This window comes from Streptomyces sp. NEAU-W12 (assembly GCF_026242095.1).
Lineage (GTDB): Bacteria > Actinomycetota > Actinomycetes > Streptomycetales > Streptomycetaceae > Streptomyces.
In genome coordinates this window covers 57,672-114,861 of record NZ_JAPJDM010000024.1, presented here as the reverse complement: position 1 = coordinate 114,861, position 57,190 = coordinate 57,672, and the positions used below count along the sequence as shown (strand labels likewise).

Sequence of the window (57,190 nt, the reverse complement as noted above, 5' to 3'; positions counted from 1 at the left end):
AGGACGCGGCCGGCACGCTGCCGTCCCCGGTGACCGAGGACGGCAGCGGGGACGGCCGCGTATGGGTGGAGGTGCGGTGGACGGCCCCCGACGGCACCAGCCGCACGGGCCGCGCCGAGGCCGAACCCGGGGACAGTGCGGGCAGCGTGGTCACCGTGTGGACGAACGACGCGGGGCGCCTCGTCTCCGAGCCGCCCGGCGGAGCGGACGCGCGGTTCCAGACTGTCGTGGCCGGCCTCACGGTCGCCGCGGTCACCGGGGGAACGGTCGTGCTCGGCGGATGGTTCGTCCGGTCCCGGACACAGCAGCGGCGCGCGCAGGAGTGGGAGGCCGAGTGGCGGCTGGTCGAGCCGACGTGGCGCAAGCGGATGACGGGGTGACGGCCGGCGGACGAGGTGCGCCGCCGTGGGCCGGCGGAGGGCGGGCGCCTGCTCGCCGGGGCCGTGCCTCACGGGGCCCCGGGGTCCCCGACGTCCTCGCGCCTGCAGTGCAGGAAGAGGTGGGGTTCCGGCGCGGCGTCGGGGTGGGCCGGGGTGAACATCACGCTCCTCTCGGACAGCACCGTCAGCCCCGCATCGCGCACCAGGCCGATCACGTCCTGGGCGGCGAAGCTGGTGACCCGCACGTTCTGCCCCATGAAGACACCGTCGAAGTCCTCCACATCCAGGGGCACGGTCGCCAGCGCGAACAGGCCTTTGGGCCGCAGCAGCCGGGGCAGCCGCCGCAGCAGGTCGGACTGCTCGGCACGCGACATCTGGAGCAGGGCGAAGTACAGACATACGGCGTCGAACGAGCCCTCTTCGAGAGGCAGTTCGCGGATGTCGCCGCAGCGGAACTCGGCGTCGGGCACCTGCCGGGCCGCGATCTCCACCATCACCGGTGACACGTCGACCCCCAGCACCCGGTGACCGGCCGCGGCGAGCGTCGAGGCCGTGGGCCGGCCCGTCCCGCTGCCGACGTCCAGTACCCGGCCGGCGGGCGGGAGCCGTTCCAGCAGCCACTCCAGGGAGGCCCCGTGCGTCTCGGAGGCGGCGAACGCCTTCTCGTACTCGCTGCCCAGCGCGTCGAACACCACCGCCGCCGGTGACCTGCGATTCTCGTCGACCAAGAGGCACCCCCGTCTCTGTGTACCGATGCCGCGCATCGTGCCATTCCCGACGGGCTCCCACAACCGTTCGCCGTTCCCCCTCCCGGTGCGTGGGACCGGCTTGCGGGGGTGCGGGCCGGCGCGGCAGGGGCGGGGTGTGCCGACTCCGCCGATCATCCATCACACCCCCTCTCCGCACTGCCAGGCGATGTTCGAAGCGGTGCTCTCCGGTGCCACGGCCCCGGAGATCGATCATGGTGAAGGCCGACAAGCCCGCCAGGGCGTTCTGCGACCGGATGGGATTCCATGAGATCGAGGCACGCGTCGACGACTCCGTCACCTGCCCCGGGCGCTCCACCCGGGACCTCGGCCGGCTGTGACGGACGGGTCGCGGCCGGCTTCGGGCGGCCGTGACCCGCCCCGTGCGTCGAATGGTGTCGAACACGCCATGGCCGCTGCGGAAGTGGCGCAAACGGGTGTTGCCGCTCCGTTTCATGAGGCGCAACCTGTGGTCCTGGGAGCGCTCCCACAGGTGTTCCCGTATGTGCTCCGGCGTGTGCGCCCCCATGTGTCGGTACCTTCGCACTCCGCACACGGCGCTCCGACGTCCCTGCATCCCCCCACCCGGAAGAAGGAGATCATGAATTGGCATGGTCATGACCTATGTGTACGCGTCGCATCGCGTCCCTCGCTCGTTCTGAGCGTCCTCGTCGCCACGCTGCTGTGCCTGGTCCCCTGGAGCGGTACCGCGGCCGCGCACGGCTCGGTCGTCGACCCGGCGTCCCGCAACTACGGCTGCTGGCTGCGCTGGGGAAGCGACTTCCAGAACCCGGCCATGGCGGACGAGGACCCCATGTGCTGGCAGGCGTGGCAGGACAACCCCAACGCCATGTGGAACTGGAACGGCCTCTACCGGAACGGTTCCGCCGGTGACTTCGAAGCCGTGGTCCCGGACGGGCAGCTGTGCAGCGGCGGACGCGCCGAGGGCGGTCGCTACAACTCCATGGACACGGTGGGCGACTGGCAGGCCGCGGACGTGGACAGCGACTTCACCGTCCAGTTGTACGACCAGGCGAGCCACGGTGCGGACTACTTCCTCGTCTATGTCACCCGGCAGGGCTTCGACCCCACCACCCAGCCGCTGACCTGGGACGACCTCGAACTGGTGGCCTCCACCGGCTCGTACGGACCGAGTCAGAACTACTCGATCCCGGTGAGCACTTCCGGCTACAGCGGCCGCCACGTCGTCTACACGATCTGGCAAGCCTCGCACATGGACCAGACGTACTTCCTCTGCAGTGACGTGAACTTCGGCTGACCAGCCGTTCCCCGAGCTGCCCGGCCCCCGGAGTCCCCGCCGCACACGCCGAGTCGGGCGGGCCCCGGGGGCTCGGGTGTGCCTGAGGGTTCCTGAGATTTCTCGAAGAAACCGTGAGGCACCTGAACACGCCGCGAAGCACCTACGTATGAGGCGTGGGAATTTCATGCCCCCGCGACTGAAGCGTAGGAGTACTGCCTTGGCACGCAACACACGCAGACGCCCCCGAGGACCACAGCGCGCGACCTTCGCGGCGGTCGCGCTGATCCTGGGCGGAGGGGGGTTGATGGCGGCCAACGTCTACGCTTCCGCGACGGAGGACGACACCGACGGAGCCGGTCGGGCGCGGGTTCTCGGTGGCGCCACCATCGACTGCCCCGACGTGGGGACCAACCTGACCACGGTCCCCGAGCAGGCGCGGCCGGCCGTCGACAAGGAACTCGCGGCACTGGACGAGCAGATCGCCCAGGCCTACCAGCGCCTGGCGGAGTCCGCCACGGACATTCAGCAGGACCCCGGTGTCGCCGACGAGAAGGTGGTGGGCCCGCTCGAGGAGGAGCGCGCCGTGACCCTCGACCGCATCTCGGGTGCCATGGAGCAGGAGGGCGACCGCCCCGAGGGCCTCGGTGAACTGGCCGACTGCTCCGTGGTCGACTCCGGCAACGCGTCCGCCCAGCCCGGTGAGGGCCAGGACGGGGACGGACAGGGAGAAGGGGGCGCGGAGGGCGAACAGGGAGGCGACGAGGGCGCCGGCCAGGAGCAGGACGGCGGAAACGGCGGACAGGCGGGCAACGGGCCCGTCGCCGCGGACTTCGTGGACATCCAGAGCATCCAGCCCAACGTGGCCGAGCCCGCCGACTCGGCCGATGCCTCGAAGGGCAGCTTCGTCAGCAGCTGCGGTGTCAACGAGAACGGCCTGTTCAACTCGGACAACGTGATCGCCGCCCCCGGTGTCACCAACGGCGCGCACCACTTCCACGACTACATCGGCAACCAGGCCACCAACGCCTTCTCCAGCGACGAGGAACTGGCTGCAGCCGACACCACCTGTGAGGACCGGGGCGACAAGTCGTCGTACTACTGGCCCGTGCTGCGGCTGCAGAACGGCACCGAGGAGCAGGACGCCGATTCCCCCGGCGGCGGCATCGAGGGCAACGTCGGTGAGATCGTGACACCCAAGGAGGTCACGCTGACCTTCGTGGGCAACCCGCAGGGCGAGGTCACGGCGATGCCGAGGCTGCTGCGCATCATCACCGGTGACGCCAAGTCCTTCGTCAACGGCCCCGCCAACGCCAACGCGTCCTGGAGCTGTACCGGTTTCGAGGACCGGCAGCTGGCGGACAAGTACCCGCTGTGCCCGCAGGGCAGTGACGTGGTCCGCACCTTCGACTTCCAGAGCTGCTGGGACGGCCGCAACATCGACAGCGCCAACCACCGTACGCACATGGCGTTCGTCGACGCCCAGGGCAACTGCCCGTCCGGCTTCACGCCCGTGCCGCAGCTGGTTCAGCGCATTGTCTACGACGTCGACGCACCCAGCCTGGACGACGGCGGTGCGACCACCCCGCTGTTCGCGGTGGACTCCTTCCCGGAGCAGCTGCACAAGCCGGGCACCGACCACGGCGACTTCATCAACGTCTTCGAAGAGGACCTGATGCAGGAGATGGTCGACTGCATCAACAGTGGTCGCACCTGCGGCGCCGGCGTCGGCGAAGGTGAGCAGCCGGGTGGGAACCCGGAGGAGGAGCCCACCGAGGCGCCCGAGGCCCCCGACAGCGGCGGCAACGACAACGGCGGCAACGACGGTGCCGAGCAGCCGGGTGACAACGACGGCAACGGCGACGGAGGCAACGGCAACGGCGACGACCAGCAGGAGGACCCCTCCGAGCCCTCGGCCGGCCCCCCGGCCACCGAGGAGTCCGCGGACGACGCCGCCACCTCACCGTCCGGCGACGGGCAGCCCGAGGTCCGGGCCTCGGCCAACGGCGACGACGTGGCAGACGCCGGTCGCGACGACGACGGAGCCGGCCGGGCGACGCCGGGCGTCGGCACGGCGACCGGCGACGGCGGACAGCAGGCCGCTGCCGCGGACTCCACCGAGCCACAGGCGGTGAACGGCGGTCTGGCCGACACCGGAGCCCAGCTCTGGCCGGCGGCGGTGGGTGCGGTCCTGCTCGTCGCGGGCGTCATGCTCCTGCGTCGCGTGCGACGCACCTGATCACCCGCACCGCGGCTCGGCCGGTCCGGCACGGCTGAACCCGGACGCCCCGCGGGGTGAGCCGCGGGTGCGGTACGACGGTGGCAGGTCCCCAGGGGCCTGCCACCGTCGCATGCCCGACCCGCCACCCGGGCGTCCGGGACGGCGTCGGCGGGTCCTCGCGCTCCGTGTCGATGTGCGGCAGGACCCGCTCCAGCCACCGGGGTGTCCGCCAGGCGTGGTTCCCGAGCAGCGTCATGACGGCCGGGCCCAGCAGCAGGCCCTCGACGACGATCACGAAGCGCCGGGCGCACCACTCGCCCGGCCGGCGCGGTACCCCTGCCCTCCGCCCGCTCTCGCACCCTCCCCCTGCCCCCACCGCGCTTCGAAGGCATGGCGGTGATCTCCTCCACCCCGGTCGTCCACCGGGGCCGAGCCGTTCCCGGCCCGGCCTCCCCTCCGCCCGGGGTGGACCGCCCCGGGCCTTTCGGAACCGGGAGTGGTCTCCCGCGCGACGGACCAGGACCCGGAGAGCTCCCCGACGGAGAGGACGCGAACAGCCGGAACTCCGGCGCAGGGGAGGTCAGGCCCTCGCCGCCCTGCGGTATGCCGTGAGCAGCAGTGCCACGTCGTCCGGCCGGTCATCGGCCCTGCGGGCCGTCCTGACCAACTGGTCGGCGAGTTCCTCCACCGAGTCCGTAGCGCTGTGCGCGAGCGTGCGGCGAACCGCCTCGATGCCGGTCCCGATGTCGCTGCCGGGCTGCTCGACCAGCCCGTCGGTGTACAGCGCGAGGACACTGCCGGGCACCAGGGTGAGTGCCGTGACCGGGTAGAAGGCGCTCGCCTCGACGCCCAGCATCACGCCGCCGGCGAGATCCAGGGTCTCGGTGCGGCCGTCGGGATGGCGCAGCAGCGGCGGCGGATGGCCGGCCCGGACCGCGAAGGCACGGCCGGTGTCCGGCTCGAGTTCGACATAGCAGCAGGTGGCGAAGGCGTCCGCCTCCAGCTCGGCCAGCAGCCGGTTGGTGTGCGTGATGACCTCCTGCGGCGGGTGCCCACTGGCCGCGAAGGCGTGCACGGCACTGCGCAGCTGCCCCATGACGGCCGCGGCCTGGACGCTGTGCCCCTCCACGTCACCGATCACCAGCGCCACCCCGCGCTCGGTCCTGATCACGTCGTACCAGTCGCCGCCGATGGCCATGCCCTGGGTTCCCGGCAGATAGCGGCCGGTACTGACCAGCCCTTCGATCGCGGGCAGCCGGTGCGGCAGCAGCCCCTCCTGCAGGCCGCGCGCGACGGCGGACTCGGCGTCGTACAGCCGGGCCCGCTCCAGCGCCTGGGCGGCCAGTCCGCTCAGCGCGATCAGCGCGGAACGCTCGTCGGGAGTGAACCGGCGGAGGGCCTCCCAGCCGAGGATGCAGGAGCCGACCGGACGGCCCGACGCGATCAGCGGCAGGAACGCCCAGGCTCGCATCCGGTCCAGGGTGATCCCCGGATACGCGCTGGTCAGTTCCTTCGGCGACTCGTAGAACAGCGGGAGCCGCGTGGTCAACGCGTGCACGCCGGGCAGCTCCGAGTCCAGAGGGGTGCCCTCGAACGGGGCGAGGAAGCCCTCCGGGTAGCCGGACTCCCACAGCAGGTGCATCCGCTCGTCGCGGACCGCGTACAGGGCCAGCTCGCGGGCCCCGAACGCGGGCAGCAACTGTTCGGACACCGCCCGGCACACGTCCATGACGGTGGCGGCCTCGGTGAGCGCACTGGCCATCTGCACGACGTGGTACAGCGCCCCCGCGCGGGGTGCGGCGACCTCCGCCGGCGGAGGCGCGGCGAAATCCGTGCCACGCGGGGCTGTCCCGGGCGCCGCTCCGGCTTCGGACACCGGTCCGGCCACGGCTCCGGCGGGCGGGCCGGTGCGGAAGACACGGCCGGTCAGACCGTGCACACCGGGATAGAGCACGAAGCCCAGCCAGGCGCCGTCCGGGTCCCGTACCGGATAGGACACCGGCTCCTGCGACAGCATCGCCGCACGGTAGCGGTCCTCGTAGTCCGGATCGTGCAGCCAGGTGATCACCTGCCAGGGATAGTGGCCGAGCAATTCGTCCCGCCCGCAGCCCAGCAGCTCCACACAGCGCTGGTTGGCATAGGTGACCCGGCCGTCCTGGTCGAGCGAGAACAGCCCGTCGGGCAGCCGCTCGGCGGCCTCCGACGCGGTGACCCCGCCCGCCGCGTCGACGAGCGCTCCCACCAGGAGCCTGCCCGCCGACCCCGCCCGTACGACATGCCCCCACAGCTCCACCGGCCGGTAGCGGGGCCGGCCGTCCTCCGCGCTCTCGTCCACCACCCGGAAGTGCCGGGACCCGATCCGCAGACCCGCCCTCGCGTCGCTCCGGCACGTCCTCAGTTCGTGCATGTCGTCCGGGGACACCTGGGCCTCGATGTCCGCCATGGTGCCGCCGAAGTCCTTCCGGGGCAGCCCGAGCAGCGCCAGCGCCTCGTCGTCCGCCCACCACCGGTCACTGTCCAGATCCCACTCGACCATGCCGAGCCGCAGGGTGTGGGTCGGCTGGGTGGGCAGCCGCACGCTGACCGGCTGGTCGTCGTACTCGGTCTGGTACGCCACGGCTTCCGTGAGCGCCGACGTGCCGGTGTCCGTGTCCGTCGGGGCGGGAGAGGCGGCGGGAACGGGGGCACGCCGGACGAACTCGGTCAGGCGCTCCTCCACGCTCCGTCCCGCGTCGTGCAGCACGCGCGCCACCGTCGCCGCGCCCATCGGTTCCCGGGTCGCCGACCGCAGCACGGCCAGGACGCCGACGGTCTCCCCGCCCACCGTCACCGGCTGGTAGGCGGAGGCGAACGAATAGGGCAGCGCGGCGGTGAACTGCGGGAAGCGCAGCATCGTCGCCCGCTCGTCCGGCAGCCACAACCGCCCGCCCGAGCGGTACGCCTCGGCCATCGGCAGCGCCCCACCCACCGGAACCCGCCACCACGGCTTCAGCAGAGACCGGGGCACCCCGGCCACCACGCACAGCACCAGCGAACGCCGGTCGCGTGACCGCAGGTACACCAGGCCCCCGTACCCGCTGAGAGCCTCGACCGCCGTCACCACGGGCCGCGCGAGCACGTCCTCGATCCGCTCCGCGTCGCCGGCCCCGCCCGGTGCCGGACCGGTGCCGGGCCGGTCTCCCGGCCGCTCTCCGGCCGGTACGGCGGCTGCCTCTTCCATCTCGCGTCCTCCCGGTGCGGACGCACAGGACATCATTCGCTCCCCACCAGGATGTGCCATGCCCGGTGCTCCGGCGCGGCGGGAACGGCCCCGGGCCCGCCGCCAGGATGCCCGGCAGCAACCGGACACGCTGTGGACGCGCTCCGGGCGTGAACGGGATCTGCCCACCAGAGCGCAACCTTTGGGTGAACCAGGCCGTCTCACCCGATATCAGCAGGATGCAAACCCTGGGGGCATAAAACCATGCAGAACAGAACCATCTACGTGACCCTGGCGCTCGTGGGTGCCGCGCTGAGTACGGCGGTGGTCCCCGCCGTCGCCGCCACGGCCGCAGCTCGGACGGCGACAGTCCCGTCCGCGGCGTGTCCCACCGGCTGGGGCAGCCAGGCCAAGAGCGACACGGCCGGCACCGCCACGACCACACCGGTGCGCGATGTCAGGACCGGCCGCCACGACTGCTACGACCGGATGGTCGTCGACCTGCCGGGCGCGGGCGGCAGTGGCAGCGCCGGCGCCGTCGGGTACACGGTCCGGTACGTGGACCGGCTGCACCAGGACGGCTCCGGCGCCCACCTCCCGGTCGCCGGCGGCGCCATCCTCGAAGTGCGGGTCGCCGCCCCGTCCTACGACCCCGCGACCGGCGCGCCCACCTATCCGGCACGCGCGGGACAGCCGCTGCCGGGCGTGGACCCGGCCGGGTACCGCACCTTCAGGGACACCCGGTTCGCCGCCAGCTTCGAGGGCGACACCCAGATGGGGCTCGGCGTGCGCGCCCGGCTGCCGTTCCGGGTGCTGCAGCTCCAGGACCGTCTCGTCATCGACGTCGCCCACAGCTGGACGGGTGCCCGCTGAGTCACCGCACCGCACCGCACGGCCGGAGCGGACGCGCGGCAGGCTCGCAAGCCGTGCCTCCGCTCCGGTGCGGTCGGCGATTGTCAGTGGCCGATGCCACCCTGCCGGTATGGACGAGCTGGAGTTCATGCGCGGCCGGGTCTACGGGGCGGACCACGACGATCCGGGACCGCGCGACGGGCGGTTGTACGTGGAACTGGCCGGTGGGCCGCTGGACGGTCTGCTGCTGGACATCACCGACCGTTCCGAGGCGGAACTGTGCGGCGGTGTCGGGCTGCCCACCGAGATAGGCCGCTACGGCGCGGGCGGCCGTGCCCTGTACGTGCCCCGCGTCGGGCGCGGAAGTGTGTTCGATTGGAGGGGGGACGTTCCGTGAGGTGCGAGGTGCGAGGTGCGAGGTGCGAGGTGCGGAGGGAAAGCATGAGGCGTGTGCCGTAACTTCCTGGCTCGCGGGTACTGGACGGGGAGCGGGGCAGGTGTAAGGCAGGCGACGTCGTGGAGCACCGTCCGTTCGTGCGCCGGCCGGCGGTCGCGGGCGCAAGGAGGCGGTACGAGCCATGGGACTCCTCTCGGACAACGGCCACGTGCTGCGCGACCGGATCGGCGATGAGATCTTCTCCCGGGTGGCGGGACCGGACGGGCCCGCCACCCGGGCCCGCATCCACGACACGCCCGGCCCGCGCTGGTTCGGTCCCGAGCGCCCGGTCCGGCAGGTGCACGGGGACGCCTCGATGTTCACCGGCGGGCTGTCGGCGCTGCTGCTCCAGTCGCTCCACCCCCTGGCCATGGCCGCCGTCGCGGGGCACTCGGGGTTCCGCGGCGACCCCTGGGGGCGCCTCCAGCGGACCAGCACCTTCCTCGCCACGACCACCTACGGTCCGGCCGACAGCGCCCAGCGGGCCGTCGACCGGGTACGTGCCGTGCACGAGACCGTGCACGGCACCACTCCCGACGGTCAGGAGTACCGCGCTGCCGACCCCCATCTGCTGTGCTGGGTGCACATCGCGGAGGTCGACTCCTTTCTCCGTGCCCACCAGCGCTTCGGCGCCCGGCCGCTGGACGCCGCCGGCTGCGACGCGTACGTCGAGGACATGGCGCGCATCGCCACCGCCCTCGGCGTGCCCGACCCACCGGTGAACCGTGCCGAGCTCACCGATCGGCTGGCCGCCTACCGGAGCGAACTGCGCGCGACCCCCGAGGCACGCAGCACGGCGCGCTTCCTGCTGCTCAACCCGCCCGTGCCCGTCCTCGCGCGACTGCCCTACGGCGCCCTCGCTGCGGGCGCGGTGTCCCTGCTGCCGGTCTGGGCCTCGCGCGCCCTGTGGCTGCCCCGGGTGCCGCCCGCCGAGGACGTGCTCGTCCGCCCGCTCGGCACCGCCGTCACCGCTGTCATCCGCTGGGCCCTGGCGCCCGGCGAGCGCGCACGGCGCGGGCAGGAGGACCGACTGCCGGGACCGGGGCAGGGCCCTGCCGGTTGACACGCCCGACCGTGGGCACTCAGTGCTGGCCGACGTGAGGCGGGCTCACACGTCCGGCGCACTCGTGCGGCTGTTGGACCCGGGAGGTCGTCGTGGCGGTTCGTCATCGTCTGATCAAAACGCCTGCGCGGACCGTCTGGGAGGTCCTCGCGGACGGCAGTCGTCACGCGGACTGGGTGGTGGGGGCCCCGTCGTCCGAGCCCGTGCGGGGGCAGTGGCCACGGCTCGGGTCCGCGATCCACTACGAGTCCCGGATCGGGCCCCTCCGCCTGGCCGGTGAGACGGTCGTCCGTCGCTGCGAGCGTGGCGAGGCCCTGGAATTCGAAGCACGGGAGGGTCCGTTCGGCACGGCGCGGATCGCCGTCCGGCTGCGGCCCTGGGGGAACGAGTGCCTGGTGACCGTCGACGAGCATCCCCTGCGGGGCGCCGACGGCCGGCTGCGCCGTGCGGCCGCGAAGGCGTTGACCCGGATCCGCCACGGCGCCATGCTCGCCAGGCTGGCGAAGGTCTGCGAGGCCGACGCCGCCGAGTGGGAACGCCGCCGCCCGCTCGGCCAGGTGGTCGCGTCCGAGCCCGGCCGCGACGGCACCCGCGCCTGAGCCCGGGGCGCCCCTGGCGTCCGGACGCTCCGGTGCTTCGGCCGGCCGGGCCGGAGAGCGGGGCCCGGCCCCCGGGCTGACGGGCCGCCACCGCTCAGAGCGACGGCGGGGGTGATGACGGCGACGGTGTCGCGTCGTGCACAGCGCGGTGGGCAGCGCGTGCCAGCCGTGCGCCCCACGGGGGACGGGGCCCGGCGAAGGCGTGCGGCGTCTCACCGGGAGAGGGGGCGCGGACGGCGACGCACACCGCGTCGGTGGGAGTGCCCGAACAGTCGTGGCCGGCCTCCAGCAGGGCCTGCACCTTTGCCTCCGTCGAGGTGGCCACCGCGTTGACCGGGGCGGCGTCGGTGAGGGGCACCGGCAGGGCCACGGCGATGTTGATCGTGCCCGGCGCGTGTGCGCAGTCCGTGCCGCCCTCCCCGGCAGCCTTCGCGGCCTCGGGGGCCGCAGCCCAGCCCCGTACGTCGACGCCCGACGTGACGATCGCCTCCGCGCCCCCGTCGTGCGCGTGGGCGTACGACGCGACGTCGGCGGCCGTCGTCAGATCGACCCCGGGACCGAGCGCGCCCGCACCGGTGGCGAGGCCGGCGAGGTGCCGGCCGGGGTCGGTGCGGCGGTACCCGTGGGAGACCTGCGCGTTGGACCCAGGACCGCTCGCCGATGCCGCCGCCCAGGACCGCACTGCTGATCATCCGCATACCCGGCCCGGGGGCCCACAACAGGGCGTGCAGCGGTAAGCCGTCCTCGACACGGGTCAGGCGGCGCGGGCACAGCAGTCCGACGGAGGTGCGGGGCGGCGGGAGGACGGCGGTCACCGGGCGGAACTCCTCGAGCGGATCGGGGTCGGCCGATCGTATGCCTGGGGGCGACCGCCCCGCCCCCAGGAGGCCCGGTCAGCGCTCCGATTCCGTCCCCGGCGCCTCCGCCGGCCGTGGCCCCCGGAAGCAGGCGGTGACGGACTTGCCGTGCGGGCAGGGACGGGTCTCCCACTCGTCGGCCAGGGCGTCGACGAGAAGCATGCCGCGTCCGCCGGTGCCCTCCGTTCCCGGGCTGCGACGGGCCGGCAGCTCTGCCGAGGTGTCGTGGACGGAGATGTGCAGACAACGGTCGTCGCGGGACAGGGTCAACTGGGCGTTGCTGTGGGCATGCCGGTGTGCGTTGGTGACCAGTTCCGACACGGTCAGCAGCACGGCGTCCGCCGTCTCGGGCGCCGTGGTGGTCCAGCCCAGGGCATCGAGGTAGTCGCGGGCCCAGTCGCGCGCCGCCTTCACCTCCCCGCCCATCGGCAGGGTACGCGCCCAGCCCACCGCGCGCACCGACGATCCGTCCATGAGGGTCCTTCCTGATCACACCGGCGCGGCCCGGACCTTCCCGGACACCGGACCGCGCCGAAGGGCGGTGGAGCCGGTCAGCGGCGACCGCCGCGGAACTTGCCCAGCAGCCGCTGGGCCTGCGCCCGGCGCCGGGGATCGGCCGCGGCACGCCGCGCCTGCTCGCTCGCGCGCCGCCCCTGAGGGCTCTGGGCGAACCGCTTGATGCGCTCCACGATGCCGGCCATGAGAACTCCTTCCACGGGACCGCGCTCCGGGGGCCCGGTCGGCCGCCCGGAGATCACTCGTCGGTCTCCTGCTCGTCTTCGTCCTTGTCGGTCCTTCCTTCATCTACCCCCTGGAGACGGAGTCAGCCCTGCGGACGGCGGCAGAGACCTCACGTCTGCTTCAGCGGCTGGTACACCTCGGGCGCGATCCCGAACGTCCACGCCACCCCCTCCCGCGCGGTGCGCGTCGTCGGCGGCACCCGGAGCCAGTAGGTACGGTGGGTGCCGTCGGGCTCCGGGGTGGAGTTGACGACCTCCACCATCACGACCGCCTCGTCGCCGTCGAGTTCGACCCGCCAGAGGGCGCCCGTCTCGTCCCGGTGGACGGGCTGCGCCCCGGAATCGGCCAGGTAGCGGTCGTAGCCGTAGTACTCGAGCATCACCCGGCGCAGCTCGGCGTTCTCCTCGGCCCGGATCCGCTCCGGCGTGAGGGTGCGCAGTTCCTCCAGGAAGGCACGCTCCACCGGCATGCCGCGCCAGGCGCACAGGGCGAACCCGTCGGGGAACTCCAGTGCCGGGCCGTCCCCGTGGTCCAGTCGGCCCGCCTCGTCACGGTGCAGGGCGACCGGCCGCTCGCACACCACCACCACCTTCTCGAACGGCCACCACCAGCCGGCGCTGCGGCACACCTGGGCCGGACCGTCGAGCGGGGACGGGCCGTCGGCGTCCAGAGCGGCCAGCCACGGCGCGTCGTGCTGCCCGAGCAGCGCGTCCAGCAGGACCAGCCGTATCTCCGTACGGGCGCCCGCGTCGTCGGCCGCGAGATCGTCGAGCACCCCGGTGCGGATCCGGTCCACCAGAGCCTGCGTGGAGCCCCAGAGGGCACCACCGGTCGCCGACCAGTGGCGTGCCCAGCCCGTCGCGCCCAACCGGGCGTGCAGGCGCGCGCGTTCGGCGGCCCAGGGCGCGGTGCGCACCGCCTCGCGCACGCTCGCCCCGAAGTCCGTGCCCTGCCGCACCAGCGTCACGCCCTCGCGCGGCGAGCCGGCCCAGACCACCCGCTCCGGCTGCGGCAGCCCGGCCCGCCGGTAGGCCAGCCGGATGCCCTCCTCGGCGGCGGCCCGGTCGGCGCGCACCGCACTCGCGGCCCACGCCCGCCAGCGCCCCGGACCGCTCTCCGCGCGGTCCCCGCCCGACGCCGGTGCGGGGCCGCCGGCCACGGCCGCCACCCCGTTCGTCTGCTCCGTCGTCGTCATTCCCAACATCCCCTGTCCGCGCCGCTCGTCCGGTCCGTGCTTCCTGGCAGTGCCTGTCGTCCGTGCCGCTCAGTCGGCGACGATCCGTACCGAACCGGGGATGTACTCGCGCTGCCGGATCACGCGGTACCACCCCTTCGGCAGCTGGATCGTCGCGTGCTCCTCGTGCACCACCCGGCCGCCCTCGGGCAGATGCAGCAACAGCGGTCCGAAGGGGCCCGGCTCGCTCACCAGTTCTCCCTTGCCGACGACCGCGTGCGCATGCCCGGTGACCTCTCCCAGGGCCAGCACGAGCCGGCCCCGGACATCACGCGGCTCCTTGGGCGCGTCCGGGACGTGCGCGGGCACCGCCTCGTCGACGACGGGCACGATCAGCACGTCTCCCTGCCGGTACATGGATCTCCCCTCCACTCCGGCGCACGGTGCTCCGGAGTCCGTGCGAGGACCGTACGAGCCACCACTGACAGCCATAGTGACATCTGGGTCCCCGGTGGTCGTGACCCGATCACTGACTGACGTCCTGCTGGACTGTCTTCCGGTTGTTCTGTCCAACACGGCTTCGCGAGGCCCGCCGCCGGACGTTGTCAGTCGCTGTTGGTAGAACTGCTGCACGCACCGTCGAAGGGCCGCTCCCGGCCCGGGTTCTGTGACGGCGCCGGACCTCGTCCCCCCACTTGCCCCTCACCCGCGTCACACGTCAGGAGCGGCCCGCATGATCATCGGTGGCACTCTCGAGAAGCTGTACGGACTGCCCGTCTTCTCCTTCCCCGGACCGTCGGGGACGACGGCGGAGCTGCCCGACCCCGACGCCGTGGCCTGGCGGATCGCCACCAGCTCGTACGACGCCGAGGAGGCGTGGGAGGCGGTCTTCGCCCGGTTCTGCGCCCAGGTCGACACGACCAGGGTGAGGGCGCTGATCGTCGGCGCCTGGGAGGACGCGTACGACTCGGCCCCGTCCGAGGCCATCCAGGCGCTGCTGGCCGCGCGTGACCGCCTGCCCGCCCTGCGGTCGGTCTTCCTGGGGGACATCACCTCCGAGGAGTGCGAGATCTCCTGGATCAACCAGACCGACGTCACCCCCCTGCTGGCCGGCTTCCCCGCCCTGGAGGAGTTCGGGGTGCGGGGAGGCCAGGGCCTGGAGTTCCCCGCGCTGCGTCACGAGGCGCTGCGCTCGCTGACCATGGAGACCGGCGGTCTCCCGGTGGAGGTCGTCCGGGGCGTCGGGGCCAGTGAACTGCCCGCGCTGGAGCACCTCGACCTGTGGCTCGGCACCTCGTGGTACGGCGCGGACAGTGAGGCCGCCGACCTGGAGCCGATCCTGTCCGGAGACCGCTTCCCGCGCCTGCGCCACCTCGCTCTGCGCAACAGCGAGATCCAGGACGAGGTCGCCGCCGCCGTGGCGTCCGCCCCGGTGGTCGCCCGCCTCGACGTGCTCGACCTGTCCATGGGCACCCTCGGCGACGACGGCGCCGTGGCTCTCCTCGGCGGTCAGCCGCTGACACATCTGAAGAAGCTCGACCTGCACCACAACTACCTCAGCGAGCCTCTCCGGCAGCGCCTGAGCGAGACCTTCGCCGCCGCGGGCGTCGAGATCGACCTCGACCCGGACGACGCCGAGGCGGACGAGGACGAGGACGGCACCGCCCTCCGCTACGTGTCCGTCGGGGAGTGACGACCGCGTGATGCAGGCCCAGCCGTCCGCCCCGCCCGTGCGCTTCGCCGTCGTGGGCAACCCGGAGAACCGCAGGATCGCCCTCTTCGCCGAGGGCGTACGCGCGGCCGGCCTGCCCGCACCGCGCCTCGTGCCCTGGGCCGACGTCCTGCGTGCCGGCGGGGCGGACTTCGCGGCCGACGAGATCGTCCGGCTCGACTCGCCCGGCGAGAACCCGGAGGTCGACCGGCTGCTGCGGGACATCCAGGACCCCACGAGGGTCGAGGGCTCGGCACTCTGGTACGCGCGGTTCACCCGCGCGACGCGGGGGCTGCGGGGCGGCATCCGTCTCGACGACACCGACGACCTGGCCGTCCTGTTCGACAAGCGGCGCTGCCACGCGACCCTCGAGGCGGCGGGCGTCCCCGTACCCCGGTCGCCCACCTCCGGAGGGGACGCGGCACCTGTCCGGGGCTGGGACGACGTCCGAGCCCTCATGCGCGAACACCGGATGCCGAGGCTCTTCGTCAAGCCGGCACACGGCTCCTCGGCCTCCGGCGTTCTCGCCGTCGAATCGTCGGCCGCCGGCCGCGTCCGGGCCACCACCTCCGTCGAACTCACACCGGACAAAGTCCTGTTCAACTCCCTCAAGCTGCGCCGCTACGAACGGGAGCGGGACATCGCCGCGATCGTCGACACGCTGGCACCCGACGGACTGCATCTCGAGCGCTGGCTGCCCAAGGCCTCGCTGCGGGGACGCGTCACCGATCTGCGGATCGTGGTGGTGGCCGGCCGTGCGACCCACGCCGTGGTGCGCACCAGTACCTCACCACTGACCAACCTCCACCTCGGCGGAAGCCGCGGCGACCTGGACGCGGTCCGGGAGGCCGTACGGGCGGGAGGCGGCCGGTGGTCCGACGTCCTCGCCGTGTGCGAGCGGGCGGCGGCCTGCTTCCCCCGCACCCTGTGCGTGGGCGTCGACCTGCTCCCGGCCGTCGGCTGGCGCAGGTCCGCGGTCGGCGAGGTCAACGCCTTCGGCGATCTGCTGCCCCGCCTCACGGGCCTGCCGGGCAGCGGAGCGGAGGGCCTCGACACCTACGCGGCACAGATCGCCGCCGTCCTGCACCGCACCGGCACCGCGGACGCCCCGCAGCATCCGAACCACCGGCACCACGCGCAGCACCCGCATGATCCACACAGAACAGGAACCACCACCCATGCCCGCGCCTGACCCGACGCCCCCCGCGCCCGCACCGCGCGACCCGCAGGCCGCCGGACCCGCCACACCCCCGGCGCCCCGACAACCGGACCGGCACGAGCCCGACATGAGCGAGATCGTCGGCAGCCACGACATCCTGCTCGTCACGCTCGACACCCTCCGCCACGACGTCGCCGCCGAACTCGCCGCCACCGGCCGCACCCCGAACCTGGCCCGCGTGCTGCCCGGCGGCCGGTGGGAGGAGCGGCACGCCCCGGGAAGCTTCACCTACGCCTCGCACCAGGCGATCTTCGCCGGCTTCCTGCCGACGCCGGCCACCCCCGGCCCGCACCCCCGCCTGTTCGCGGCACGCTTCGCCGGCAGCGAGACCACGGCCGACGGCACCTTCGTGTACGAGACCCCGGACCTGGTGTCGGGCCTGGCGAAGGAGGGCTACCGCACGGTGTGCATCGGCGGTGTCGGCTTCTTCAACCAACGGGGCCCCCTCGGCTCGGTACTCCCCGGCATGTTCCAGGAGTCCCACTGGGAACCGGAGTTCGGCGTTGCCTCGCCCACCTCGTTCGAGGCCCAGGTGGCCCGTGCGGAAGAAGTCGTACGGGAACTTCCCGACGGGCAACGCCTGTTCCTCTTCGTCAACGTGGCCGCCCTGCACCAGCCGAACTGGTTCCACCTGCCCGGCGCCACCCGGGCCGACGGTGACACCCGCGCGACGCACGCCGCCGCCCTGGAGTACGTCGACCGGCACATCGGCCGCCTCTTCGCCGCCGCGAGCAGCAGGCGCCCCTGCTTCGCCGTCGTCTGCTCCGACCACGGCACCGCGTACGGCGACGACGGCTACACCGGCCACCGCATCGGCCACCCGTCCGTGTGGACCGTGCCCTACGCCCACTTCCACCTGGACCACACCCCCGCCGAGGCCGCCCGATGACCACCGTCACCAGCCCCCACCACCCCCGCACCGGCGGGACGCGCCCGGCGGGCCCGTACCAGAACTACGTCTACGCCTACCCGCACAAGACCGCCTACCGACGGCTCACCGACCGCCCGCTCCTGCGCGACCTGTGGGCCGCCGAACCCAAGGACGCCCTCTCCCTCTACCTGCACATCCCGTTCTGCGAGGTCCGTTGCGGCTTCTGCAACCTCTTCACCCGCATCGGAGCCCCCGACGGCCTCACCGGTGCCTACCTGGACGCCCTGGAACGGCAGGCGACCGCAGTGCGCGAGGCCCTGGGCGAGCAGGACGGCGTGCGGTTCGCCACCGCGGCCTTCGGCGGAGGCACCCCCACCTTCCTCACCGCCGCCGAACTCGAGCGGCTCTGCGGCATCGCCGAACACCGCATGGGCGCCGACCTGCGGGGTGTCCCCCTCTCCGTGGAGGCCTCGCCCGCCACGGCCACCGCCGACCGGCTCGAGGTCCTCTCGGCGCGCGGCACCACCCGACTGAGCCTCGGTGTCCAGAGCTTCGACGACGCCGAGGCCCGCGCCGCCGTACGGCCGCAGCGCCGCGCCGACGTCGAGGCGGCCCTCGGCCGCGTCCGCGACGCCCGCATCCCCGTCCTCAACATCGACCTGATCTACGGCATCGACGGCCAGACCGGGCGGACCTGGCTGCGTTCCCTGGACGCCGCCCTGGCCTGGCAGCCCGAGGAGCTCTACCTCTACCCGCTCTACATACGCCCCCTGACCGGTCTGGGCCGCCGCGCACCGGACACCGATCCGGCCTGGGACGAGCAGCGGCTGCGCCTGTACCGGCTGGGCCGCGACCACCTCCTGGCCCACGGCTACACCCAGCAGTCCATGCGCATGTTCCGTCGCGCGGACGCCCCGCCACAGGGAGCCGACGACTACGCCTGCCAGACCGACGGCATGATCGGCCTCGGCTGCGGCGCCCGCTCGTACACCACCGGCCTGCACTACTCCTTCGACTACGCCGTCGGCATGCACGAGATCCGCGGCATCATCGACGACTACGTCCGGCGCCCGGCCGCAGACCTGGCCCGAGCCGAGTACGGCCGGGCGATCGGTACCGACGAGGCCCGTCGCCGTCACCTCATCCAGTCACTGCTCCAGGCGGACGGCCTCGACACCGCCGACTACCGGGCCCGGTTCGACAGCACGCCCCAGGACGACTTCGGCGCCGAACTGTCCCGGTTCGCCGACCGCGGCTGGCTGGCGGACGGCAGCCCGCGCGCCCCGCTGCTGCGGCTGACCCCGGAAGGGCTCGCCCACTCCGACGCCATCGGGCCGGAGCTGTTCTCCCCGGCCGTCCGGACCGCCATGGCCGCCTACGAGCGGAAGTGAGACCCGTCCCGTGAACCGCTCCGCGCCCAGCCCTCCGAACGTCCCCATGGACCTGACCGTGCTCTATCGCGGTCCGCTCGCCTCGTGCGACTACGACTGCCCGTACTGCCCCTTCGCCAAGCGCCGCGACAGCCGGGAGCAACTGCGCGCCGACCGCGCCGCCCTGGAACGGTTCACCCACTGGGCCACCGAGCAGACCGGCGACCGCCTCTCCCTCCTCTTCACCCCCTGGGGCGAGGGCCTGGTCCGTTCCTGGTACCGGCGCGCCCTGACCGAACTCTCCCACCGGCCGCACATCCGCCGGGTCGTCATCCAGACCAACCTCAGCTGCCGTACCGACTGGCTCGCCGACGCCGACCTCGGCACCCTCGCCCTGTGGTGCACCTACCACCCCGGGCAGACCCCGTACGACCGCTTCCTGGCCAAGAGCCACGAACTGGCCCGCCTCGGTGTCCGGTTCAGCGTCGGCGTCGTCGGCCTGTCCGAACACCTGGAGGCGGCCCGGCGGCTGCGTGCCGAGCTGCCGGAGCAGGTGTACCTGTGGGTCAACGCCGCCGAGGGCCGTACGTACGACGACGCCGAGGCGGACGTGTGGACGGCACTGGATCCGTTGTTCGGCTACAGCCGTCGCCCGCACGCCAGCGCGGGCCTGCCCTGCCGTACCGGGGAGTCCGTGATCTCCGTCGACGGCGAAGGCACGGTCCGCCGCTGCCACTTCGTCCGCACCGAACTGGGCAACCTCTACGACGGCAGCTACCGGCAGGCACTGGCCCCACGCGCCTGCCCCCTCACCAGCTGCGACTGTCACATCGGATACGTCCACCTCGAGACGCTGCCGCTGTACGACGTGTTCGCGGGCGGTGTCCTGGAGCGCGTCCCGGCGCCGCCCGCTCGACGTGAATCGGACGACGGAACGGGTTTGCCGCGGGACTCAGCGGCAAGTCGGTGTCCATGAGTGAACAGAACAAGAGCCCGAACCAGAAGACCACCTCTCCCCGGAACGCCGCGGCCAGGGCCCAGAACGCCACGGAGAAGGCGACCGCTCCCGCCGAGCGGGCGGCAGGCGGCGCCGCCACCAAGATGAATGACGCGGCGTCAGTGGCCAAGTCGGGCGCCGAGCGCGCGGCCGGAGTGGCGAACGGCGCCGTGCAGAACGCGGCCAAGGGCGTCGAGGCGGGCCGCAAGGCGGTCGTCGCCACCTCGGGTCAGGTCGCCGCGACCGCGGTGACCGCCTGGACGGTCCTCTCGAACCGCAAGCTCGTCGCCGCCGGTGTCGGAGCCGGCCTGACCGTACTGAGTGCCGCGTCCTACGCGGTGGGCCGCCGCACGGAACGCCACACCCACGGTCCTCTCACACGGATGACCGGCGGACGCATCTGACCCGGGGCGGGACGGGGTGGGCGGTTCCACTCGCGCGGTGCGGCCTCGAAGAGGAAAGATGTGTCCGCAAGCGCAGAATCAACCCCTGCCAAGGAGTGGGCACATGCAGCACGAGCGAGCGGGCGGTCCGGCCGGTCCCGAGGATCTCGTCGACGTCGCCCGGCTGGTCACGGCGTACTACGCGGTGCACCCGGACCCGCAGGACGCGGGGCAGCGCGTCGCGTTCGGTACGTCCGGGCACCGTGGCTCGTCCCTGGCGGGCGCGTTCAACGAGGACCACATCGCCGCGACCAGCCAGGCCATCTGCGAGTACCGAGCGGAACAGGGCACCGACGGCCCGCTCTACCTGGGTGCCGACACCCACGCGCTCTCCGAGCCGGCCAGGGTGACCGCCCTGGAGGTGTTCGCCGCCAACGGTGTCACGGTGCTCATCGACAGTGCCGACGGCTACACGCCGACCCCCGCGGTCTCGCACGCGATCCTCACCCACAACCGCGGCCGCACCACCGGCCTCGCGGACGGCGTCGTCGTCACCCCGTCCCACAACCCGCCCGCCGACGGAGGCTTCAAGTACAACCCGCCCAGCGGCGGCCCCGCCGGTTCCGAGGCGACCACCTGGATCCAGGACCGTGCGAACGCCCTGATCCGTGACGGTCTCAAGGGTGTCCGGCGTATTTCCTACGCCCGTGCCCTCGCCGCCCCCGGCACCGGTCGCCACGACTTCCTCGGGACCTATGTCGCCGACCTGCCGGGGGTGCTGGACCTGGACGCGATCCGCACGGCCGGCATCCGCATCGGGGCCGACCCGCTGGGCGGGGCGTCCGTCGCCTACTGGGGCCGTATCGCCGAGCAGTACGGCATCGACCTCACCGTGGTCAACCCCCTCACCGATCCCACCTGGCGGTTCATGACCCTGGACTGGGACGGCAGGATCCGCATGGACTGCTCGTCGCCGCACGCCATGGCCTCCCTCATCGCGCAGCGGGACCGTTTCGACCTGGCCACCGGCAACGACGCGGACGCCGACCGGCACGGCATCGTCACTCCGGACGCCGGCCTGATGAACCCCAACCACTACCTCGCCACAGCCATCCAGTACCTCTACGCGCACCGCGAGCAGTGGCCGGCCGCGGCCGGCGTGGGCAAGACACTGGTGTCGTCCGCGATGATCGACCGGGTCGCCGCCGACCTGAAGCGCGAACTGGTCGAGGTGCCCGTCGGCTTCAAGTGGTTCGTCGACGGGCTGGCGGACGGCACCCTCGGCTTCGGCGGTGAGGAGTCCGCCGGCGCCTCCTTCCTGCGCCGCGACGGCTCGGTGTGGACCACCGACAAGGACGGCATCCTCCTGGCGCTGCTCGCCTCCGAGATCACCGCGGTCACGGGGAAGACACCCTCCGAGCACTACGCCGCGCTCACCGCCCGCTTCGGCGAGCCCGCCTATGAACGGATCGACGCCCCGGCGACCCGGGACGAGAAGGCCCGCCTGGCCAAGCTCTCGCCCGCGCAGGTCGCCGCCGACACCCTCGCCGGGGAGGCGGTCACCGCGGTGCTCACCGAGGCCCCCGGCAACGGCGCGTCCATCGGCGGCATCAAGGTGACCACGGCCAACGCCTGGTTCGCGGCCCGCCCCTCGGGCACGGAGGACGTGTACAAGATCTACGCCGAGTCCTTCCAGGGACCGGGCCACCTCCGAAGGGTGCAGGAGGAGGCCAAGGCGGTGGTGCTGTCGGCGCTGGGCGGCTGAAGGGTTCCGCGCCGCGCGGTGTGCGGGGGCCGGCGGTGCGTCAGCCGGCCTGCACCGCCGACGTGGCCGGGGGCGGGGAGGCGAGGCCGGACGGAACGGACGTCGCCGTGGGCAGTTCCGCGGGGACGTCCTCCGACTGCTGCAGCACCGTGCTCCCGGGCCCCTGGTCCGGGGTGCCCGCGCCGGTGGACAGCTGGGACCACGCGCCCAGGACCAGCGCGATCGCGGCAGCCGTGCCGATCACCCGGCAGACACGGCGCGCTCTGGCCCGCCTGTCGAGGTCCCGCCACGGCCGGGCCCTCCCACGGGTCGTCGGGGTACCAGAGGTCACCGACGGCGTCCGTACTGCCGGCCCCCGGCCCCGCCGTGCGTCCGCGGGCCGGCCGCGGCTGCCACCCCGACGCCCGCTGCAGGGCGGAGGGTTCGACGGGGGCGGTGGCGCGGATGGCGCGTTCGTTGTCCGTGAGGAACCGCTGCCAGACCTCGTCGGGTACCGACGGCGTCCCGTCCCTGTCCTCCGGCGTCTCGCCGTCAGGTCGCTGCGCGGTCACGTCCGTCCGTTCCTCTCCGGTGCGGGAGCCCGCCGACGACACCACGGCTCACCCGCACCAGGATCCCGGACAGGATCATCCCACAGCGCGAGATCGTCGGGCCAGGGGCCAGGGGCCAGGGGCCAGGGGCCAGGGGCCAGGGGCCAGGGGCCCGGCGCCCCGGACGCGGATCGTCCGGACCGGTGGGACTCGATTGCACAGATGTCCGAGGCGATGGCCGGAACACGCCGGCGACCGTTGCATAGCCTAACGGCGGGGGAGGGGCGTCCAAGGAGGAATCGGACGGCTCTCGAGTGCCTCGCCGCCGCTGGGGCAGGTCATGACCGACGAGAAGCCGCCATCGAGCCGGACCGCGTTGTGCTGGATACCGGTCGCGGTGATGCCGGCGGTTGAGCCGCCGCTCGCAGGCGTACGGGCCGGGCGGGGTGAGGTACAAAGGATCCATGCCGGAGCGTGGGGTTCCCGCCGGGACGGGTGACGACGTCGATGCCGTCACCCGTGCGGTCCTGACCGCCTCACGTCTGCTCGTGGAGGTCTCCGCACGGTCCCTGGGCGCGGTCGAGGACCGGGTGACCCAGCCGCAGTTCCGCATGCTGGTGGTGCTGTCGACCCGCGGCGACACCACGCTGGTCGCCCTCGCCGAGCTGCTCCACGTCGCCCCGTCCACCGCGATGCGCATGATCGACCGGTTGATCGCGGCCGGACTCGCCGTACGGCGGACCAATCCGGCCAACCGCCGCGAGACGCTGCTGCGGCTGACCGACGAGGGCCGGCGGATCGTCGCGGACGTCACCGCGCGGCGCCGCGCCGAGATCGCCGGGATCGTCGGACGACTCGCCCCCGAGGAACGGGCGGCGCTCGTCGGGGCGCTCACCGCGTTCAACGAGGCCGGCGGCGAGCCACCGGCTCCGGACGATCCCGAGGGACCGGGGGCGCGACTCCCGGGCGACCCACGGCTCCGCCCGCCGGGCCCGCCTGCCGAGGACGGAGGCGCCCAGCGGGAGCGACCCGGCCGATGAGCGTTGTCGCCGAAACGCCGACCACGCTCGGGTCCAGCAGGATCGGGCCGGACGAGACCGGCCCGATCCTCACGGACCGGCTCGCCGCGCTGCAGGCAGCTTGACCGTGCGGGAGCGGACGGCCGGGCCTCAAATATGCATGCTAAATTCCTATTTGAGAGGCTCCCGCGCACAGGACGCACAGGACGGTGACATCCGATGACGGCAGACGGCGGCGACCCCACCCCCGATTACGACGACGACCCGCTGCCCCGGACGCTGTGCGACACGACCGTGCTGGCGGCCCTCGAGGACGCGCCGGCCGGCGCCCTGTGGCGGCTGGCGGAGTCCGGCCGGCAACTCGACGCCAACGTCGTCCGCATCCCGCCCGGCCGACAGGTCGACGCGCACCGCGAGCCCGACCTCGACGTCCTTCTCCTCGTCCTGGCCGGCGAAGGCTCACTGACCGCACCCGACGGCACGCAGCTCTTGCGCGCGGGCACTCTGACCTGGCTCCCGCACGGCTCCACGCGCGCACTCGCCGCCGGCGCCCAGGGACTGACCTACCTGACCGTGCACCGCCGCCGCCCCGGTATGCGGATCAAGCCGTCCGGCACGGCGGCGCCTTCGGCCGGTCGGCCTCAGCGGCAGTGACCGGACGCATCTTTCGTCCAGAAGGTGAAACCCGAGCCAACAAAGTGATAACAGCAGACAACTTATGAACGCTTTGAGCGGTCTAGTCCGCCATGAAGATCTCTTTCCTGATCCACAACGCCTATGGCATCGGAGGCACGATCACCACCACGTTCAACCTCGCCGCCGCGCTGGCCGAACGGCACGACGTGGAGATCGTCTCCGTGCTGCGGCACCGGGAGCACCCGAACCTCACCCCGCACCCCGATGTGAGGTTCCGGCACCTGGTGGACCTCAGGCAGGAGAAGGAGGACCCCCGGCACCGGAGACCGGCCAAGGTCTTCCCCTCGGCCGAGTACCGCTACCACCAGTACAGCGAGCTGACGGACCAGCGGATCGCCGCGTGCCTGGGGTCCACCGACGCCGACGTGGTCATCGGGACCCGGCCGGGACTCAACGTGCACCTCGCACTCCAGGCCCCGGAGCACGTCGCACGGGTCGGCCAGGAGCACCTCACCCTGGACAACCACCCGCCCCGGCTGCGCACCGCGCTGCGCCGGGCCTACCGCCGTCTCGACGTGCTCACCACCGTCACCGAGGCGGACGCCGACTCCTACCGGCGCAAGATGCGGCTGCCCGGCGTACGGGTGGAAGCCCTGCCGAACAGCGTCCCCGACCCCGTCCTGCCCGCCGCCGACGGCACCGCCAAGGTGGTCGTCACGGCCGGCCGGCTGGTCCCCGTCAAGCGCTACGACCTGATCATCCGGGCGTTCGCCCGGGTCGCCGCCGCCCACCCCGACTGGCAGCTGCGCATCTACGGCAAGGGCGAGGAACAGGCCGCGCTGCGCCGCCTGATCGAGTCGCTCGGCCTGTGGAACAACGTCTTCCTCATGGGCGCGGCGACCCCGATGGAGGCTGAGTGGGTCAAGGGGTCCATCGGGGTCGCCGCGTCCAACTTCGAGCCGTTCGGCATGACCATCGTCGAGGCGATGCGCTGCGGACTGCCCGTGGTGAGCACCGACTGCCCCTACGGACCCGGCGAGATCATCAAGGACGGCGTCGACGGCCGGCTGGTGCCCGTCGGTGACGCCGACGCCCTCGGCGCGGCCCTGCTGGAACTCGTCGGTGACGACGAACGCCGCCGTCGCATGGGCAGGGCGGCCCTCGAGAACGCCCGCCGCTACGCCCCCGGGCCCGTCGTGGCGCGGGCGGAGCGCCTCGCCGGGCAGGCCGTGGCGGCCAGAAGCACCGGCGGGTGCTCCGCGCCGGGGGAGGGCCGGGCCCACCGGGCCCTGTCCGGCCAGGGCCACGCCGCCGCCGACCTCGCCCTCGCCGCCGCCTCCGAGGCGCTGCGCACCCTCCGGAAGGGACGCCGATGAGCACCGCCGCACAGGACACGGGCGCACCGCGCGCCCACTGCACGGTCGACGCCGACGGCCGGACGACCTTCCGCATCGCGCTCCGTCCGGCCGGGCGCCCCCGGCTGGCCCTGGTGCCGAGACCGAAGAAGAACGCGCCGGAACAGCCGACGCACCTCCTCGACCTCGAACCCCACGGCGACGACGGCGACCTGGGCGCGGTGCTCGAACCGCTGCCCGCCCTCGCCGAGGGCCGCTGGGACGCGTACCTGATGAGGGAGAGGGACGCGGTGCGGGAACGGCTGCGCCCCGGCCTGCGGGACCTGCGCGCCCTCGTCGGCGGAAGCCTGCGCGAGTGGCCGACCCCGGTGGCCGTCCGGGTGCCCTACGCCACGAAGGACGGGTTCCTCGCGGTCCGGGCCTGGCTGCGCACCGCCCACGCCGAGGCAGGCCGCCTCGACCTCGCGGACGGCGCGATGACGGTCCACGCGCGCCTGCACGGCGCCGAACTCTCCGACGACGCCACCGTGTTGCTCCGGCTGCGCAGCGACAGGGATACCACGCGCTCCTTCCCGCTGCGGACCGAGGGCGGCGCCTTCTCCTTCACCGCGCCTTTGGGGGAACTGTCCGGCGGGGTGCCCGGCGACCAGGTCTGGGACGCCTTCCTGCGGCCCGCAGCCGACGCCCCACTGGTCCGGATCGGCCGATTCCTCGACGACGTGGCCGACCGCAAGACGGTGTGCGTGTACCCGGCGCTCACCGTCGGCGAAGCCGTCGTGCGTCCGTACTACACCGTCGACAACGACCTCGCCGTCGAGGTGAACACCGTGCACTGAACCGGCCACCGTCCACCCTCGTCCGTCCAGGTGGTGACGGACGAGGAGCAGAGGCCCCCTGCGGGAGATCCCGGTGGGCGGCGGTTACGCGGGGCGGACGACGCGTCCCACTCCGTGGTGCACCACCTCGCCGACCGGCCCGTCGACGAGCGCGGCCTGCTGGTGGTCCGGCCGATCCGCGGCTCGGCACCGAAAGGACGCCGGCTCCGGGCGCGTGGGCGGCCGGGGGACACCGCCGTGCCCGACCCGGCGTCCCGGGGGTGCGGACGGTGCCGGACGCCCAGCGTGCCGCGCGGCAGGGCAGGCCGCCCGCGAAGAACCTCGTCGCCGGTCTGCGCGGACACCGGGTGCGCCCGTACCGGCACAGCAGCCTCGGATCGGTGGCCCCCCGGGACCGGGCCGGAGCGTCTTCGCGTACAAAAACACGTCGTCGATCGACGGCGCGGGCCAACCGGCCATCTGCTTCGGGGCGACGCATGGTGATGCTGTCCGAACACGGGCTGTACCCCGTCGGCCCCGGCCGCTGCCTCTGGTCTCGGCCGGTGTCCCGCCCTTCACGGTACGGGCCCTCCTCGGCCCGGAGGCGCAGAACCCCGAAGTGCTCTGCTTCTCCGGGGTGACGGCCGGGCAGGACGCTGTTGGTCTTCGACGCACTGCTCAGTGCTTCCGGCACGGCGGGCTGACCGCCGGCGTCGTGAAGCGACCGCTCACGGAAGGAGTTCTGCCCCCACCATGACCGAGCACACGCCCGGCCCCGCCCTCCGCCCCCGCGCCGCCCTGGCCATGCGCTCCGACGTCGCCTCGGCCGTCCTCGACGCCGGGTCGCACGCCGTCCTCGCCACGCTGTGCGATCCAACGCCCCTGCCCGTACTGGACGACTTCAGCACGCCCCGGGCGCGCGCCGTCCTCGCCGACGTCGACCTGCTGGTCACCGGCTGGGGCTGCCCGCCGCTGGACGCCGGGGTCCTGCGGGCGGCCCCCCGCCTGCGCGCCGTCGTGCACGCCGCGGGCAGCGTACGCGCCCATGTCACCGACGCCTGCTGGGAGCGCGGCATCGAGGTCTCCTCCGCCGCCGCGGCCAACGCGGTGCCGGTCGCCGAGTACACCCTCGCCATGATCCTGCTCACCGGCAAGCGGGTCCTGGAGAGCGCACGCGACTACCGCACCGCCCGCGCCCGGTCCGACTGGCTGCGCCCCGACCCCTCCACCGGCAACCACCGGCGCACCGTGGGCATCCTGTCCGCCTCCCTCACCGGCCGCCGCGTCATCGAACTGCTACGCCCGCACGACCTCGACGTCCTCCTCCACGATCCGTACGTCGACGACCGCGACGCCGCCGGACTCGGCGTGCGCCGAGTGGAGTTGGCGGAACTGTTCCGGCACTCCGACACGGTCAGCGTGCACACCCCGCTGCTGCCCGGGACCCGGGGCCTGGTCGGTCGCGAACTGATCGACTCCATGCGGCCCGGCGCCGTGCTCGTCAACACGGCCCGCGGCGCCGTCGTCGACCAGGACGCGCTCACCGACGCGGCGCTCGCCGGGCGTATCCGTGCCGTGCTCGACGTCACCGAACCCGACGTCCTGCCGCCCGGACACCCCTTGTGGAGTTGCGAGAACGTCCTGCTCACCCCCCACCTCGCCGGCTCCCAGGGCAACGAGCTGCGCCGCCTGGCCGATCTCGCACTCGCAGAGATCGCCCGCTGGGCCGCCGGCGACGGCTTCCTCCATCCCGTACGACGCGAAAGGCTGGCCTTCCTCGCATGAGCACCCCCTTCGAACCGCTCCCGGAGAACCGCGACCTGAGCCCGTACACCGGTTACACCCGCGCCCACTGGGAGGCCGCCGCGGACGGCCTCCTCACCGCGGCCTGGCGCTGGAGCACCCCCGGCCACGCCCTGCTGGACCTGCCGGGACGGCCCTCCCGCTCGGGCGTGCGCTCCGACGGCCTCGAGGGGTACGCGAGGACGTTCCTCGCCGCCGCCTTCCGCGTGGCCGGCGCGGACGGGGAGGACCCCCACGGGTGGCTCGAGCGCTACGCGAGCGGACTCGCCGCCGGCACCCGCACCCCGGGCCGTGACGACACCGAGTCCTGGCCGCTGATCCTCGACTTCACGGTGCAGGGCCAGCCCATGGTCGAGTCGGCGTCGGTCGCCCTCGGGCTGCGCCTGACCGCCCCCTGGCTGTGGAACAGCCTCGACCCCGGTGTGCAGGACCGTGCCGAGGAGTGGCTGCGGGGTGCTCTGCGGCACACCCCCGCGCCCAACAACTGGTACCTCTTCCCGTACGCCGTCGCAGGATTCCTGGAGTCCGTCGGCCGCGGTGACAGCGAGACGGCCGCGGCCCGGCGACGCGCGGTGGACCTCCTCGAGAGCTGGTACCAGGGGGACGGCTGGTACACCGACGGGGACGTGCGGGCCTTCGACCACTACAACGGCTGGGCCCTGCACCTCTACCCGGTTCTCGACGCCCATCTCTGTGGCGACGCGGACGCCCTGGCCCACTACGGCTCCCGGCTGCGCACCCATCTCGAGGGATTCGCCCTGATGTTCGGGGCGGACGGGGCTCCGATGCACTACGGGCGGTCGCTCACCTACCGCTTCGCGGCCGCCTCGGCCGTCGCGCTGGGCGCGGTGACCGGACACAGTCCGCTGACACCGGGAGCCTCGCGCCGTATCGCCGACGGCAGCCTGCGCCACTTCCTGGACCGGGGCGCGCTGACCGGCGACGGACTGCTGAGCCTCGGCTGGCACGGCCCGCACGACGCCGTGCTGCAGACCTACTCCGGCCCGGCGTCCCCGTACTGGGCGTCGAAGGCGTTCGTCGCGCTGCTCGCTCCCGCCGGCCACGCCCTCTGGACGGACCGCGAGGAGCCCGCGCCGGTGGAGGAGGGCGACCGGGTGCTCGCCCTTCCCGCACCAGGGCTGCTTCTGCAGACGACCCGTGCCGACGGAATCGCCCGCCTGCACAACCACGGCAGCCACCATGTGGGCCCGTACCGGGCGGAGTCGGCGGCCGAGGACGACCCGCACTACGGCCGCCAGGCCTACTCGACCCGCACCGGCCCGACCGCGACCGGGAACATCGCCGACAACCACCTGTCCGTGGTGGTCGGCGGCCGGTCCAGTGTGCGCTGCCGCGTCCACCCGCTGGGCGCCGGGCAGGGAGACGGGTGGGGCTGGGCGGCCTCCTGGCACCGGCCGGTGTTCGCCGACGGCCCGCCGATGGTGCCGGGTCTGCGGGTGGAGAGCGTCACGGTGGCCCTCGGCCGGCACGAACTGCGGGTGCACCGGGTGGTGGGGGCGCCGGCGGACTCCCTCGTCACGCACACAGGCTGGGCCACCGGCCCCGACGAGCCGCTGGACTCGTCCCTGCACGGTCTGCACGGCTGGGACGCTCCCACCGCGGACCCGGTCCGCGCTCCTCAGGGGACGGCCTTCACCCGCTGGGCCCTGGTGCCCCGGCTCACGGGCCGGTCCGACGGCACGTCCGTGCATGTCAGCCTGGCGAGTCTGACCGCCGAACCCGGCCCGCGGCCCCTGTCGGAGGCGGTCCGGGAGGTCCGGGTGGACGAGGGGGACACGGTCGAGGTCGTGTGGGACGGCAACGGATTCCGCACCCGGATCTCGTTCGACCCGGTGGAGGTCGGCCACACGGACCAGTGACCGGGGGCGGGCTTCGGGTCCGTGTCGAGTCGGTGCAGGGCGGGGGCGTCGTCCGGGAGGGCGGCGCCCCCGCCGCGTCCGGACCGGGCCGTGGTTTGACGGCGGACGTTGGGTCCATGCCGCTTACCCGTGGGGCGGAGGGCCGGAACCCCCCGGGAGCCGCAACAAATCGACCGGCATACGCAAAAGGCGTACGACCGGTCGGCATTCCGTCGCAGGTGCCCTTTGCCCGCCCGGACGCCCAGCTGCCCCGCCGTCCGTCCCGGCACCTCGGCCGGCTCCGTCTGCTCCGCCCGTACGTCCCGCCCACGCCCCAGCACCCGCCGTGGAACGAGGACTTCATGAGGCGGAAGCGATTCGGCCCCGGACGATCACCGGCCTGCTCCTGTCCGGCCCGGTCACCGTCGGCGTCCACCCCGTACCGGCCGCCGCCGCGGCACCTGCCGTCCGCGGGCCCGACCCGGCGCTCGGCGAAAGCGTCACAGCCGGTGGCTTTCACCCCGGCCGTCCCGTCACCAACGCGACCGACGGAAGTCAGCGGACCTCCCCCGGGGGCCCGGCGGGTTCTTCCCGTGGCCCGGGGTCCCCGCCGACGGGCTGGAGTCCACCGGCATGCGGATCCGCAACCGCCGCCCGGACGGACCCGCCGGAATGCGCGAGCCCCCGTCCATCACGTCACAATGTGCGATGAAGTGAATACGCATCGTGACACGCCGGGCGGGGGCCGGGTCTCACACGGGCGGGCGCAGGTACGAGATCCTCCCCGAGGGTGGGGATCCGGCCCCCACAGAAGGAGAGCGGAACAGTGGCGGTTCACAGTGCGTCGGACTCGGTCGAGTCGGGCTCCTACGAGGACGAGCTGCCGGTCCGGCGCAGGCGCCCCGGCAAAGTCGTCGTCGCATGGCTGACCACGACCGATCACAAGACCATCGGCACGCTGTATCTCACGACATCGTTCGCGTTCTTCATCCTCGGCGGCATCCTCGCGCTGGTCATGCGCGCCGAACTGGCCCGCCCCGGTATCCAGATCGTGTCGAACGAGCAGTACAACCAGGCGTTCACCATGCACGGCACGCTCATGCTGCTGATGTTCGCGACCCCGCTGTTCATCGGCTTCGCGAACTGGATCATGCCGCTCCAGATCGGCGCGCCCGACGTCGCCTTCCCGCGGCTGAACATGTTCTCCTACTGGCTGTTCCTGTTCGGCTCACTGATCGTGATCAGTGGTCTCCTCACTCCGAACGGTGCGGCCAGCTTCGGCTGGACCGCCTACACCCCGCTGTCGGACTCGGTCCGCACGCCTGGGCTCGGCGGTGATCTGTGGGTCATGGGCCTGGCGTTCTCCGGCTTCGGCACGATCCTCGGCTCGGTCAACTTCCTCACCACGATCATCTGCATGCGCGCTCCCGGCATGACGATGTTCCGCATGCCGATCTTCACCTGGAACGTGCTGCTGACCGGTGTGCTGGTCCTGCTCGCCTTCCCGGTGCTCGCGGCGGCGCTGCTGGCCCTGGAGGCCGACCGCAAGTTCGGGGCGCACATCTTCGACCCGGCCAACGGCGGGCCGCTGCTCTGGCAGCACCTGTTCTGGTTCTTCGGCCACCCCGAGGTGTACATCATCGCGCTGCCGTTCTTCGGCATCGTCTCCGAGATCATCCCGGTCTTCTCCCGCAAGCCGATCTTCGGCTACCTGGGACTGATCGGCGCGACCATCGCGATCGCGGGCCTGTCGGCGACGGTGTGGGCACATCACATGTTCGCCACCGGGGGAGTACTGCTGCCGTTCTTCTCCTTCATGACCTTCCTGATCGCGATCCCCACCGGGGTGAAGTTCTTCAACTGGATCGGCACCATGTGGAAGGGATCGCTGAGCTTCGAGACACCGATGCTCTGGGTCGCCGGATTTCTGGTGACCTTCCTCTTCGGCGGCCTGACGGGTGTCGTCCTGGCCTCGCCGCCGCTGGACTTCCACGTCACCGACTCGTACTTCGTGGTGGCGCACTTCCACTACGTGGTGTTCGGCACGGTCGTCTTCGCGATGTTCGCCGGCTTCCACTTCTGGTGGCCGAAGTTCACCGGCAAGATGCTCGACGAACGACTCGGGAAAATCACCTTCTGGACGCTGTTCACCGGCTTCCACGGCACCTTCCTGGTCCAGCACTGGCTGGGTGCCGAGGGCATGCCCCGCCGGTATGTGGACTACCTGGCGGCCGACGGCTTCACCGCGCTGAACACGGTCTCGACCATCGCGTCGTTCCTGCTCGGCATGTCGATGCTGCCGTTCCTCTACAACATCTGGAAGACGGCCAAGTACGGCAGGAAAATCGAGGTCGACGACCCGTGGGGCTACGGCCGTTCGCTCGAATGGGCGACGTCGTGCCCGCCGCCGCGGCACAACTTCCTCACCCTGCCGCGGATCCGCAGCGAATCCCCGGCGTTCGACCTGCACCACCCGGCGGTCGCGGCGTACGACCGGGAGGCCAACCGTCCCGAGCGTTCCGTGGTCCAGGCTCCCGGAGACCAGGCCTGACCGGTGCGACCCCGCAGCCCAGCGTGGAGGAACCTGTGAATCCGAGCCAGGACAGCACCCGCGGCCTCGACCAGCTCGAGGGGTACCTGCTGTGGGCGGCCGAAGTCGAGGACGCGCGGCGGCAGGCCGGCCGGTTCGCCGAGCAGTTGCCGTGGCTGACGACCGCGCAGTGCGAGGAGGTGGAACGCGTCTACACCGCCGACCGCCTCGAGGTCTCCCGCGCGATACTGGTGCGGATCTGCGAGCGGGCGGCCGAGCTCCGCGGCGCTTACGAACACCGCTACCGACAGCTCCGGGCGCGGTGCGTGGCGGCCGCGCTCGTGGGCGTCGCGAGCGGGGCGGGCGCCGTCGTCCTCGCGTTCCTCCTCGAAGAATGACGGTCGGCCGCCCCGCCGGGGCCACCGGACGCCGGTGCTCCGGCGGGCAGATGGGGGACGTTGGACGGACTCGCGCGGGGAGCGCGACGTTTCGGCGAAGTCGAAGTCAGGCTGACCCCATGGCTTCATCGATCGAAGGCCCGCTCCGCGGGCGTCACCGCGCTCCGTCCCCGGGCGACCGGCGGTCCACCGCCCCGGTCCGGGGCGGCGGCCGGCTGCGGATGCGGGCCCTCGCCCTCCTGGCGGCGGCGCTCCTCACCGGCTGCGGAGCGGTCACCGGCAGCACGGCGCGGGACGCGTCCACCCCCGCGGTCCCCCGCACAGCGGTCCCCCCTACGGCGACTGCCCCGCCGGCAGCCGGAGGGCCGGGGAGGACAGCGGCAGGCGACCGGGCGGCGGGGAACGCGACGCCGGGCACCGGAGCCCCCGGCGTGGGAAGCACCTCCCAGGACCGGGCCGACACCGGGGCGCACCCCGAGACACCCGTCCCGTTCGGCGGCCTCGGCCCCCGGACGCTGGCGCTGATCCCCGAGAACGCCCGCCAGGCCGTCGTCGTCACCGGCAGGGGCCCGGACGCGAACCGCTCCGAGGCCGTGCTGTACCGGCGTACGGCCTCGGGCTGGAAGGCGGGTACGGCATGGCCCGCCCGCAACGCGCTCAACGGCTGGACCGACGATCACATGGCGGGCGATCTCCGCTCGCCCATCGGCGTATTCACCCTCAGCGACGCGGGGGGCCTGCTGCCCGACCCGGGCACCCGGCTGCCCTACGACGAGTCGCCCGGGTTCTCCATCGAGGGAACGGGCTTCGTGGGGGAGCCGCTTGCAGGGTCCTTCGACTACGTCGTGGCGATCGACTACAACCGCGTCCCGGGCACCTCCCCGCTCGACCGGACCCGCCCGCTCGGCGCCGACCGGGGCGGCGGCATCTGGCTGCACGTGGACCACGACGGGCCCACCCAGGGCTGCGTGAGCCTCGAGGAGGCGCACATGAGGCAACTCCTGCTGGCCCTCGACCCCGATCAACACCCGGTCGTCGTCATGGGAGACGCGGGGTCGCTGAGCAGGTGAACGCGATACGTGTGTTCGGTGCCGGCGGGCGCCGGCGAGGGCGTTCCGGCAGGCGGCCTCGTGCTCGACGAACGCGGTGGGGCCGGGGGAGAGGCGGTCCGGTGATCCGTAGCCCGTTCGGGTGGCGGTGACGGGCGGGTGCCGGTCAGGGCGCCGACGCGACCGCGCCGTCGCCGATGTTGGACGCATGGCCTCACCCGTCCCCCGGGTTCACCGCAGAAAGCGCTCGTCGTGGTGACCGCCGTCACCGGGGTCGTCGACGCCGTGGCGTTTCTCGGCCTGGGGCAGATCTTCACCGCCTTCATGACCGGCAACCTGCTCTTTCCCGGTTTCGCCCTTGCCGGGGGCGAGGGACTGGAGCCCTTTGGACCGGCCACGGCTCTGGCGGCCTTCATCGCAGGCGTGGTCGCCGGCAGTCGTCTGGGCGTGGCCCCGGCCGTCGAACGGTACCGGCGGTGGCTCCGCCGCCGCGGCGCTGACCGCGATCGGCCTGGGCACCGGCACCGGCCGGGAACAAGGGGCCCGGCACTGTGCGGTGACCGCTCTGACCGCTCTGACCGCGTTGGCCGTGGGAGTACGCAGCGCGACCATGTGGCGGCTCGGGGCGGGCCTGAACACGCCCCTGGTCACCGGCACCCTCATCACCTGGATCAGGACGTCGGCCCCGGGCGGCGGCACGGGCGGTGGTGGCCAGCGCTATCGCGCGGCCGCGCTGTCGGCGGTACCGGCCGGCGCCGCGATCGGCACTCTGCTGCTGCGGTTGAGCGTGACGGCGGCACCGCTGACCGCCGCCGCGGGTGTGCTCGGCGGCACCGGGGGCCACCTGCTCCGTCCGGCCCCGAGGCATCCGCCGGGCGCGTGAGCCGCGCTCCGGGCCGCCGCCATGGAACGCGGCCGGCCCAGGGGCCGTTACGGGGGCTCGTCCGTAGCGCGCCGCGTACTCCACTCTCCCGTGCTCCGGGCGTCCCAGTCCGGGTCGTCCGTGGCCCACCGTGCTCCGGCCTCCTCCAGCGGAGGCCGTCCCGAGGCGGTCTCGCCCGCGGTGAGGTGCTCCAGCACCTCGACCAGTTCCTGGCAGGCGCGTTCCACGGAACGCCGCGTGCTGCGCTGCTCGGTGATCAACGCCGACAGCAGCAGTGCGGTCAGGACCACGGCGCCGTTGAACGCCTGGAGGTTGATCAGGACCTCCTCGCGGGACAGCCTCTCGAAGGGGCCTACCCGATCGGTCGCCGCGATGGTGGCCATGACGGAGGCGAACATCGCGCACGCCATGCTGCCGGCGAGCTGGAACCGCAGGGCCGCCCAGATCAGCAGGGGGTAGACGAGGAACAGCACGCTCATGCCGATGCGGGTGGCCAGTGGCACCAGGGCGGCCGCGACGACCGTCAGCCCCAGGGCCTCCTTCCACCGTGACCAGCGCCACGGACCGCGCAGGCGGTGGAGCACGAGCAGGACCGGGGTGACGATGAGTACTCCCATCGCGTCCCCCACCCACCAGGCCAGCCACACCTCCCAGAAACCGGCCCCTGGCAGCTCACCGGTGGAGATGAGCAGCCCGGCGGCGACGGACGAGCTGACCAGCATCGCGGCGAGGGCGCCCAGGAACACCAGCGCGACCCCGTCCCGCAGGCGCGCGAGGTCGGTGCGGAATCCCACGGCGCGCAGCAGCAGACACCCGCACACGGGCGCGGCGGTGTTGCCCGCCAGGATGACGAACGAGCGCCACGTCAGTGAGGTGAGCGACAGGAGGACACCCAGGGCGCCGAGGGCGATTCCCGGCCAGTACCGCAGCCCGAAGACCAGCAGGGCGGCGACGGCCACGCCGGTGGGCGGCCAGATGGGCGAGACGACCGCGCCCTCGATGACCAGCTCCCGCGTCAGCCCCAGTCGTCCCGCCGCGTAATAGCAGGCGGCGATCGCCAGCGTCCGAAGTGTGTAGACGACCGATGTGCGCAGATCCTGGCTAGCCACCACACAAGCCATCAGACACCGGGCGCGCACCGTCGGCGAGGCGAGGGCCTGTGGCGAAACGGGGCGAGGGACGGCCGCGGCGCACGACGGGAGGAGGAGCGGAGCGGCGGCGCGCCGGGACGGGGGCGCGCCGCGGGCCTACGGACGGGTGCCCGGGCCGTCGCGCGAGATCACCAGGACGGCCGCGTCGTCGTCGTGGCCCACCTGCTCCGCCCCCTTGACCACGGCGGCGGCCAGCGCGTTCGCGTCCAGCCGGGCGACCGCAGCGATGCGCGCGAGCCGCACCACATGGTCCATCCCTTCGTCGAGCCGCATCGACGGACCCTCCACCACACCGTCCGTGAGCATCACGAACAGGCTGCCCGTGTCGAGCCGGTACCGGGTCACCGGGTAGGCCGACTCCGGCTGGATGCCCAGGGGAGGGCCGCCCTCGTCCCGCGTCACGCCGGACCAGCCGTCCGCCGTGGCCCACACGCACGGCAGGTGCCCGGCCCGAGCGCTCTCGATCACGCCGCTGGCCGGGTCGAGCCGTATGAAGGTGCAGGTGGCGAAGAGGTCCGAGCCCAGGGACAGCAGCAGGTCGTTGGTCATGGCGAGCAGCTCGCCCGGCTCACCGGTGACGGAGGCCAGTGCCCGCAGCCCCACCCTGACCTGTCCCATGAAAGCGGCCGCCTCGACGTTGTGCCCCTGGACGTCTCCGATGGACAGGCCGATGCGGCCGTCGGGCATCCTGAAGGCGTCGTACCAGTCGCCTCCCACATTGAGCCCCTGGTAGGCGGGTGCGTAACGCACGGCCAGCCGCACACCACCGACGACGGGGAGTTCCCGGGGCAGCATGCCACGCTGCAGGGCGACGGCGAGTTCCATCCGGGAGCGCTGCACCTCGGCCAGCGCGCGTGCCTGGGCCGTCAGCGCCCCGAGCCTGGCCAGCAGCTCGTCGCCGTCGTCCGTCGAGGCGGTAGGGGACATGGATCACTCACTCGGGCGAGGGCGGCGACGCTCGGTGGTCTCCCTTGGGATTGAGCTCTCATTGATTTCTTTATCGGATGATAATCAGAAATCAAATGAATGAGCCAGTTCCTGGGGGAGGGCACCGAAACGGTGCCCGAGGCGGCAGAGGCAGCGGTCGGCCTGCGTCGAGGTGCTGTGGGACGCCGGCGCGGCAGTATCCGGAGGGGAACCTGTTCCAGTGGCGGGACGGCGAGGGAGGAATCGTCGGATCTCTGTCTTTTCCGTGTGCTGACGCTCGTGCGGCATTCCTCGACGGAGGCGGAGGGAACAGGTTCTACCGCCGCTCGGCTGCCACGTCACGACCTGCCCGCAGGTGTCCAGGGCGCCGTCTCACCCGTTTAGGCTGTGCCCATGGAGCAGCGCGAGATCATGCAGCGGGGCGTCGGCATCCTCACCGAGGCCCTCGAAATGCGGCGGCAACTCCGGGAGAACCCGGACGCCGAGGTCACCAGGAGCGGAGCGGTCTCCGCGCTCCTCGAAGAGATGCTGCCGCACATCCAGTTGCCGCACGACGCCAGCCCTCGCGAGGTGGCGGAGATCGTCACCGAGAAGCTGGGGCCCGCCATCGTGCACATCACCTCCGCCCTCACCTTCGCCTTCGTGCAGCTCGCCGAAGTGCACGACGCCGGCCGCACCGACGTGTCCTCCTCGGACGTCCTGCGCTCCATCTCGCTGCGCTACGAACCCGGGACGGAGCGGTAGGCGTCACCGCGGTGGAGCGGCTGACCCCGCGGGTCACCGACGCGGAGGGGGCGCCGGCTCCGGCCGCGTCGACCGGGGGGCGACCTCGGGCCGGGGCACCGACGAAGCCGATCGCGGTGCCGTCGGAATCGCGGTGCACGGCCTCGCGGACGTCGTTCGAGTGGGTCCCCGGCGCACCGGCCGAAGCCCTCTCGCGGCGATCCGGGCGAGGCGGTCGCCGAAGTCGTCGGTGAGGGAGGCGTGCCCGGCGCGGCCGGTGTGCCCGGGCGAGTGCTCGACGGCCGCCGACCGGCGCTCCGCGAGCTCCCGGGCGGCCTCGGAGTCACCGGCCGCGCAGACCGGACGGGAGGCCGGCGGTCGTTCGTGCCAGGTCGGCGCCGCCGCGTAGCCGTCGACCGGCATGCCGGCGGGAGTCCGAGGGTCACGCGGTCATGCCAAGGGCTTCCGCGTCAGGGCAGGGGCCGTCCTGGGCCCGGGCGGCCGCAGGTCGTCCCGGACCCTTGACTCCTCACGAGCCCGTAGTCATCCTCGGCTCATACCTTGTGCCGGTCATGACAACCTGCCGGGGGCCCGGGCCGCAGGCCCGGACCGCCCGAAAGGGCCGACCGTGCCGTTCCGCCGACGGAGGGACATGGGCCGTGACCATTGCTCGACACCGGCACGGCGGACGCCGTCATGCCGCCCTCGTGTCCCTGCTCCTGCTCGTGCTCGCCATGTCCCTCGGTCCGACGCCCAGTTCGGCGGCCGGCGGCGACTGGTGGGAGCCGACAGCGCGGCCTGCCCCGGACTCCGGCATCGGCGTCACCGGCGAGCCCTTCACCGGCACCGACGCGCGCGGCGAGGTCCGCGGGTTCGTCGACGCGCACAACCACCTCATGTCCAACGAGGCTTTCGGCGGCCGGCTCATCTGCGGCAAGCCCTTCTCCGAGAAGGGGATCGCCGACGCACTCAAGGACTGCCCCGAGCACTATCCCGACGGCTCCCTCGCGATCTTCGACTTCATCACCAACGGCGGTGACGGCAGGCACGACCCGGACGGCTGGCCCACCTTCGCGGACTGGCCCGCCCACGACTCCCTGACCCACCAGCAGAACTACTACGCCTGGATCGAGCGCGCCTGGCGCGGTGGGCAGCGGGTCCTGGTGAACGACCTCGTCACCAACGGCGTGATCTGCTCCGTGTACTTCTTCAAGGACCGCGGCTGCGACGAGATGACGTCCATCCGGCTGCAGGCGAAGCTGACATACGACATGCAGGCCTACATCGACAGGATGTACGGCGGCACGGGCAAGGGCTGGTTCCGCATCGTCACCGACAGCACACAGGCCCGGCAGGTCGTCGAACAGGGCAAACTGGCGGTGGTCCTGGGGGTCGAGACCTCCGAACCCTTCGGCTGCAAGCAGGTCCTGGACGTCGCCCAGTGCGACAGGGGCGACATCGACGCCGGGCTGGACGAGCTGTACGACCTCGGCGTGCGCAGCATGTTCCTGTGCCACAAGTTCGACAACGCGCTGTGCGGAGTCCGCTTCGACGAGGGAGCGCTGGGCACCGCCATCAACGTCGGGCAGTTCCTGTCGACCGGCACCTTCTGGCAGACGGAGCAGTGCACCGGCCCTCAGCACGACAACCCCATCGGCCTGGCCGCCGCGCCCGCCGCCGAGGCGGAACTCCCCGCCGGCGTCGAGGTTCCCGCCTATGACGAGGACGCCCGGTGCAACGTCCGCGGGCTCACCGACCTCGGTGAGTACGCCGTACGCGGCATGATGGAACGCAACATGATGCTCGAGATCGACCACATGAGCGTCAAGGCCACCGGCAGGGTGCTCGACCTCCTCGAGGCCGAGTCCTACCCCGGCGTCATCTCCTCGCACAGCTGGATGGACATGGACTGGACCGAGCGGGTCTACGGTCTCGGCGGTTTCGTCGCCCAGTACATGCACGGCTCGGAACACTTCGTCGAGGAGGCGGAGCGCACCGAAGCGGTCCGGGACAAGTACGGCGCGGGCTACGGCTACGGGACCGACATGAACGGCATCGGCGGCTGGCCCGCCCCGCGCGGCGCGGACGCGCCCGATCCCGTCACGTACCCCTTCCGCAGCGTGGACGGCGGGTCCGTCATCGACCGGCAGACCACCGGCGAGCGCACCTGGGACCTGAACACCGACGGAGCCGCGCACCACGGACTCGTCCCCGACTGGATCGAGGACATCAGGCGCGTCGGCGGCCAGGACGTGGTGGACGATCTCTTCCGGGGCGCCGAGACCTACCTCGGCACCTGGGGCGCCTCCGAACGGCACCGGCCTGCGGACAACCTCGCGAAGGGCGCCCCGGCGACGGCGAGTTCGGCCGAGTGGAACCCGTTCACGAGCTATGCCCCGGGCCGGGCGGTGGACGGTGACCGGGGCACCCGCTGGGCCAGCGACCGGAGCGACGACCAGTGGCTGCGCATCGACCTCGGCGCCCCACGCGAGGTGGGGCGCGTCACCCTCGACTGGGAGCGCGCGTACGGGACGTCGTACCGTGTCGAGCTGTCCGCCGACGGCGCCGACTGGCGGACCGTCTGGTCCACCACGGCCGGCGACGGCGGGCTCGACACGGCCCGGTTCACCCCTCAGCAGACCCGCCACGTGCGCGTCGCCCTCCTGGACCGGGGGACGGAGTGGGGCTACTCCCTGCGCGAAGTCGGCGTGCACGGCGGGTGACCGGCCGGCGCGGGTCGGCTGAGCCGTGTCGACCGTGCTGCGACAACTGAGTTGTGACAGCCGTGCCGCGTCAACCGCGCCGGGGCAGGACGTTGGTCAGGAGTTCACGGACCGTGTCCAGTGCTGCGGCGCGGTCTGCGGGGACGAGGCCGATCCGGGTGCGGCGGTCGAGCAGGTCGCTCTCGTCGAGCGCTCCCTCGTGACGCACCGCCCAGAGCAGTTCGGCGCCGGTCACCGGATGGCCGGGCAGTACGGGCTCGCCCAGCCGGGCGTCGTGCACGCCGAGGGCGTGCACGGCCGGTGCCTCCGTCCCGTAGTGCCGCACGAGGCGGCGGGGTGCCGGCAGGGTGGCGAGGGCCTGCGGCGACGCGGCACCCACGAGCGGCAGGGACGCGGTGCGCGAAGGACCGGCCGGCAGCCGCCGGACACGCACGGCGGTGTCCACGGCGTCCTCGGCCATGCGCCGGTACGTGGTGAGCTTGCCGCCGACGACGGTGACGACCCCCTCGGACGACGTCAGCACCGCGTGCCGCCGCGAGATGTCGGCGGTCCTCGGCGCCGTACCGGAACCGTCCGCCGGGGTGTCCAGCAGGGGACGCAGGCCCGCGAAGGCCCCCACGACGTCGTCGCGGTGCAGCGGGGCGCCGAGGACGGAGCACAGGACGTCGAGGAGGAAACCGATGTCCGTCTCGGGGGCCTCGGGGACCTCGGGGACGTCACCGTCCACGGGTTCGTCGGTGAGGCCGACATAGACCCGGCCGTCGTCCTGGGGCAGGACGAGGACGAAGCGGTTGGTCTCCCCGGGGACCGGGATGTGCAGGCCGGCCGGAAGCGGGCCGAGACTGTCCCGGCGCAGCACGAGATGGGTTCCGCGCGAAGGGCGGATCCGGATGCCGTCGACGAGTCCGCCCGCCCAGACACCGGACGCGTTGATCACCGCGCGGGCGCGGATGCGGCCCTCCTCGCCGGTGAGTTCGTCGCGGACCCGGGCACCGGAGGCGGTCAGGTCCAGGGCCCGGACCCGGGTGAGGATCCGTGCCCCGTGCGCGGCGGCGGTGCGGGCGACGGCGGTCACCAGGCGGGCGTCGTCGGTCAGCCGGCCGTCCCAGGACAGCAGACCGCCGCGCAGTCCGTCGGCCCGTACGGCGGGTGCCAGACGACGGGTCTCCGCCGACGGGATCCGGCGCGGCGCGGGCAGGGTCGCCCGCGAGGTCCGGGCGGCCAGCCGCAGGACGTCACCGGCCCGGAAACCCGCCCGTGCCAGGACGGACTGACGGTGGGAGACCAGAGGAGTGAGGGGCAGTACGAACGGCTGCGCGCGCACCAGATGGGGGGCGGTGCGCTCCATCAGCACCCCGCGCTCGACCGCGCTCCCGTGAGCGACGGCGAGCCGGCCGGAGGCGAGATAGCGCAGCCCGCCGTGGACCAGCTTGCTGCTGAAGCGGGACGTGCCGAAGGCCAGGTCGTGGGCGTCGACGGCGACCACGCTCAGCCCGCGGGACGCCGCGTCCAGGGCGGCCCCTGCGCCTGTGGCACCGAGCCCGACGACGAGGACGTCGACGGCGTCGCCGTCCACGGCCGCGGTCAGGTCACGGGTGCGGCGGCCCGCGGACAGGGACGAACCGGACGCAGTCGGCCCGGCGGACGAGGGCGGCCCGGCGGGGGAGTCCGGGGAGGTCATGGGGTGAGGGTCCTCTCCAGGAGGTCGCGCAGGTCCGCGATGAGGGCCTCGTAGGTGAGATCCGGGTCGTCCTCGTCGATCATGGTCCGCAGGGACAGGGTGAAGGACTGGACGATCAGCAGGACGGACCGCGCCTGCCGTTCGGGACGGCCGGCACGCACCGAACCGTCGGCGTGCCCCTCTCCCAGGGTCTTGGCCAGCAGTCCCAGCATGGCTTCCTGACTCGCCCCGCGCCGGTCCAGCACGTAGGGCAGCAGCAGTTCGGGATCCACGCCGACGATCTTCTGGAAGAGCGGGTGTTCGCCGAACGCGCGCACCACCGCCACCAGCCCGTCGACCATCCGCTCCCGAGTGGTCACCCCCGGCCGGGCCTCGGGGACGGCCGAGGTGGCGACGGCGATCCACTCCCGCGTCATGAGGTCCCCGACCAGCGTGCGCACATCGGGCCACCGCCGGTACAGCGTCATGCGGGAGACCCCGGCACGCCGCGCCACGTCGGTGAGCGTGGTGCGGCGGACCCCGACGGCCAGGACACAGTCGCGCACCGCGTCGAGCACCGCGTCGTTGCCCGCTTGGTTGTGACGAATAGGCGTCATGTGTCACAGTGTAACGCCTGTGTGGCCGTCGGCGACGGCACCGCTCCCATCGACCGGCGAGGACGGCAGTCATGGACATGCTGTGGAGTGGCTGGGGCGACCCGGCCGGGGCGAAGCCGCTGCCCGATACCGTGATCGGGCAGCTGCGCGACATGCTCGGCGTCAGGCCGCGCGAGGCCGCACCGGTCGCCCTCGGTGAAGTGGCCGTCCCCGAGCCCCGATTGGAGCCTGCGGCACGGCGCGCACTGGCCGCCGCCCTGGTCGGTGCGGACGGCGGAGGGGGCGCGGACGTCGGAGAGGACCACGTGCGCACCGACCCGGAGGCCCGGATCCGGCACACCCGCGGCAAGTCCACCCCCGACCTGCTGCGCATCCGGGACGGCGACGTCACCGACATCCCCGAGGCCGTCCTGTACCCCGCGAGCCACGACGAGGTGCTCGCCGTCCTGCGCGCCTGCACCGAACACGGCCTGGCCGTGGTGCCGTTCGGTGGCGGCACCTCCGTCGTCGGCGGACTCGCTCCCGGCCGGCCGCGCCCCTTCGTCGCCCTGGACCTGCGGCGCATGGACGGTCTGCTCGCCCTGGACCGGGTCTCCCGTACCGCCACCCTGCAGTCCGGCCTGCGCGCCCCGCAGGCCGAGGCGCTGCTCGCCGGACACGGCTTCACCCTCGGACACTTTCCCCAGTCCTACGAGTGGGCCACCATCGGCGGCTTCGCCGCCACCCGCTCCAGCGGCCAGGCGTCCGCCGGCCACGGCCGCTTCGACGAGATGGTGCTCGCCCTCACCCTCGCCACCCCTGAAGGCACCCTCGAGACCGGCCGGGCCCCACGCTCCGCGGCCGGCCCCGACCTGCGCCAGCTCGTCCTGGGATCCGAGGGCGCCTTCGGCGTCATCACGTCGGTGACCGTCCGGATCCGGCCCGTACCCCGGGCCCGCGTCTACGAGGGCTGGCGCTTCGACTCCTTCGAACAGGGGAGCGCCGCGCTGCGCCGTCTTGCCCAGGACGGGCCGCGCCCCACCGTGCTGCGCCTGTCCGACGAGACCGAGACGCTGATCGGCCTCGCCCAGCCCGAGGCGATCGGCTCCGGCACCGCCCGGCCCGCCGGATGCACGGCCGTCGCCGGCTACGAGGGCACGGAGGAGGACACCGCGTACCGCAGGCGGGGCGCCGCGGCCGTCCTGCGCGCGTGCGGCGGAACCCCGCTGGGCGAGGAGCCCGGCCGGAACTGGGCCCGCGGCCGCTTCTCGGCCCCGTACCTGCGCGATTCCCTCCTCGACGCCGGGGCGCTGGCCGAGACGCTGGAGACCGCGGCGTTCTGGTCGGGCGTGCCCGCGCTGTACACCGCCGTCCGCGACGCCCTCACCGGCACGCTCACGGAGTCCGGTACCCCGCCCCTGGTGATGTGCCACATCTCCCACATCTACGAGAACGGCGCCTCGCTGTACTTCACCGTCGTGTCGGCCCAGGGCGACGGCGACCCCGTGGCGCACTGGACGCGCGCCAAGCACGCCGCCAACGAGGCGATCCTCGCCGCCGGCGGCACGATCACCCACCACCACGCCGTCGGCACCGACCACCGGGACTGGTACGTCCGCGAGATCGGCCCGCTGGGCACCGACGCCCTGCGCGCCGTGAAGCAGCGCCTGGACCCGGCCGGAATCCTCAGCCCCGGCGTCCTCCTGCCCACGGACTGAACCGCGGCCCACCGGGTGTCGCCCTGCGGGGCGGCCGCCCCACCCGGCCACGCCCTTCCCCCCACCACCGGCTTTCCCCCACCGCCTTTCCCGTTCCGTCGGCCCGCCCGGAGGCACCTGATGCGACAGTTCACCGCCGTCGTCAATCCCACCGCGGGCGGATCCACCGGAGCGGGAGCGCTGCTCGCCCTCGCGCGCCTGCTCCGGGAGGCCGGCGCCGACCTGCACACGCAGTACAGCCGCGACCTGGCCCACGCGCGGGAACTGGCCCGCGACGCCGGCCGGCGGGGCCGGGTGGTGCTGGCGGTCGGCGGGGACGGCATCGCCGGAGGCATCGGCGGCGCGCTGAGCGGCACCGGCGCGATCCTCGGCCTCGTGCCGACGGGCCGCGGCAACGACTTCGCCCGCGCCCTGGGCCTGCCCGCCGATCCCGCGGCCCTCGCCCGGACACTGCTGCACAACGCACCGCGGCCGGTCGACACCATCGAGGTCCGGTCGGCCGTCCACCACCGCACCGTCGTCCTCGGCAGCGTCTACGCCGGCGTGGACGCGCTGGCCAACCGCCACGCCAACCGGTCCCGGCTGCTGCGGGGTTCCGCCTCCTACTACGCGGGCGGTCTGCGCGCGGTCACCGGCTGGAGGGCGGCGCGCTACCGGGTCACGGTCGACGGCGAGGAGCACACCCACACCGGCTACACGGTGGTCGCCGCCAACTCCGGCTACTACGGTTCGGGCCGCGTCATCGCTCCCGGCGCCCGCGTCGACGACGGCGTACTGGAGATCGTGATGATCGCGGACGCCTCGCGGCTGCTGTTCTTCAGCCTGATGAACGATCTCAGGACCGGCACCCACGTCCACCGCCCCCAGGTGCGGATCCTGCGCGGCAGGGAGATCCGCATCCTCGCCGACCGGGACGTCCCCTACGGGGCGGACGGCGAGGTCGAGGCGGTTCTCCCGGTGACCCTCAGAGTCCTCCCCGGCGCACTCCAGGTGCTCCGCTGAGCGGCCCGGCGGCCCCTGGGCCATCCCGCACCGGACAACGTGCGCCCTACGGGACCGGAACACTCCCATCCCTGTGACTGCTCCAGTCCCGTCCGTGGTTTCGGCCCCATGACCACGGAGGTCCACGCGAGCGACGGCGCGAGGAAGGAGTTCGTGCAGGAACTCGTCAAGGCCCGGGACAAGGCCATGCGCCTCGACCGGTTCGGCCCCGCCCGATCCACCCCGCGCGCCGGACGTCCCCGACTCCTCGGGCGCGACCGGCGCGCGGAGTGCGGTGTGGTGGGCCGAAAGCCCCCGGGGGGACCGCTTGTGACGTCACGTCAGGCGGACTTCCCGAGGAACGACAACAGCGCCTCGTTGACCTCCTCGGCGTGCGTCCACAACAGACCGTGCGGGGCACCCTCGATCTCCACGTACTCGGCACCCGGCAGCGCCCGGTGGAACGGGCGCCCGGTCGAGTCGACGGGCAGGATGTTGTCCGCCGTGCCGTGCAGGATGAGAGCGGGTACGTCGATGGCGGGGATGTCGCCCCGGAAGTCTGTGAACCAGGTCATCGGCGCGGCCGCCGCGGCGAAGAATCCGCCCGAGGCCGCCGTGCACCAGCTGTTGCGGACGGCCTCCGGGCTGATCCGGCTCCCGAGGTTCTCGTCGAGGTTGTAGAAATCCTTGAAGAACGACGTGTAGAACGCGTACCGGTCCGCCTTCACCGACGCCGAGATGCCTTCGAAGAACTCGCGGGGCGCCGCACCGGCCGGATTGTCGTCGGTCTTCAGCAGGAAGGGCCCCAGCGAGCAGAGGAAGACCACCTTGGCGATCCGGCCCGAGCCGAACCGGCTGGCGTGGCGGGCGACCTCACCGGTGCCCATGGAGAACCCGACGAGTACGGCGTCCGAGACGTCGAGGGTCTCCAGGACCGTGTTCAGATCGGCGGCGAAGGTGTCGTAGTCGTAGCCCGACGTCGGCAGGCTCGACCGTCCGAACCCGCGGCGGTCATAGGTGATCACGCGGTAGCCGGCGTCGAGCAGCGCGGCGGACTGCTTCTCCCAGGAGTGGCCGTCGAGCGGGAACCCGTGGATGAGGACCACGGGCTGTCCGGACCCGTGGTCCTCGTAGTAGAGGTCGATGTCGGTGGAGTTCTCGCGTCCCACGGTGATGTGCGGCATGGGCTTTCGTCTCTCCTCGGCTCGGTGTCGGACGACCCGGCCCCACGGCCCCGCCGGGGCAGCACAACCGGGCGGCCCTTCCAGGTTCGCGCGACCTGTGCGAGCCCGCATCCGGTCCAGGACGCGCGGAAGATCGTCCGGGGCGGCCCGGCACGGCATCCCCATGAGCGCTCCTGGGCATGCATCGGGCGCTCGACGGCCCCCCACGAGGAGTGATCCGTTCGATGAGTGCCACGACGACACCGTCCGTCCCCACCCCGACCGCCCCCGGCAGCCTGCCGCTGATCGGCCACGCCCACCGGCTCGTCCGCGACCCCCTCCCGTTCATCACCTCACTGCGCCGGCACGGCAGCGTCGTGCGGATACGCATAGGTCCGAGACCCGCCTACGTCGTCACCGACCCCGCGCTGACCCGCCGCGTCCTGGTCACCGATGCCGCCCACTTCGTCAAGGGCGGCAGAATCATCGACGCGCTGCGGGTCTTCTTCGGTGACGGACTCGCCACCATCGCCGACGGCGACGCACACCTGCGCAACCGGCGTCTGATGCAGCCCATGTTCAACAAGTCGCACATCGCCGACCGGGGCCACGCCATGATCGGCCAGGTGCGCACCCTGGTCGAGGCGTGGCCCGAGGACGTGCCGCGGGACGTCTGCGCCGATATGAACGCGACCGCTCTCGCCGCGTTCCTGGTCGCACTCTTCGGCACGGACCTGCCCGGTCACCTGGAGAACGAGTTCACCGCGCTGATGCCCGAGATCATGAAGGGAACGATCCGGCAGACCCTCCTCCCCGCCTGGGTCACCGGGCTGCCGCTGCCCGCGAACCGGGCCCACGCCGCCCGCGTCGCCCGCTTGCGGATCCTGATAGACCAGGCCGTCGACCACCGCTCCGACCGGGTCCGGCCCTCGACCGCGGACGGCACCGGTGAGCCCTCGGCGGAATGCCCGCGCGCGGCGGCGGCCCCGCGGACGGAGGGGGCTGAGGGGACGGAGCGGGCAGGCCTGTTCGCCGCCCTGCTGACGGCCGAGCCCCCGCTCACCCGTCAGCAACTGCAGGACGAGGCCATCACCCTGCTGACAGGAGCGATCGAGACCACCGGCACCACCCTGGCCTGGGCCCTCTACGAGATCTCACGCAACCCCGCGATCGAGCGCCTGCTGCGCGACGAACTGACCACCGTGTGCGGTGACCGGCCCTTGCGCCACGAGGACCTGGACCGGCTCGTTCACGCCCGACGGGTTCTGCAGGAGGCGATCCGGAAGTACGGGCCGGCCTGGATGGTGACGCGCACCGCCACCCGTGACATCGAACTCGGCGGCCACCTCGTCCCCGAGGGCGCCGACGTCGTCTGGAGTCCCTATCTGCACCAGCACGACCCGCGGGTCTTTCCCGAACCCGGCGTCTTCGACCCGGACCGGTGGGCACCCGACCGCACCCCTGCCGTCGCACGCGGCTCCTTCCTCGCGTTCGGCGACGGCCGCCGCAAGTGCATCGGCGAGAGCTTCGCCTGGACGGAACTCCAGATCGTCCTGGCCATCGTTCTGCGGGCCTGGCCCCGTTTCACCGTCACCTCACCCGCCCCGAGAGCCCAGGCGGTGGTCACCGTCGAGCCGGACAGGCTGACCATGACGTTCTCGTCCGCGACGTCCGGTTGAGCCGCGCCGGGGGGGGGCGGGGGGGGGGGGCCCCCCCCCCCCCCGCCCCCCACCGGCGTACACCCTTCCCTCCTTCAGCCGTTGGAACGGGTGCGGGCCGAGAAGGCGCGGAAGGCCGAACCGGGCGGATACCTCCTGACCGGGGAGGTTCCGTGAGGTCCACCGGGAAAGACATCCGGAACGGCCCCTGGGGTGTACGGCAGGACGCGGCCGTCCCCCGCACCGCGCCGCGCCCGGTGGGCTCCCGGCTTCCGTGCGGCACCCGGAAGATCATGAACCCGGGCTTCGCCCGGACCCGGCGCGAAGCGCCACAAGGGGCGACAGGGATCGAGGAGAGGTGAAGAACGGCCACGAGGGGCGAAGAACGGCCAAGTATGGCGAGGAAATTCCACCATCAGACCGCCCGTGGCGGGTTAATGTCGGTGTCAAGGAGCACAATGATCATTGAAAGAGATCAACACCGGCGCCGTGCTGGGTAGACGGTCTCGAGACCCGGCTCCGGAAAGGCCCCAGCGATGCTCTTCACCGTCAACCAGACCCAGGACCGTCCGCGCGCCGGGCGGATGACCGCCGGGCTCCGGGCGGCCCCCGCGCCGTCATTCGCCGCGGTCGACGTCGACGTGCTGCGCATCATCTCCGACCCGCGCACCCCCAGCTTCGTCACGGTGTACGCGAACGGCCGCCGCAGGTACAGCTACTGGCGGCCGCTCGACTCGACCACGGGCCAGGGCGGCTGCTACGTCGCCCTGCCCACCACCGACTGCGACGCGCTGCACGAGGCCGGGAAGATCGAGCTCGGGGACCCGGTCGTGGACCCGAACCGGACGACGTACCGGGTCAGCGCCTCCTCCACCCGGGCCAGCGCCTCCCCCACCCGGGTCGGTCCGCCCTCCCGGGCCCTGGCCGCGCCGATCCGCCCGGTGCAGGAGCGCCCCCGTCTGGTCCGGACCGCCGCCCGCGTCGCCTGAAACGGCCGCGGGGCGCACTGTGCGGACTGTGGGGGAGCGGGAGACGCGGCGGGGGGAAGGGCGGCCCTCGGAGGCCGGGCGGGGCGGGCTCCCCGCCCCCTCGACACCCGTTCAGGACCGGGCGAAAGGCCGCCGGGCGGCCGGCGTCAGGCGATGGACGCCGAAACGACCGCGGACACCGCGAGGTTGCAGGACGCGGTCACCCAGACCGCGGGGTGCGGTTCCCGGTCGACCAGGGTGCTGCCCAGGCGTCCCGGCGTGATGAGGTCCACCACCAGGAACGCAACGGCCATCATGACCAGTCCCAGCAGCCCGAACGTGGCGGTGGACACCAGCCCCTTGCCGAAGTCCTCGTACGTCGTCCAGATGGACGTGAACACGATTCCGCCGATGCCGAGCAGCGCCGAGCTGAGTACCAGGGCGGCGTTGCGGTTGCGCTCCTCCCAGATCTGCCGGCCGAGTTTTCCGGGTGTCAGCAGGTCGACCAGGACGATGCCGAGCACCAGCAGGACCAGGCCGAGTGCGCCGTAGGCGGTGGCCCGGCCGAGTCCGTTGACGATGTCGCTCATGGGAATGCCGGCTCCGTAGGGTGAAGGATCGTGAGTGATCGCGGTCGAAGGCGAGCAAAATGTAGCGCACCCGTTCGACGCTTCGGCGGGTGCGGCCGACAGGGCGGGTACGCAGGCACGGCCGACCGTGGCGGGTGACCGCCAGGTCTCCCCGTCGGCCTCCTCGCCGATGCCGTCCGAGCGGGCCACGAAGCGCGCGGATCCGTCGGTGACGCGGTAGGGGACGCCCCCGCCGTCCCTGCCCTCCTGCTCCTCGGGCGCCGTCGGGAACGGGCAGAACCCCCGCCCGTCCCCTCGGTGCACGCGGCCGGCGGCAGCGTCCCCGCCACCGCGGCCAGGACCGGTCTGTGCGCGGCCGTGCCCCGCCCCCCTGCTCCGAACAGGTCGGTTCCGTTGCTGTGGACGGTGTGGCGCACGGTGAGTGCTTCGGGCGGCAACTCGGTCCGGAACGTGGGCTCTTGATGTTCACAGAGATCGGCGGCCGGTATCCGTGAGTGAGGGAGTGACGACTGCGGACCGCTGGTCCGTACCAGGGTATTGACGTCCTCTTACCTCACGCCTTGAATCAAGGGACGACGTACCTCCCCCCACAACCTCGGTCGGCGCGCCCGTAGACGCGGGCCGCCGTACGGAAGGGAGAGCCATGTCCTCTCCACGCAGGCTGCGCAGATGGTTGACCACCGTTCTGTCCGCGGCTCTGGTAGCCTCCGCAGCCGTCGGAACCGCCCGGGCGGAACCGGCGGACGCCCCCGCCGCCTCCACCGTCGCCGCGTCGGCGGACGGTGCCGCGGCCGCCGCCGTGACGTTCTCGGACACCTTCGACGGGCCCGCCGGCGGGGCGGTCGACTCCTCGAAGTGGCATACCGAGACCGGCGACAACGTCAACAACCATGAACGGCAGTACTACACGTCCGGCAACCGGAACGCCGCCCTGGACGGCCGGGGCCACCTGGTGATCACGGCCCGCAAGGAGAACCCGGCCAACTACCAGTGCTGGTACGGCACCTGCCAGTACACCTCGGCCCGTCTGAACACCGCGGGGAAGTTCACCGCGCAGTACGGGCACATCGAGGCACGGATGAAGGTCCCGCGCGGTCAGGGCATGTGGCCCGCCTTCTGGATGCTGGGCACACCGGTCGACTGGCCGGACTCGGGCGAGATCGACATCATGGAGAACGTCGGCTTCGAGCCCTCCACCGTCCACGGCACCATCCACGGCCCCGGCTACTCCGGTTCGGGCGGCATCGGCGCCGGCTACACCCTGCCCGGCGGCCAGGCCTTCGCGGACGGTTTCCACACCTTCGCCGTCGACTGGGCGCCCGACTCGATCACCTGGTCCGTGGACGGCAACGTCTACCAGACCCGTACCCCCGCCGATCTGGGCGGGCGGTCCTGGGTGTTCAACAAGCCGTTCTTCCTCATCCTGAACCTGGCGGTGGGGGGCTACTGGCCCGGCGACCCCGACGGTTCCACCGTCTTCCCCCAGCAACTCGTCGTCGACCACGTGTCGGTGACCACCACGGACGCCGCCCCGGGCGCCGCCATCAGGGGTCTGGCCGGAAAGTGCGTCGACGTCGCCGGGGCGAACCCTGCCAACGGCACCCCGGTGCAGCTCTACGACTGCAACGGCAGCTCCGCCCAGCGGTGGACCATGGGCTCCGACGGCACGATCCGCGCGCTCGGCAAGTGCCTGGACGCCGCCGGCAACGGCACCGCCGACGGCACCCCCCTCCAGCTCTGGGACTGCACCGGCGGCCCCGGTCAGCGGTGGACGGTCACCGGCGCGCGCGACATCGTCAACCCCCCGGCCGACAAGTGCCTGGACGTGACCGGCAACAACGCGGCCAACGCCACCCGGCTCCAGATCTGGACCTGCACGGGCGCCGCGAACCAGAAATGGACAGTGGGCTGAGTCCCGGACGGCTCCGGCGGGACCGGGCCCCCGATGGCGGCCCCGCCGGCCGCCGTGCCCGCCGGGTGCGTGCTCCCCGCTCGGCCCCGGGCTGGACCATGGCGGTCTTCGGGGCACTCGCCGCCGCTCTGGGAGCCGTGGGTCTGATCGCGCCGGCCGCCCAACTGTCCCTGCTCGGCATCGAGGCTCCGGACGTGCGGGGGAGCGGCGACCTCACGCCGGCCTTCGTGACGGCGTCCTCGACTGCGGCACTCAACATGGGCGTGTACTACGTCCTGGCGGCGCTCGCCGACTGGCGGGCCTTCTTCCGGTGGACCGTGCCGTTCAGGCTGCTGACGTGCACGGTGTTCACGGTCTCCGTGATCAGTGGGCGGGCGCCGGAGGCATTCGTCGGCGTCGCCGTGTGGGAGGGCCTCGGCGCGGTCGCGACCGGTGCGGCGCTCCGGTACGAGCGGCGCGCCGAGGTGAGGAAAGGGCCGGGACCGGGGTCGTGACGCCGCGCGCTGCCCGCGTCCCGGGCCGGAGCCCTCCACCACGATCGCCTGGCGGCTGAGCCGCCTGAGTGAAACGGTGTCGCTGCGCGCCGACCGCGCCGAGGGCATCCACCGTCCCGCCCGGGACGACTGTGCGGTCCGCGGTGACGACACCGTCGGCCCCTGCAGCACAGGGGCGGGACCGTCCTGATCCGCGACCTCTGCGGCGCGCGGCCCGCGCGACCCGTGCGCGGAACGCGATTCGGCAGGATGGCAATACGACGATAGTTTTTTTGCCTTTCTTTTGCCCCCGGGAACACGGCCGCAACGGCGTCCGTTGAGCAGGCGGACCGCACCATCCGGGCCTGACGACCGGCACCGGAAAAGACAGCAACAGAAGCCGAGGTGGCACCAGTGGCGATGTGGGACCGGGTCAAGGACCAGGCCAGGGCACTCCAGCAGTCCCAGGGCGCGAGGTCGGGAGGAGGACAGCACGGGACTCCCGGGCCGGGACAGGCCGGCGGCCCTTCCCGCGGCTCGTCCTCCGGCGGCTCCAAGGCGCAGCTGATGGGGCTGCTGAAGTCCCAGCTCGCGTCGGCGAAGGCAGAACTCAAGAGCGGCGCCTACCGGGACGCGAGCATGGCGATGTGCGCGCTGGTCGCGGTCGCCGACGGGCACGTCGAGCCGGCGGAGCGGCAGCGCGTGGAAGAGCTGATCGTCTCCAACGAGGTCCTGCAGAACTTCCCGCCGGACCAGCTCCGCAAGCGGTTCAACGAGCACGTGGACCAGCTCGTGGCCAACTTCGAACTGGGTAAGGCGAGAGCCCTGCAGGACATCGCGAAGGCGTCGAAGAAGCCGGTCGAGGCACGCGCGGTCATCCAGACCGGCATGGTCGTCGCCGGTGCCGACGGCACCTTCGAGGCGACCGAGCAGTACGCCATCCGCGAGGCCTGTGCGGCCCTCGGCGTCTCGCCCGCGGAGTTCGGAGTCTGAGAACCCCTCAGGCCTCTCGGCCCCCTCACCCGGCTCCTGCCGCGAGCCCCGGAACGGGCAAGCGGCAGGAGCGGCCTCCCTCAGTTCCCGGCGGCCGCCCCACCCGCGGAACCGGCATCGAGGGTGTGGCCGAGCAGGTGCAGCGGGGCGGCCGACACCCCGGCCCGTTCCACCGCGTCCCAGTAGGCCAGAGCCACCCCGGCGTCCACCAGGCCGTGCACCAGCGGCAGTCCGTGACCGGCGGCGTGCAGCAGGGACTCGGACCGGCAGGAGGCCAGGGTCTCCTCGATCCAGGGCTGCGCGAGATAGCCGGCCGCCGCCGCGTCCGGCAGGTCCCCGGCGACCTCCCGGTCGGTGGGGCCGACGTGCAGCAGCCCGCCCCCCAGCACCAGTACGTCCTTCCGCTCCCGCATGCGGGCCAGGGCCCGCCCGGTGTCGAAGCAGTGCGGGAAGGAGTCGTCGACCACGACGGCCCCGGGCCGGAGCCGGTCGACATCGAGCACCGCGGCGGCGGCGCTCACCGCCGTCACCAGAAGGCCCGCACCGTGGACCGCGTCCGGCAGCACCCGCTCCGACTCCACGACCTCGAATCCGGCCGCACCGACCAGCCCCCGCTTCCGCAGCCGCCGTCCCAGGGCGTTCAGCCGCGGCCCGCTGCCCCGTACATCGCACAGGAGCAGTCGCCGGGGAGGCCGGGCGGCCAAGGACAGCAGCAGCTCCAGTGAGGAGGCGCCGATCGAACCCAGACCGGCGAACGCCACATCGAGATCCGAGAGGTCCCGGCCGGTGGCCTCCAGCGCCGCGTGCACCGTTTTCACCACGGACACGACCGTCGCCGCGTGGCCCGTCGTCACGGCCGCCGGATGACGCCCGGACCGCAGCACGTCGAAGCCGTACCCGGTGAGCGACGGAATCATCCCCGCCAGGGACACGCATCGCGCACCCCTGGAAGCGGCGAGCGACACCGCGCGGGCGGTGTACTCCACCAGCCCGGTGTCCGCCGCGAGTTCGTCGGCGAAGAGCGGGAGGGAGAAGAAGCCCGACCGGCCCAGCGGCGTGTCCACCGTCTCCACCAGGCGCGGGACGCCCCCGGGGAACAGCAGAGCGCGTACCTCGGCCCGGGGCAGCGCCGACGCGGGCAGACCCGCCAGGCGCGCAAGATGCCCCGGCGCGGGCAGGTAGCCGATCAGGGCAGCGTCCATCGTGTCCCGCGGTCCGTGGCCACTCGCTGCGGACCGGTGCGCCACGGGACGGGCCGTTTCGGGACGGGCCGTTTCGAAACGGCCCGTCCTCGGGGGGCCCGGCACGCCGACGGCACCCGCCGCGGCCCGTTCGAGACGCCGGCGCAGCGCGCCGGTGAAACGGTCGAGTGCGCCGGGCGCGAACGCCTCGGTCGCGCCCCGGACCGTCACCCGCAGCTCGTCCCCGTCGGGTCGCACCGCCATGAACACGTCCGTCGCGGAGGACGGCGGCAGGAACGTACTGTCCCCCGCCTCCCACGACCACCGCGGAGCGCCGGCGCCGTCCGCGGGCGCCAGCGCGGAGAAGTCGAGGAACGTGAAGAAGAACTGGGAGGTCAGGGGAAGCCCGTCGGCACCCCGTGGAACCACGTCCTCGTGGGCGCGTGCCTCCTCCGCCTCGGCGGTTGTGCGACGCAGGGCACAGCCGAAGTCCTCTCCGCCGGTGTCGTGGGAGGCAGGGGTGCCGGCCGGGGCGGGCCGGACGGGGACGGCCGAGGCGAACGGGCCGAAGATCCGGTGTGCGTCGGGCAGCGCGTTGTCCCGGCCGCTCACCGCCAGCCCCACGATCAGATCGGACCGGCCGGTCAGGGCCACGAGTTCCTGGTAGTAGGCGGTCAGCAGGGGCGCGTACAGGGTGGTTCGCGCGTGGGACGCGAGCGTACGCAACGTCTCCGTCAGGGAGGCGCCGAGTGTGAACTCCGAGGAGTCGAAACGGACATCGCGCCGGGTGGCCCCGGCACGGTTCGTCGCGCCGCTGCCGCCGGCCACCGTCGTGGTGCGCAGTACCGGCGGCCGGTACGGAGCGCACACCCGGGCACGGCGTTCTGCCGCCGGCCCGGAGACGCCGGTCCCGTGACCGGTCTCCGCCGACCACCGGACATGATCACGGAAGTCACTGCGCAGCAGTGGGAGAAGGGGCGCGGTGCTGCTGCGGCCGTCTGCCAGCCGGTCGTACACCTCGGTCAGTTCCCGCATGAGCAGTGCCGCGCTGTACCCGTCGCCGATGACGTGATGGGCGTGCACCAGCAGGATGTGCTCTTGCGGAGCGAGACTGAGCACCTGAAGGCGCACCAGCGGCCAGGCCCAGGTCTCGAGGCGCCGTTCCGCCTCGGCCGCGGCCCGTTCGTCCAGCTCGGCGGTGGACGTGACCGTCCCGAAGACGACCGGCAGACGCAGGGACGGCGGCAGTTCCTGCTGGACGGGGGGACGCATCCCGGCGGGGAAGACGGTGCGGAGCATGCCGTGCCGCTCCACCAGCATGTCGACCGCCGTCTGGAAGACGTCGGGGTCCAACGGTCCGGACAGCCGAATCCGGGCCAGCCAGGTCCCGGCACCCGGCGCGAGAGCCTCCGTGAGCAGGAACCCGCGCTGGCCGGACGTGACGGGGAACGGAGATGTCCGGTCGTCCCCGGCCGGAAGGGACCGTACGGCAGGGGACGCGGAGACGGAGGCCGGGGCTGCGGCAGCGGTGGCGGAGTGCGGTTTTGCCGCGGCGGCGTCGATGGCCGCGGACAGCGCCGCGAGCGTGCGATGACGGTAGACCACTGTCGGCCGGGGCAGCGGCACCCCGTGTTCCGCGAGCCGGGCGAACACCCGGAGGACGAGCAGCGAGTCACCACCCAGGTCGAAGAAGTCGTCCTCCCGGCGGACCGATTCCACCTCCACCTGGAGCAGGTCCGACCAGACGGCCGCCACGCGTCGTTCGGTCACCGTGGCCGGGGAGGACCTGTTCACGGTGTCCGGTGCCGCCGGACCGGAGCGGGAGGCCGGGCCCACCAGCGCCTGGCGGTCGACCTTGCCGGTGCCGGTGAGGGGCAGCGTGTCGACGCAGGTGATCCGGGCCGGGATCATGTACGACGGCAGTACACCGGCCAGGTGGCGGCGTACCTCCCGGGTGTCCGGCCGGCCGGCCGGAGACCGGAGGGTGACGAAGGCGAGCAACTGCCCCTCGTGCGCCGTCACCACCGCCCGTGCGATCCCGGGATACTCCTGGAGCGTCGCCTCGACCTCTCCCGGCTCCACCCGGTTCCCGCGGATCTTCACCTGGTCGTCGACCCGGCCGAGGAACTCCACGGTGCCGTCGGCCGACCGGCGGACCCGGTCCCCGCTGCGGTACCAGCGCCGCCCCGCCCGCACGGTGAACGCCCTCGCGGTCAGCTCCGGTTCGCCCAGGTAGCCGGGGGTCAGACCGGCACCCGCGATGAGCAGTTCCCCCGGTTCGTCCGGCTCGCAGGTGGTTCCGTCGGCGCGGACCACTTCCAGGTCCGTACCGGCCACGGGGTGTCCGACCGGTACCCGCCGCACCTCGTCGCCGGGACGGGCGTCGAGGATCTGGCAGGTGGCGTTGACGGTCGTCTCGGTGGGTCCGTACAGGTTGGCGATCCGCGCGCCGTTCCCGAACAGGTCGAACCAGCGGCGCACATGGTCCACGGGCAGTGCCTCACCGCCGACATGCACCCACCGCAGTGCCGTCAGATCCGGTACGCCTGCCCCGCTTCGGGCCCTTTCCTCGGCGACCGACAGCAACTGCTCCCAGAGCGTCGGCACCGAGCTCCACACACTGACCCGTGCCCGCTCCACCCGCGTGAGCAGCAGCTCGGGATCCCGCAACAGGCCACGTGGCACGGTCACGACGGTGCCGCCGACCAGGAGCGGTGCGAGCAACTGACGTACCGAGGCGTCGAAGCAGGGCGACGCGGTCTGCGCGAGGCGGTCGTCGGGACCGTAGCCGAAGGCGGCGACGGCCCAGTCGAGATAGTTCTCCATCGCCCGGTGAGTGATCGGCACCGCCTTCGGGCGCCCCGTGGACCCGGAGGTGAAGATGACGTACGCGATTCCCTCGGCGTCGGACGGCGAGGCGAGGGGGGCCGCCGTCGCAGGTGCGGTCACGTCGAAGTCGGCTTCCGTGCCCGTGCCCGTGCCCATGTCCGCGTCCGTGTCCGGCAGGCTGTCGTCGATGACGGGTACCGCCCGTACGGCCGCCAGAGCGCCGAC

The 57,190-nt window shown here is 72.8% G+C and carries 48 protein-coding genes and 3 pseudogenes (2 of these 51 only partly in view); 36 read left to right on the top strand and 15 right to left on the bottom strand.

Annotated elements, in window-relative coordinates:
• On the top strand, window positions 1–380 hold the 3' portion of the coding sequence (locus ORI94_RS27215) for a hypothetical protein (RefSeq protein WP_266080352.1). Its footprint begins 226 nt before the window's first position; 380 of the gene's 606 nt are visible here — the last part of the coding sequence; its start codon lies beyond the left edge, outside the window; the stop codon is at window positions 378–380.
• A gap of 68 nt (window positions 381–448) precedes the next feature.
• Here the strand turns inward: ORI94_RS27215 and ORI94_RS27210 are convergent, their stop codons facing one another.
• Complete coding sequence (locus ORI94_RS27210) at window positions 449–1,144, bottom strand: class I SAM-dependent methyltransferase (protein WP_266080350.1); 696 nt, start codon at window positions 1,142–1,144, stop codon at window positions 449–451.
• Between the two features lie 100 nt (window positions 1,145–1,244).
• Between ORI94_RS27210 and ORI94_RS27205 the strand changes: the two are divergent.
• From ORI94_RS27205 to ORI94_RS27190, 4 genes and pseudogenes are all read left to right on the top strand, one after another.
• Window positions 1,245–1,340: pseudogene (locus ORI94_RS27205) on the top strand (flavodoxin family protein); the annotation flags it as partial.
• Between the two features lies 1 nt (window position 1,341).
• Window positions 1,342–1,467, top strand: a complete 126-nt coding sequence (locus ORI94_RS27200; protein WP_266080417.1) for a hypothetical protein — start codon at window positions 1,342–1,344, stop codon at window positions 1,465–1,467.
• Between the two features lie 260 nt (window positions 1,468–1,727).
• Window positions 1,728–2,405 (top strand): lytic polysaccharide monooxygenase auxiliary activity family 9 protein, encoded by a 678-nt coding sequence (locus ORI94_RS27195; RefSeq protein ID WP_266080348.1) that lies wholly within the window; start codon window positions 1,728–1,730, stop codon window positions 2,403–2,405.
• Between the two features lie 286 nt (window positions 2,406–2,691).
• Window positions 2,692–4,623: a DUF1996 domain-containing protein gene (locus ORI94_RS27190; protein ID WP_266080406.1), complete on the top strand. Its 1,932-nt coding sequence runs from the start codon at window positions 2,692–2,694 to the stop codon at window positions 4,621–4,623.
• 562 nt (window positions 4,624–5,185) lie between these two features.
• Here the strand turns inward: ORI94_RS27190 and ORI94_RS27180 are convergent.
• Window positions 5,186–7,825, bottom strand: a complete 2,640-nt coding sequence (locus ORI94_RS27180) for a SpoIIE family protein phosphatase (RefSeq protein WP_266080345.1) — start codon at window positions 7,823–7,825, stop codon at window positions 5,186–5,188.
• Window positions 7,826–8,068: 243 nt separating this feature from the next.
• Here ORI94_RS27180 and ORI94_RS27175 point away from each other — a divergent pair, with 243 nt between their 5' ends.
• From ORI94_RS27175 to ORI94_RS27160, 4 genes are all read left to right on the top strand, one after another.
• Window positions 8,069–8,677 (top strand): hypothetical protein, encoded by a 609-nt coding sequence (locus ORI94_RS27175; RefSeq protein WP_266080343.1) that lies wholly within the window; start codon window positions 8,069–8,071, stop codon window positions 8,675–8,677.
• A gap of 109 nt (window positions 8,678–8,786) precedes the next feature.
• Complete coding sequence (locus ORI94_RS27170; RefSeq protein ID WP_266080341.1) at window positions 8,787–9,053, top strand: hypothetical protein; 267 nt, start codon at window positions 8,787–8,789, stop codon at window positions 9,051–9,053.
• Between the two features lie 181 nt (window positions 9,054–9,234).
• Window positions 9,235–10,155: an oxygenase MpaB family protein gene (locus ORI94_RS27165; RefSeq protein WP_266080339.1), complete on the top strand. Its 921-nt coding sequence runs from the start codon at window positions 9,235–9,237 to the stop codon at window positions 10,153–10,155.
• A 92-nt stretch (window positions 10,156–10,247) separates the two neighbouring features.
• Window positions 10,248–10,754: an SRPBCC family protein gene (locus tag ORI94_RS27160; RefSeq protein WP_266080336.1), complete on the top strand. Its 507-nt coding sequence runs from the start codon at window positions 10,248–10,250 to the stop codon at window positions 10,752–10,754.
• 94 nt (window positions 10,755–10,848) lie between these two features.
• On the opposite strand, the pseudogene ORI94_RS27155 reads toward ORI94_RS27160, so the two are convergent.
• The 5 genes and pseudogenes from ORI94_RS27155 to ORI94_RS27135 all read right to left on the bottom strand — a co-directional run bounded on the left by ORI94_RS27155 (window position 10,849) and on the right by ORI94_RS27135 (window position 13,943).
• Window positions 10,849–11,569: pseudogene (locus ORI94_RS27155) on the bottom strand (adenosylcobinamide amidohydrolase).
• 78 nt (window positions 11,570–11,647) lie between these two features.
• Window positions 11,648–12,085: an ATP-binding protein gene (locus ORI94_RS27150; protein WP_266080334.1), complete on the bottom strand. Its 438-nt coding sequence runs from the start codon at window positions 12,083–12,085 to the stop codon at window positions 11,648–11,650.
• A 77-nt stretch (window positions 12,086–12,162) separates the two neighbouring features.
• Window positions 12,163–12,327, bottom strand: coding sequence for a hypothetical protein (locus ORI94_RS27145; protein ID WP_266080414.1), 165 nt, complete (start codon window positions 12,325–12,327; stop codon window positions 12,163–12,165).
• A gap of 134 nt (window positions 12,328–12,461) precedes the next feature.
• Window positions 12,462–13,556 (bottom strand): DUF6745 domain-containing protein, encoded by a 1,095-nt coding sequence (locus ORI94_RS27140; RefSeq protein ID WP_416237905.1) that lies wholly within the window; start codon window positions 13,554–13,556, stop codon window positions 12,462–12,464.
• Between the two features lie 60 nt (window positions 13,557–13,616).
• Window positions 13,617–13,943: a hypothetical protein gene (locus tag ORI94_RS27135; RefSeq protein WP_266080330.1), complete on the bottom strand. Its 327-nt coding sequence runs from the start codon at window positions 13,941–13,943 to the stop codon at window positions 13,617–13,619.
• A gap of 316 nt (window positions 13,944–14,259) precedes the next feature.
• On the opposite strand from ORI94_RS27135, the gene ORI94_RS27130 reads away from it, so the two are divergent.
• From ORI94_RS27130 to pgm, 7 genes are all read left to right on the top strand, one after another.
• On the top strand, window positions 14,260–15,219 hold the full coding sequence (locus tag ORI94_RS27130) for an STM4015 family protein (RefSeq protein WP_266080328.1): 960 nt from the start codon (window positions 14,260–14,262) through the stop codon (window positions 15,217–15,219).
• 10 nt (window positions 15,220–15,229) lie between these two features.
• Window positions 15,230–16,429 (top strand): STM4014 family protein, encoded by a 1,200-nt coding sequence (locus ORI94_RS27125; protein ID WP_266080404.1) that lies wholly within the window; start codon window positions 15,230–15,232, stop codon window positions 16,427–16,429.
• Between the two features lie 94 nt (window positions 16,430–16,523).
• The gene (locus tag ORI94_RS27120; RefSeq protein ID WP_266080326.1) at window positions 16,524–17,345 is read left to right on the top strand and encodes an STM4013/SEN3800 family hydrolase; all 822 of its coding nucleotides are present in this window, start codon (window positions 16,524–16,526) and stop codon (window positions 17,343–17,345) included.
• The gene (locus tag ORI94_RS27115; protein ID WP_266080324.1) at window positions 17,342–18,718 is read left to right on the top strand and encodes an STM4012 family radical SAM protein; all 1,377 of its coding nucleotides are present in this window, start codon (window positions 17,342–17,344) and stop codon (window positions 18,716–18,718) included. The genes ORI94_RS27120 and ORI94_RS27115 overlap by 4 nt, the downstream gene beginning before the upstream one ends.
• A gap of 46 nt (window positions 18,719–18,764) precedes the next feature.
• Window positions 18,765–19,673, top strand: a complete 909-nt coding sequence (locus ORI94_RS27110) for an STM4011 family radical SAM protein (protein WP_266080402.1) — start codon at window positions 18,765–18,767, stop codon at window positions 19,671–19,673.
• Complete coding sequence (locus ORI94_RS27105; RefSeq protein ID WP_266080322.1) at window positions 19,670–20,098, top strand: hypothetical protein; 429 nt, start codon at window positions 19,670–19,672, stop codon at window positions 20,096–20,098. Before ORI94_RS27110 ends, ORI94_RS27105 begins: the two co-directional genes overlap by 4 nt.
• Before the next feature lie 103 nt (window positions 20,099–20,201).
• A complete protein-coding gene (gene pgm / locus ORI94_RS27100) occupies window positions 20,202–21,842 on the top strand; it encodes a phosphoglucomutase (alpha-D-glucose-1,6-bisphosphate-dependent) (RefSeq protein WP_266080320.1) in 1,641 nt (546 codons plus the stop codon).
• A 40-nt stretch (window positions 21,843–21,882) separates the two neighbouring features.
• Here the strand turns inward: pgm and ORI94_RS27095 are convergent, their stop codons facing one another.
• Window positions 21,883–22,173, bottom strand: coding sequence for a hypothetical protein (locus ORI94_RS27095; RefSeq protein WP_266080318.1), 291 nt, complete (start codon window positions 22,171–22,173; stop codon window positions 21,883–21,885).
• Window positions 22,174–22,836: 663 nt separating this feature from the next.
• Here ORI94_RS27095 and ORI94_RS27090 point away from each other — a divergent pair.
• From ORI94_RS27090 to ORI94_RS27040, 11 genes and pseudogenes are all read left to right on the top strand, one after another.
• Entirely contained in the window at window positions 22,837–23,412 is a 576-nt protein-coding gene (locus ORI94_RS27090; RefSeq protein WP_266080316.1) for a MarR family winged helix-turn-helix transcriptional regulator, read from the top strand.
• 198 nt (window positions 23,413–23,610) lie between these two features.
• Window positions 23,611–24,045: a hypothetical protein gene (locus ORI94_RS27085; RefSeq protein ID WP_266080314.1), complete on the top strand. Its 435-nt coding sequence runs from the start codon at window positions 23,611–23,613 to the stop codon at window positions 24,043–24,045.
• 92 nt (window positions 24,046–24,137) lie between these two features.
• Window positions 24,138–25,403, top strand: a complete 1,266-nt coding sequence (locus tag ORI94_RS27080; RefSeq protein WP_266080312.1) for a glycosyltransferase family 4 protein — start codon at window positions 24,138–24,140, stop codon at window positions 25,401–25,403.
• Entirely contained in the window at window positions 25,400–26,218 is an 819-nt protein-coding gene (locus tag ORI94_RS27075; protein ID WP_266080310.1) for a transferase, read from the top strand. The genes ORI94_RS27080 and ORI94_RS27075 overlap by 4 nt, the downstream gene beginning before the upstream one ends.
• A gap of 732 nt (window positions 26,219–26,950) precedes the next feature.
• Window positions 26,951–27,982 (top strand): hydroxyacid dehydrogenase, encoded by a 1,032-nt coding sequence (locus ORI94_RS27070; protein WP_266080308.1) that lies wholly within the window; start codon window positions 26,951–26,953, stop codon window positions 27,980–27,982.
• Window positions 27,979–29,880 (top strand): DUF2264 domain-containing protein, encoded by a 1,902-nt coding sequence (locus tag ORI94_RS27065; RefSeq protein ID WP_266080306.1) that lies wholly within the window; start codon window positions 27,979–27,981, stop codon window positions 29,878–29,880. The genes ORI94_RS27070 and ORI94_RS27065 overlap by 4 nt, the downstream gene beginning before the upstream one ends.
• An 805-nt stretch (window positions 29,881–30,685) precedes the next feature.
• Window positions 30,686–32,410 carry a cytochrome c oxidase subunit I gene (ctaD, locus tag ORI94_RS27060; protein WP_266080304.1) on the top strand — a complete coding sequence of 575 codons (1,725 nt, stop codon included), beginning with the start codon at window positions 30,686–30,688 and terminating at the stop codon, window positions 32,408–32,410.
• A 35-nt stretch (window positions 32,411–32,445) separates the two neighbouring features.
• Window positions 32,446–32,787, top strand: coding sequence for a hypothetical protein (locus ORI94_RS27055; protein ID WP_266080302.1), 342 nt, complete (start codon window positions 32,446–32,448; stop codon window positions 32,785–32,787).
• Window positions 32,788–32,906: 119 nt separating this feature from the next.
• Entirely contained in the window at window positions 32,907–33,857 is a 951-nt protein-coding gene (locus ORI94_RS27050; protein WP_266080300.1) for a hypothetical protein, read from the top strand.
• 138 nt (window positions 33,858–33,995) lie between these two features.
• A pseudogene (locus ORI94_RS35620) lies at window positions 33,996–34,256 on the top strand (DUF1275 family protein); the annotation flags it as partial.
• Between the two features lie 136 nt (window positions 34,257–34,392).
• A complete protein-coding gene (locus tag ORI94_RS27040) occupies window positions 34,393–34,719 on the top strand; it encodes a hypothetical protein (protein WP_266080296.1) in 327 nt (108 codons plus the stop codon).
• 47 nt (window positions 34,720–34,766) lie between these two features.
• Here ORI94_RS27040 and ORI94_RS27035 read toward each other — a convergent pair whose 3' ends face one another.
• Window positions 34,767–35,840: an MASE1 domain-containing protein gene (locus tag ORI94_RS27035; RefSeq protein ID WP_266080294.1), complete on the bottom strand. Its 1,074-nt coding sequence runs from the start codon at window positions 35,838–35,840 to the stop codon at window positions 34,767–34,769.
• Between the two features lie 126 nt (window positions 35,841–35,966).
• On the bottom strand, window positions 35,967–36,797 hold the full coding sequence (locus ORI94_RS27030) for a PP2C family protein-serine/threonine phosphatase (RefSeq protein ID WP_266080292.1): 831 nt from the start codon (window positions 36,795–36,797) through the stop codon (window positions 35,967–35,969).
• A gap of 393 nt (window positions 36,798–37,190) precedes the next feature.
• Between ORI94_RS27030 and ORI94_RS27025 the strand changes: the two genes are divergently transcribed.
• The gene (locus ORI94_RS27025; RefSeq protein ID WP_042175161.1) at window positions 37,191–37,541 is read left to right on the top strand and encodes a hypothetical protein; all 351 of its coding nucleotides are present in this window, start codon (window positions 37,191–37,193) and stop codon (window positions 37,539–37,541) included.
• A 713-nt stretch (window positions 37,542–38,254) separates the two neighbouring features.
• Window positions 38,255–40,243 carry a discoidin domain-containing protein gene (locus tag ORI94_RS27020; protein WP_266080400.1) on the top strand — a complete coding sequence of 663 codons (1,989 nt, stop codon included), beginning with the start codon at window positions 38,255–38,257 and terminating at the stop codon, window positions 40,241–40,243.
• A gap of 70 nt (window positions 40,244–40,313) precedes the next feature.
• Here the strand turns inward: ORI94_RS27020 and ORI94_RS27015 are convergent, their stop codons facing one another.
• Window positions 40,314–41,924 carry a glycerol-3-phosphate dehydrogenase/oxidase gene (locus ORI94_RS27015; RefSeq protein WP_266080290.1) on the bottom strand — a complete coding sequence of 537 codons (1,611 nt, stop codon included), beginning with the start codon at window positions 41,922–41,924 and terminating at the stop codon, window positions 40,314–40,316.
• Window positions 41,921–42,520: a TetR/AcrR family transcriptional regulator gene (locus tag ORI94_RS27010; RefSeq protein WP_266080288.1), complete on the bottom strand. Its 600-nt coding sequence runs from the start codon at window positions 42,518–42,520 to the stop codon at window positions 41,921–41,923. The genes ORI94_RS27015 and ORI94_RS27010 overlap by 4 nt, the downstream gene beginning before the upstream one ends.
• Before the next feature lie 71 nt (window positions 42,521–42,591).
• Between ORI94_RS27010 and ORI94_RS27005 the strand changes: the two genes are divergently transcribed.
• Window positions 42,592–44,217 (top strand): FAD-binding oxidoreductase, encoded by a 1,626-nt coding sequence (locus ORI94_RS27005; protein WP_266080286.1) that lies wholly within the window; start codon window positions 42,592–42,594, stop codon window positions 44,215–44,217.
• A gap of 120 nt (window positions 44,218–44,337) precedes the next feature.
• Window positions 44,338–45,219 carry a YegS/Rv2252/BmrU family lipid kinase gene (locus ORI94_RS27000; RefSeq protein ID WP_266080284.1) on the top strand — a complete coding sequence of 294 codons (882 nt, stop codon included), beginning with the start codon at window positions 44,338–44,340 and terminating at the stop codon, window positions 45,217–45,219.
• Between the two features lie 320 nt (window positions 45,220–45,539).
• On the opposite strand, the gene ORI94_RS26995 is transcribed toward ORI94_RS27000, so the two are convergent.
• A complete protein-coding gene (locus tag ORI94_RS26995) occupies window positions 45,540–46,382 on the bottom strand; it encodes an alpha/beta fold hydrolase (protein WP_266080282.1) in 843 nt (280 codons plus the stop codon).
• A 224-nt stretch (window positions 46,383–46,606) separates the two neighbouring features.
• On the opposite strand from ORI94_RS26995, the gene ORI94_RS26990 reads away from it, so the two are divergent.
• Window positions 46,607–48,040, top strand: a complete 1,434-nt coding sequence (locus tag ORI94_RS26990) for a cytochrome P450 (RefSeq protein WP_266080280.1) — start codon at window positions 46,607–46,609, stop codon at window positions 48,038–48,040.
• 515 nt (window positions 48,041–48,555) lie between these two features.
• The gene (locus tag ORI94_RS26985) at window positions 48,556–49,008 is read left to right on the top strand and encodes a hypothetical protein (RefSeq protein WP_323056092.1); all 453 of its coding nucleotides are present in this window, start codon (window positions 48,556–48,558) and stop codon (window positions 49,006–49,008) included.
• Between the two features lie 146 nt (window positions 49,009–49,154).
• Here ORI94_RS26985 and ORI94_RS26980 read toward each other — a convergent pair whose 3' ends face one another.
• Entirely contained in the window at window positions 49,155–49,577 is a 423-nt protein-coding gene (locus ORI94_RS26980; protein ID WP_266080277.1) for a DUF350 domain-containing protein, read from the bottom strand.
• 643 nt (window positions 49,578–50,220) lie between these two features.
• On the opposite strand from ORI94_RS26980, the gene ORI94_RS26975 reads away from it, so the two are divergent.
• The 3 genes from ORI94_RS26975 to ORI94_RS26960 all read left to right on the top strand — a co-directional run bounded on the left by ORI94_RS26975 (window position 50,221) and on the right by ORI94_RS26960 (window position 52,955).
• Window positions 50,221–51,489, top strand: a complete 1,269-nt coding sequence (locus tag ORI94_RS26975) for a ricin-type beta-trefoil lectin domain protein (protein ID WP_266080275.1) — start codon at window positions 50,221–50,223, stop codon at window positions 51,487–51,489.
• A 98-nt stretch (window positions 51,490–51,587) separates the two neighbouring features.
• A complete protein-coding gene (locus tag ORI94_RS26970) occupies window positions 51,588–51,983 on the top strand; it encodes a hypothetical protein (protein WP_266080272.1) in 396 nt (131 codons plus the stop codon).
• 393 nt (window positions 51,984–52,376) lie between these two features.
• On the top strand, window positions 52,377–52,955 hold the full coding sequence (locus ORI94_RS26960) for a tellurite resistance TerB family protein (RefSeq protein ID WP_266080270.1): 579 nt from the start codon (window positions 52,377–52,379) through the stop codon (window positions 52,953–52,955).
• Between the two features lie 80 nt (window positions 52,956–53,035).
• Here the strand turns inward: ORI94_RS26960 and ORI94_RS26955 are convergent, their stop codons facing one another.
• Window positions 53,036–57,190 carry the end of a non-ribosomal peptide synthetase/type I polyketide synthase gene (locus tag ORI94_RS26955; RefSeq protein WP_266080268.1) on the bottom strand. 8,289 nt of this gene lie beyond the right edge of the window, so only the last 4,155 of its 12,444 coding nucleotides appear in the window; its start codon lies beyond the right edge, outside the window; its stop codon occupies window positions 53,036–53,038.

Coding starts and splice junctions, on each gene's coding strand:
- ORI94_RS27190 (WP_266080406.1), top strand. CDS start 2,692: ATGGCGGCCAACGTCTACGCTTCCGCGACGGAGGACGACACCGACGGA.
- ORI94_RS27140 (WP_416237905.1), bottom strand. CDS start 13,556: ATGTTGGGAATGACGACGACGGAGCAGACGAACGGGGTGGCGGCCGTG.
- ORI94_RS27175 (WP_266080343.1), top strand. CDS start 8,069: ATGCAGAACAGAACCATCTACGTGACCCTGGCGCTCGTGGGTGCCGCG.
- ORI94_RS27080 (WP_266080312.1), top strand. CDS start 24,138: ATGAAGATCTCTTTCCTGATCCACAACGCCTATGGCATCGGAGGCACG.
- ORI94_RS27025 (WP_042175161.1), top strand. CDS start 37,191: ATGGAGCAGCGCGAGATCATGCAGCGGGGCGTCGGCATCCTCACCGAG.
- ORI94_RS27065 (WP_266080306.1), top strand. CDS start 27,979: ATGAGCACCCCCTTCGAACCGCTCCCGGAGAACCGCGACCTGAGCCCG.
- ORI94_RS27115 (WP_266080324.1), top strand. CDS start 17,342: ATGACCACCGTCACCAGCCCCCACCACCCCCGCACCGGCGGGACGCGC.
- ORI94_RS26970 (WP_266080272.1), top strand. CDS start 51,588: ATGGCGGTCTTCGGGGCACTCGCCGCCGCTCTGGGAGCCGTGGGTCTG.
- ORI94_RS27170 (WP_266080341.1), top strand. CDS start 8,787: ATGGACGAGCTGGAGTTCATGCGCGGCCGGGTCTACGGGGCGGACCAC.
- ORI94_RS27180 (WP_266080345.1), bottom strand. CDS start 7,825: ATGGAAGAGGCAGCCGCCGTACCGGCCGGAGAGCGGCCGGGAGACCGG.
- ORI94_RS27015 (WP_266080290.1), bottom strand. CDS start 41,924: ATGACCTCCCCGGACTCCCCCGCCGGGCCGCCCTCGTCCGCCGGGCCG.
- ORI94_RS27135 (WP_266080330.1), bottom strand. CDS start 13,943: ATGTACCGGCAGGGAGACGTGCTGATCGTGCCCGTCGTCGACGAGGCG.
- ORI94_RS27070 (WP_266080308.1), top strand. CDS start 26,951: ATGACCGAGCACACGCCCGGCCCCGCCCTCCGCCCCCGCGCCGCCCTG.
- pgm (WP_266080320.1), top strand. CDS start 20,202: ATGCAGCACGAGCGAGCGGGCGGTCCGGCCGGTCCCGAGGATCTCGTC.
- ORI94_RS27050 (WP_266080300.1), top strand. CDS start 32,907: ATGGCTTCATCGATCGAAGGCCCGCTCCGCGGGCGTCACCGCGCTCCG.
- ORI94_RS26995 (WP_266080282.1), bottom strand. CDS start 46,382: ATGCCGCACATCACCGTGGGACGCGAGAACTCCACCGACATCGACCTC.
- ORI94_RS27010 (WP_266080288.1), bottom strand. CDS start 42,520: ATGACGCCTATTCGTCACAACCAAGCGGGCAACGACGCGGTGCTCGAC.
- ORI94_RS27195 (WP_266080348.1), top strand. CDS start 1,728: ATGAATTGGCATGGTCATGACCTATGTGTACGCGTCGCATCGCGTCCC.
- ORI94_RS27005 (WP_266080286.1), top strand. CDS start 42,592: ATGGACATGCTGTGGAGTGGCTGGGGCGACCCGGCCGGGGCGAAGCCG.
- ORI94_RS27030 (WP_266080292.1), bottom strand. CDS start 36,797: ATGTCCCCTACCGCCTCGACGGACGACGGCGACGAGCTGCTGGCCAGG.
- ORI94_RS27165 (WP_266080339.1), top strand. CDS start 9,235: ATGGGACTCCTCTCGGACAACGGCCACGTGCTGCGCGACCGGATCGGC.
- ORI94_RS27120 (WP_266080326.1), top strand. CDS start 16,524: ATGAGCGAGATCGTCGGCAGCCACGACATCCTGCTCGTCACGCTCGAC.
- ORI94_RS27075 (WP_266080310.1), top strand. CDS start 25,400: ATGAGCACCGCCGCACAGGACACGGGCGCACCGCGCGCCCACTGCACG.
- ORI94_RS26980 (WP_266080277.1), bottom strand. CDS start 49,577: ATGAGCGACATCGTCAACGGACTCGGCCGGGCCACCGCCTACGGCGCA.
- ORI94_RS26990 (WP_266080280.1), top strand. CDS start 46,607: ATGAGTGCCACGACGACACCGTCCGTCCCCACCCCGACCGCCCCCGGC.
- ORI94_RS27210 (WP_266080350.1), bottom strand. CDS start 1,144: ATGCGCGGCATCGGTACACAGAGACGGGGGTGCCTCTTGGTCGACGAG.
- ORI94_RS26975 (WP_266080275.1), top strand. CDS start 50,221: ATGTCCTCTCCACGCAGGCTGCGCAGATGGTTGACCACCGTTCTGTCC.
- ORI94_RS27125 (WP_266080404.1), top strand. CDS start 15,230: ATGCAGGCCCAGCCGTCCGCCCCGCCCGTGCGCTTCGCCGTCGTGGGC.
- ORI94_RS27130 (WP_266080328.1), top strand. CDS start 14,260: ATGATCATCGGTGGCACTCTCGAGAAGCTGTACGGACTGCCCGTCTTC.
- ORI94_RS27035 (WP_266080294.1), bottom strand. CDS start 35,840: ATGGCTTGTGTGGTGGCTAGCCAGGATCTGCGCACATCGGTCGTCTAC.
- ORI94_RS27085 (WP_266080314.1), top strand. CDS start 23,611: ATGACGGCAGACGGCGGCGACCCCACCCCCGATTACGACGACGACCCG.
- ORI94_RS27110 (WP_266080402.1), top strand. CDS start 18,765: ATGGACCTGACCGTGCTCTATCGCGGTCCGCTCGCCTCGTGCGACTAC.
- ORI94_RS27020 (WP_266080400.1), top strand. CDS start 38,255: ATGTCCCTCGGTCCGACGCCCAGTTCGGCGGCCGGCGGCGACTGGTGG.
- ORI94_RS27000 (WP_266080284.1), top strand. CDS start 44,338: ATGCGACAGTTCACCGCCGTCGTCAATCCCACCGCGGGCGGATCCACC.
- ORI94_RS27105 (WP_266080322.1), top strand. CDS start 19,670: ATGAGTGAACAGAACAAGAGCCCGAACCAGAAGACCACCTCTCCCCGG.
- ORI94_RS27200 (WP_266080417.1), top strand. CDS start 1,342: ATGGTGAAGGCCGACAAGCCCGCCAGGGCGTTCTGCGACCGGATGGGA.
- ORI94_RS27150 (WP_266080334.1), bottom strand. CDS start 12,085: ATGGACGGATCGTCGGTGCGCGCGGTGGGCTGGGCGCGTACCCTGCCG.
- ORI94_RS27090 (WP_266080316.1), top strand. CDS start 22,837: ATGCCGGAGCGTGGGGTTCCCGCCGGGACGGGTGACGACGTCGATGCC.
- ORI94_RS26985 (WP_323056092.1), top strand. CDS start 48,556: ATGCTCTTCACCGTCAACCAGACCCAGGACCGTCCGCGCGCCGGGCGG.